Below are 43354 nucleotides of genomic sequence, written 5' to 3'. Positions count from 1 at the left end.
GCGCTTGCGCGCTTGTTCCAGGATCGGCAGCACGTGTGCGAACTGCTCCCGGCTCATGTCGCTCGGATAGGTCTTTTGGCGCATCCGCATAGTCTGCACTGATCAGCGAAGATCGTGAACAGGTTCTAAGGCGTGGCCGTGCGGGAGGTGAGCCACGTCCACGGGCGAAGCGCTCGCGTAGCGGGCCGGGTGCGGCTTTGTCAGGCGCTAGCCACTACACATGGGGTGCTTGCAGGTGCTGGCAGCTGCAGCACCGCACCGAAGAGACATCCTTCCCCCACGCCAATCGCAAGCCGGCTCGTCACCGTCGCCGCTGCAAGCATCAATGCCGTCCTCCGCGTCCTCCGCAGACGTCAGTGCGCGCCGTCCAGCGGCTCCAGGCGTGCGTGCACAACCGCTTCCAAGGCGGACCAGTCGATGCGCGACAGATCGCTGTGCCCGCGCGTGGCCTGCACCAGGATCTCGCGCTGGATCTCGCTGCGCGCCAGCGCAATCGAGTAGCGCGTGCGCAGGAACGTCACCATGGTGTAGTGCGGCACGAAGCGGGTGGGCCAGCGCGCCTGCAACTGCTGTTCGAGCTCGCGCTGCAGCAGGAAGTCGGGGTCGTCGACGCGGTCGCGCATTTCCAGGTAGTTCTCCAGCGCCATCTGTTGGATGGCGGCCGCATCGTCGCGACGCGCAGCCTCGAAGGCCGCGAACGCGCTGGCGAGGTCGTCGTGCGCGTCCAGCTGATCTGCCAACGCCACGCAATCTTCGAATGCGCAATTCATGCCCTGCCCGTGGAATGGCACCATCGCATGGGCGGCGTCGCCGATCAGCAATGCGCGGCCATCCAGATGCCAGCGATCCAGGGTCAGCGTGCCGAGCAGTCCGGGCGGATGCTCTTCCCAATGCTCCCTGAGCTGCGGAATCAGCGGCAATGCGTCCGGGAAATCGCGTGCGAACAAGGCCAATGCTTCATCGCCGGTGCGCGTGGTGGCAAAGCTCGGCTCGCCGGCGTTGGGCAAGAACAGGGTGACGGTGAACGTACCGCCATCGTTTGGCAGCGCAATGCACATGTAGCGCCCGCGCGGCCAGAGATGCAGCGCGTTGCCTTCGATCCGGAATCCGCCGCCCGGCTGCGGCGGAATTTCCAGCTCCTTGTACGAGTGATCGAGGAATTCGGTGCGTTCGCCCAGTGGCGATTTGCGCTGCATCGCCGCGCGCAAGGCCGAGCCGGCGCCATCGCTGCCGATCAAGCTCTGAAAGTGGATCTCGTGCGGCTGGTCGTCGCGGTCGTCGATGAAGCGCGCATAGCCGGCGTCGAAGTCCACGGTATGCAGGCGGCGGTAGAAATGCACGCGCGCGCCGGCCTGTTCGGCCAGGTCGAGCAGGGCGACATTCAGCGCGGCGCGGTGGATCGACCAGATCACCTCGCTGTCGTCGCGCCCGTAGCGTTGCAGCTGCGGTTGCCCGACCAAGGGGTGCACCATGCGCCCACGCATCATCACCGCCTTGGCCATCACCGCATCTTCGGCGCCGGCCTGGCGCAGCGCATGCCGGCCGCGTTCGGCCAGCGCCAGATTGATCGAGCGGCCGGACTCGTAGCCCTTGATGCGCGGGTCGCCACGCCGTTCGTACACGGTGACCTGCCAGCCGCGACGCGACAGCAGGATGGCCAGCAGGCAACCGGCCAGACCGGCGCCGATCAGGGTCAGGGAACGCGGAGAAACTGGGCTCAATGCAATGTCCGGCAGCAGCCGGACGCAGCGCCGGCGAAAAGGGGAAGACAGCGACTGGCAACGACGGTGGCCCCGGCAGCAACGCCGGGCGGGCTGGGAGTGTACGTGGGCGCGCGGCGATTCCGCGTGCCGTACAAGTGCTTTGGTGGCACTGCAGTCAGACTGCCGCGCTCAAGCAGCCGCCCAGGCTTCCACCTGCTCGACGAAGGTATGCAGATCGCTGAAGCGGTTGTACAGCGGCACCGGCGCAATACGGATCACGTCCGGTTCGCGCCAGTCGCCGAGCACGCCGGCCGCGTGCAGATGCTCGAACAGCGCGCGGCCCCGTGCGCGTCCGCCGGCCACCCGCAGCGACAGCTGGCAGCCGCGTCGTGCAGGTTCGGCCGGGGTGACGATCTGTAGTGCCTGCGGCACCCGCGCGTGGATCAATTGCTCCAGATGCCCGGTGAGCTGTTCGGATTTGGCGCGCAACGCAGCCATGCCGGCCTGGTCGAACAACGCCAGCGACGCGCGCAGCGGTGCCAGCGCCAGCACCGGCGGATTGCTCAGCTGCCAGCCTTCGGCGCCGGGCGAGGGCACGAACTGCGGGTCCATGCGGAAGCGGGTCTGCTGCTCATGTCCCCACCAGCCGGCCATGCGCGGCAGGTCGCTATTTGCATGCCGCGCGTGCACGAAGCAACCGCCCACCGCGCCGGGGCCGGCGTTGAGATATTTGTAGTGGCACCACACCGCGAAATCCACGCCGTCGTCGTGCAGGGTCAGCGGGAGATTGCCCACCGCGTGCGCCAGATCGAAACCCACCGCCGCGCCCTGCGCGCGCGCCAGCCGCACGATCTCGGCCAGGTCGAAGGCCTGCCCGGTGCGGTACTGGATGCCCGGCCACAGCACCAAGGCCAGGCGCGGGCCATGCTGCGCGATGGCTTCGGCAATGGCCGTCATCGAGACGGTGCCGTTGGGTTCGTCGGCGTCCACTTCGATCAGATGCGTGGCCGGGTCCAACCCGTGCAGGCGCAGCTGCGATTCCACCGCGTGGCGGTCGGATGGAAATGCGCCTGCCTCGATCAGGATCGCGCCGCGCTCGGCAGTGGGGCGGTAGAAGCTGGCCATCATCAGATGCAGATTGACGCTGAGGGTGTTCATCGCCACCACTTCGCCGGGTTGCGCGCCGACCACGCGCGCCAGCCCGTCGCGCACGAGTTGGTGGTAGGTCAGCCATTGGGTCGGGCCGGTGAAGTGACCTTCCACCGCCAGCGCGCCCCACCGGTCGAGCACCTCGTCCACCATCGCACGTGCCGCACGCGGCTGCAGGCCGAGCGAATTGCCGACGAAATAGGTCTGATCGTCATCGCCGTGCTGCGGGAACACGAAGGCATCGCGCAGGCCGCGCAGCGGGTCGGCGGCATCCAGGGCGACAGCATGGGCGCGGGACAGCAGGTCGGTCATCGTCGGGCTCGCAACACGGATCAGGGCGGCAGTTTACCTGCCCGCATCGTGCACGCCGTCATGCACGGCCGGCGCATCGGCCGAGGCCGGTCGGGCAGGGCGCAGCAGGTGGGTGAGCGTGCCGATGCTGTCGGTGACGCGGTCGATGGTGTCGGCCAGCGCGGCGGTGGTTGGGGAACTGTCGGGCAATGCGGCCAGCGCATCGGAAAGCTGGCGCTCGGCGTTGCGCAAGGTGGTCGCGGCAGGAATACCGCCAGTGCGCAGGCAGTCGATCACCGCGGACAGCGCCTCATCGGCCTGCCGCGCGAAGATGGGCAGCGCGTCCAGCGTGGGCAACGGATGGCCATCGCGCAGCGCCGCTTCCAGCAACAAGCTGGCGCGGATCAGCCGGTTGCCATTGGCCAGCAGCGATTCGGCCAGCTTGAGCTCCTGCAGGTTGCGGCGGCTGCGCGGTTCGCCGCGAAGACGCTCGATCGAGGCCTGCGCATTGGTGCGGGCAACACGCGCGGCGGCACGCGTATCGCTCAGACCCTCCATCTGGCCGAGCAGCACATGGCGGAGATGGTCGCGATATGCGCTGAGCAAGTGCGCCAGCGAGGCGCGAATCTGCCGGCGTTCGCGCGTGGGCCACAACGCATAGGCGACCAGCGCCAGCGCGCTGCCGGCCACTGTCGCCTGCAGGCGCGCGCCGACCGCTTCGCCCGGTGCAACGCCTTCGAAGGACAGCAGCAGCACCAGCATGCCGGTCAAAAACGCCACGCCGATGCCGTAGTTCACCTGTGTCAGCAAGCGAAACCCGAGGCAAAACAGCGCCAGCAGGGCCATGCGGACGCTGGCGCCGTCCATGGCCAGGTGCGCGAGCAAGGTGGCAAGCAATAGTCCGACGAAGGTGCCGGCCACGCGCAACGCGCCAAAGCTGAAGGTGCCGCCGAAATCCGGTTTGAGCACGATGGCGGTGGTCATCGGAATCCAGAAGCCGTGCGGAATCTGCTGCCAGCGCTGGAAGGCGATGGCCAGCGCCAGGCACACGCCGCAACGCAACGCGTGCCGGAAGGCGACCGACGACAGGTCCAGATTCGCGCGCAACGTGGCCCAGGTCGCGGCCGGGCGCAACGCCGACGGCAGCCGCGCTTCGGCCAGTTGCGCCTGGATTTCGCCACGGCTGCTGGCCCAGTGCGCGTTGCGGATCAGCGCGCGCAGCTGGCCGCCCAGGCCTTGCGCGCGCGCGACGGCGACACGCACCAGGCGGCGTTCGCGCGTGTCGGCGTTGTCGTGCTGAAACTGTGCCAATGCACCGACCAGATCGTCGAACCCGGTCATCGAGGCATTGGCGGCCTGCGGGTCTTCACCCATGGTCATCGCGTGCGCGAGCTGTTCCAGCACGATGGCGCTGCGTTCGAGCACGCGTTCGATCGCCGGTCGCGCCTGCGAGTCGGTCAGGCGCGTCTCGGCATCGGCCAACGACAGCAGCTCCAGCCGCACCCGATCGCACAGCTCGGCGATGATGCGAAAGCTCTGCACCGCGATCGCGCGCGAGCGATGCTCGCCGTGCAGCATCACCATCGCGTCGAGTACTTCCTGCGTCGCCGGCGGCGCCGCACTGGCGTCCGGGCGCTGCCGCGCGATGCCGGCCAGCTGGCGCATCAGGTCTGCCAATGCAAAGCGTTCCGGGCGATAACGCTGCAGCGGCCACGCCGCCAACGCCAGCACCACCTGCAGCAGTCCGCCAGCGAAGATCAGCGCCGCCACACCGGGTGCCTGCTGCACCGGCAGCCGCATGTCTGCGCTGACCACCAGCAGGATCATGCTGGTCAGGCCCACCCGCGCGGCCACCGGTCCGAGCGCCACCAGCAAGCCGCCGCCCAGGCCGAGCAACAGGCCGGCCAGCACCAGCGCCGGCGTATTGTGGCCGACCCAGATGCCGAGCAAGGCAGCCAAGCCGGCCGCCAGGGCTGCCATCAACATGCGTTGCAGACGCGCGCGATACGGCCCGGGCTGGTCGGAAAACATGGTATTGAGCGCGCCGCTGCACACCGCCAGGCCGGCGGCAACCTGCCCGGTCGCCACGCCGATCGCCAGCGGCAGGACGACTGCAACGGTGTTGCGCAGCGCGACGCGCAGGGGCACGTCGCGCGGTTTGAGGTCGATCAGTGCGCGCAGCATGGTGCCGGTTTCAGAGCATGCGAGCGGCAAACCTGCTGCGCGCAGCCGCATGCCATCGCGCTGTCAGTCCTCGACCGTGGCATAGCGCTCGGGCGCAGGATGCAGATGCCCGCACTGCGAACAGGTGCGCAGCGCCAGCGAACGGTAGAAGCGATCGAACACCGGCGGGAAGTCGGTTTCGATGTTCTTCAGCGGAAACATCGCTTCATACAACTTGTGATTGCACTGCGGGCAATACCATTGCAGGCCGTCCTGCTCGGTGGGCAGGCGCTCGCGTTCGATCACCAGGCCGATCGAGCCGTCCGCGCGTTGCGGCGAATGCGGTACCTTGGGTGGCAGCAGAAAGACTTCGCCGGCACGGATCGGGATGTCGCGCGCCACGCCCTCGTCCTGCACCTTCAACACCATTTCGCCCTCGAGCTGGAAGAACCACTCCGGGCCTTCGTCGTAGTGATAGTCGGTGCGCGCGTTCGGTCCCCCGACAACCATGATGATGAAGCCATCCTGCTGGATGCACTTGTTGCCCACCGGCGGTTTGAGCAGGTGGCGGTGTTCCTCGATCCAGGCGTGCAGGTTGATTGGCGGGGTCAGCATCGACGTTTCTCGGCAAAGAAGATATCCGGCTCAGTCGGCCGCCGATGTGCGATGGACGCTGCGGCCGGCCACGTGTGCGTACGGCTCAGCGCTCGGTGTGATCGGCCTGGATCTGCGCCAGCGCTGCGTCATAGCGTTCCTGCAGCAGCTCGGGGCGGTCGATCGACATGCCCAGGTCGTGCGCGCGGCCATCGCGCAGGCTGTATACCCAGCCATGCACGCTCAATTGCTGGCCACGCTCCCAGGCGTCATGCACGATGGTGGTGCGGCACACGTTGACCACTTGTTCGAGCACGTTGAGCTCGCACAGGCGCGCGTGCTGCACCGACAGTTCGCCCGCGTTGTGCAGGCAGGCTTCGTGCTTGTCGGCCACGTCGGTGACATGGCGGATCCAGTTGTCGACCAGCCCCATGCGCTTCTGGGTCAGGCTGGCGAACACGCCGCCGCAGCCGTAATGGCCGACCACCAGCACATGCTTGACCTTGAGCACATCCACCGCGAACTGGATCACCGACAGGCAATTCAGGTCGGTATGCACCACCACGTTGGCGATATTCCGGTGCACGAACACTTCGCCCGGCGCCATGTCGATGATCTGGTTGGCCGGCACGCGCGAATCGGAGCAGCCGATCCACAGATATTCCGGCGTCTGTTGAGTCGAGAGTTTGGAAAAGAATTCCGGATCCTCGCGGCGGATACGCTCGGACCAGGCGCGGTTGTTTTCAAGCAAGTGGTTAAGCTCGTTCATGCGCGCAGTATTCCAGAAAGTGTGGTCGTGGCGGCTTCGATGAGCGCCCAGGATGAATCAGCTTTCAGGCTTCCCAGTCTCGGCGAACGACCGATGTCCGGCCAGCGCACCCCTGGGGAAACTGGCGCCACCGATCAACTCAACAGGTGGCGCCGATGGCCGACTTCAACGCGTTCTTTCCGACCTTGCTCAAACACGAAGGCGGTTTCGTCAACGATCCCGTCGATCCGGGCGGAGCCACCAACAAGGGCATCACCCTGCTGACCTTCAAGGCCTGCGCGCAGGACCTGCTGGGCATCGAGCCAAGTCTGGCGAACCTGCGTGCGTTGACCGACGCCCAGGCTGGGGTCATCTACAAGGCGCAGTACTGGGACCGGCTGCGCGCCGATCAGATCGCGCTGCAGCCGTTAGCCAACATCGTGTTCGACTTCTACGTCAACGCCGGCAACAACGCCATCAAACTGCTGCAGACCGTGCTCAACAGCCAGACCGGCGGCAAGTTGGTCGCGGACGGCCGCATGGGGCCGGCCACCTTCGCGGCGCTTGCATCCAGCAACCAGCAGGACCTGTATGCACGCTACAAGGCAGGCCGCAAGGACTATTACCACAGGCTCGTCGCCGCGCGACCGCCGCTTGGCAAGTTCCTGAAGGGCTGGCTGGCGCGCGTGGATTCCTTTCCCGACTCGGTCTGAGCCGATAACGGCCCAGCGACACTTCCGACTGACGAGCCCGACATGGCGCAGATATCCCTCAATGATCTGATCGAAGCACTGGCCGGCGCGGTCATCGACGCCCAGGACCGGATCGAGCAACACCAGATGGCCAACCTGGGTGCGTTCTTCGACGAAGACAACCGTCCCAGAAGCGTCCTGATCCGCTTGCCGTCGCAGCACCCGGAGGCGGGTGAGAACGACGAAGACCTGTATCGGGCACCGCTGTTGCCGCTGGTGTCGTCCAACGTCCTGCGGATCAAGGATGTAGAGATCAGTTTCGATGCACAACTGGGTGAACTCAGCGAGCTGGACGAGGCAGTCGTGCCGGACGCGTTGGCGGTTCCGGCGGTCGTCGAAGACTGGCATCCCAAGCCGCCGGCGCTGCCGGGCCAGATCGGCATCGACCTCGGCTCCAATGCAAAAAATGCGCGAAACAGTGCAGTGCACGTCGTGTTGCGGGTGGAAGGCAGCGAGCCGACCGAGGGCGTGGCACGTCTCATCAATCGCCTTGCGCAGTCGCAAGGTGTGTTCAAAACGGTCAAGGGAGAGTAGCTCCCGCCGTCATCGTTTTCTTCATAAACAACCACTCTTCAGGAGAACACCATGAGCGATATCGTCAACATGTCCGACCAATTCAAGGGCCTGCCGATGGCAGACCTGATCGGCGCCCCGTTGCGTGCAGCCTGCGATGCGCAGGTCATGCTGGCACGGGCCACCGCCGACTTCATCAAGGTCATCGGCTTTCTGCCGCCGACCGACCCTGCCGACCCCAGCGGGAACGGCGGCACGCGCACCGCGCAGTTCAAATTCAAGCGCCCGGTCGAAGACCCTAGCGGTACCGGGATGGCTGAGGAGGAAGTCGAGATCGTTGTACCGTTGTTGACCCTTGTCAACGTGCCCAACCTGAGCATTCAGACCGTGGACGTGACCTTCGATATGGAAGTCAAATCCTCGTTCTCGGAAAAGGAAGCCGAAGACAAGAGCCTCAAGGTGGATCTGGAGGCCAGCGTCGGCTGGGGCGTCTTCAAGGCCAAGGTCAACGTGCAGGGCTCTGTGTCAAGTCATAAGGAAAATACCCGCTCTTCGGATAACTCGGCCAAGTATCACGTCGCGCTGCACGCCGAAGATCGCGGCACGCCCGAAGGCCTGTCGCGTGTGCTCGACATCTTGCAGACCGCTGCGGCCCCACGCAAAGTCACCGCGCCTGTGCCGGTGCCGTAAGCGTCGCTGTTGCGTCCCGTACTTTTCCCTCACCCGAGTCGTTGCCGATGATTGATTTGTCAGAAGTCAGTTACATCAAGCGCATCGTCGTCGGCAGCGACAACCCGGCGAAAATGCAGACTGCCGAGCAGGTCGAAGCTGCGCAGCAGTTGCTCAATCGCTGCCTCGGCGAAGCGCCCAAGGGGGCGATTCTCGGGATCGAGAAGAGCTTCAATATCCTGCAGTTGGGCGAGCACCAGGTCGTGCTGCAATGGTTGTGCTACCACGTCGGGTTCAAGCGCAAGCCGGTCTGGCTGACGGAGGCATAGATGGCACGTGCAAGCTATTGCCTCGACGCCTTCGTGGAGCTGCTCGACCAGGCCGTCCGACGCGCGCAACAGCGGTGCCGCCAGCGGCACGCTGCAGTTGTAAATGCCGCGGCGGCCGCATGCGACATGTGGGTGCATTGCGTGGATGGTGAGCAAACGGCGCAGGCCGAAACGGCACCCCTGTTTTCCATTCCTGTCTGCCAATTGCGTGCGCTGCGGCTGCAGCAAATCAGCGAGTTTTCGTTGACGCTGCAAGTGCAGATTGATCCGGTCACGCGGACCGATGGTGCTCCCGGGTTGGCATTGCGTCTTGCGCCGCCAGATGGCCGTACGCCTGGGCATACGCTGAAGATCAGCTATCAAGGAACCGAGCGTCCGCGTGGCGTGCTTTGGTTCGATGGTGTCGCGTTGAAGGAGTGGATACTGCATCCGTTCATGGACGTGCCACTATCCGATCCAGGAGAACTGCGATGAGGCTGCTGCTGTCGGACGCCGATGCCCGTGCGGTCGCCGAGCGGCTGGGAACCGATGTGGCCACCTTGCATGCAGATCTCTGTCGGCAGTCCCGGCGCAAGCTGCGATCCATCTCCATCATCTGCTTGGTTGTTGTTCTGGTGATCGCTGCGTTCGCTGTGCTGAGCGGCAGCGGGATCGATCTTTCCACTATTTCCAATTTCTTATCGGAGCGTTTTCATGGCTGGTCAACATCGCTATCGTCATCGCATTTTGCGCATCACCTCCGCACTTGCCTTGTGTTTATCGCTGACTGCAGCGCAGGCGGCTCCCGCTGGCGGGATTCCGGCTGGTGACTGGCGCGGCATCCTGTCCGCCAGCGGCAGTACCGGCCCGGTCTACGTCCGTCTGAGCGCGCGTGCGGCTGGAGTCGAGGGCACCCAGGTGGCCGATCTGCGATTCGGGCCTCCCTACAATTGCGCGCTCGAGTTACGCGCGCAGCCGGATGGGTACGCGTTGCTGTCGCGCAATGGCGGCAAGTTCTGCGAGGCGCTGACCGGTGGGGTTGCCCAACTCCAGATGGCGGATAGTGGGGCGCCTGGGATGCAGCTCACCTTGCCTGGCGGCGCCTCGCCGTTGGTCGTTGCCCTGAATCAGAGCAGTGCTGGATTGGCCGAAGCCGGGCGCTGGCGCGCGGCGGGCCTGATGTCCGCGCAGCTGGAGATCGTGGCGACCACCGTCCGTCCGGGAGACGTGCTCGGTCGCCTGCGTTACGGTGCCCCACGGGACTGCCAAGTGGAATTGCGCTATGCCGGGCGTGCAGCAGGTGCGTTGAATGCCTGGGTCGTGGCCAACGATAGAGGCTATTGCCGTCAGCTCAGCGATGCCCAGGCCAGTCTGCAGGTTCGTGCAGATGGCAGTGCCGAGCTTGCACTGCTGTTGAAAGGTCAGCGAGAGACCGCACTGTTCGAGCGGATGCCGTGAGGTGTCGTCGCTGCGTGTCTGCCAGTCAGGACGTCATCTATGTGGAAGCGAGCCAGTAGGCGCGCCGGCCTACGGCGACGCGCAGTGGCCCAGCCCGTCCCGCCGGCGGAATTGGGCGGGCCGGCATTTTCCAGCGTGCTCGAACAACTGGAGCTCGAATGCCGGGCGATGGTCTCCTACGCACTGAAGCAAGGGCTGGCAATGTCTCCCGATCTGCCTGGCCGGCTGGCAGAGCTGCGCGTGATGCCTGGCGCCTCCTTGCACGGCGAATCCGGTGCGCGCGAATTGGCCGGTCTGCACCGGCAGCTGGTACGTGCGATCCAGCCGGCAACGCCGCAGGCGGTGGTGCTGATCGAGCGCGAGCGCCTGCGCGGTGGTTGGTTGCGCTGGCTCGGGCCGATTCCGTTGATCCGCACCTTGACCTTGACCTCGGTCGGTTGCCTGGCCTCAGTGGTCGGGCTGGCGATGTCCAGCCTGGTGAACGAGCGCAACATCACGCTGGGCTTCCTGGATTCCTCAGGAAGCACGCTGGGCTGGAATGTGATGTTCATCCTGGCCTGCGCCGGACTCGGTGCAGCGTTTTCCGCGTTGTTCCAAGCCCATCGTTACGTTGCCGACGCAACATACGATCCGCGCTTCGATTCCTCCTATGCCGCGCGTATGATCCTCGGTCTCATCGCTGGCCTGATCCTGGTGGAGTTGCTGCCGGAGAATCTCTTCGCTGAAAGCAGTCTGGGTGCATTCGGAAAGCCCGCATTGGCGATGATGGGCGGATTCTCGGTAAGCGCGGTGTATCGCCTGCTGCAACGCATGGTCGAGGTCATGGAAACGGTCGTGCGCGGCGATTCCGGCCAACAGGCCGCTGCCGCGATCCAGTCGCAGCGTGCGTCGGCCGAATCCGAAAGCATCCGCGCGCGTGGCGAACTTGCCGCAGGTCTGCTGGACCTGCAGCGCGAGATGCAAGCGGACCCGCGTCTGGATCAGGTGCGCCAGCAACTGACCGGCCTTGCCAGGCAGATGATGTCAGACGATTCCTGATCTTTCGCGCATGAGCTGCGCTCAGACGCGCGCGCCTTTTTTTTCTGCCCGTCCGTAGGGTGCGGTTTGGCACAGCCTGCGGGCATCAGGTGGCAGCGCGCTTCGCGTCGTGCGGCATAGCTCGCTTCGGCATCGGCGTAAATTGCCTAACACGCTTCAGGCAGGCGCACCCGTCACGGTGCCTCAGCGACATCGGCAGCGTTGTCGATACCAGCATCTGATGCTCGCCAAATCAGTTCAAGACCGATGGCCCGGAGGTGAGCGTGTGACAAGCTCGCTCAAGTGCTCCTGCCGAGCATCTGCCGATTCGCTGCCGCGCGCCGCGTGCAAGCCGCTGCGCACTCGCGGCCCCCATTCGTGCACCAGAGGGTATGATGAAGACACGTATCGTCGTCGCTGCCGATCGCACCATCCTCGTGGAAGGGATGGTCGCTTTGCTACAAAAGGTTCCGGGTATCGAAGTGGTAGGGCATGCGGAAGACGGGCTGGCATGTCTTCAGATCGCCGCCAGAGAACGGCCCGATATCGTCCTGGTGGATGTTCTGCTGCCCGGCCTCAATGGTATCGATCTGACGCGGCGCTTGATGCAGCGCAGCCCCAACAGCCGGGCAATCTGTATCGCTCCGTCCGATGCCTGTACGCAGGCCAGCGCAGTCTTCGAAGCCGGCGCCAAAGCATATCTGGCGCGAACCAGCCGCTTCGCCGAATTGCTGCGGGCAATTCAATGCGTCATCCAGGATCAGACCTACATCAGTCCGCAGATGTCGCGTTCGCTGATCGCCGGGCTGCGTCGTGCTGCCAAGGCCGATTCTGCGTACACCCGACTCACCTCACGCGAGCGCGAAATCGTGCAGCTCTATTCGGAGGGCCTGTCCACCAGGCAGATCGCCAACCGCTTGCACCTGAGCGTGAAAACGGTGGGGACGCATCGCGAAAACTGCATGTTGAAGCTCAATATCCAAAGCATCGCTCAGCTGACCCGTTATGCGATCGCGCAGGGCCTTTCTCCGCTTGAAGCAGCAATCGGCGGTAGCGGTGAGCCATCCGATGGATGCGTAGCGCAGCACATGCGCCGTGCCGGCTGAGGCGTCCTGGCTACGCGCAGCGGCACACCGGCCGCATGGACGCTGGTGCATGTACGCAGGTGCGAGGCGATGGCTTGCGCATATCAGCATCGCCGGTGGCCGGTACACCGCCGCCACAGCGTGTACAACGCTAGCGCATGCAGAGCCTGCTCCGTTTCTAACCGGTCCCGATCTGCGGTCTTGACCGATACCCGGTGATGGGTGCGATTCGCACACTGGTGTTGCGTCCATTGGCGCAGGCGGCGCAACCAGCGACGCACCATCATTGACAGGAGATTTTCATGAGAACCACGTTGAAACTTGAAGCGGAGAGCTATGCCAAGGCGCTGAAAGATATACGGGACGCCAATGCGAATGCGCAGTCTATCGAGGTGTCCTACGTGCCTGGCGAAGCACACGAAGAAGTCTCACGCTACTTTCTCAAATATCCCAACTTCGAGTTGAACGCCTATGCTCTCAAAGATCGGAAGTACGATCTGAGCAAGTATCAACACACGGGTAAATTTCCGAGTGTCACAAGCGTCGACTTGGCTGCCGCGTTGTCCAAAGGCGGCGAAGGCAAGACCGCCATGAACGAACGGTTGAGCGTCGTGGTGTGTCTGATCTGCGAGGCCGCGCGTTCCGAGCCGATCGAACAGGCGATGCAGGCAGCCATCGCGCACGAATACGTCGACTTGGAGCGCTATCGTGTGTTGATGAACATGTACGACCACACGCTCACGTTCAAACGCGAAAAGCGCACTGCAGACGCGTTGCTGCCGCTGCAGTTGCAGGACTACATCGACTTCGTCAAATCCACGAAGTACACCGGCGATAAAGGCATCGAAAAGACCATTATCGACCTGGGGTAGTGCGTTATCACGTCCATCAAACCGCAACGGCGGCAGACGCCGTTGCGCATCAAGAGCCGCTAACAAAACGTCGCGAGCAGCCGCTAGGCGGGCGTGGATGGCGCTCAGAGCCGGAGTACACGGGGTACATGCCGATTCCGAGTGCCGATCGCGCCCGCATGGCGGTGCGCAGTCGCTCTGTTGGCTGCTCCAAGGAGAAAGCTATGGGTATGTCCGAAGATGCCGCTACCGGCGGGCAAGGCGGCAATCTGGAGTTGATTCAATCGCTGGAGCAAATGCTCGAACGTGACCAGACCGGCAAGCTACTGCAGCCACTTTCCGGCATGGCGGTCGCGCGGCCGATCTATCAGGTGCCGGCCATTGCGCTGGCGGAACCGCTGAAAATGCTGGTCGCCACCATCTTCCGCTCAGCGGGTGTCTACGATGCCGTGCCTGAATCCAGGCACGGCGAAAATGTGCACGGTTCCATGCGCGATGTGCACCAAAATAACGACAATGGCAGCCGCTATCTTCCGGTGCTCGATTATCCCGTCGCACCGACAGGCCGTGCCGGGCGTTATCACGACTATATCGTGCAGCGGAGCAAGGCAGATGTGCAAAACCGGCAACGCCAACGCTCGGGCATCAGCGGCGTGCTGACTGGTTATGTGGAATACACCGTGGTACTGGAGGGATGTAGCAACATACGATTGATCTTCGACTATCTCAACACGCGTTTCTTTATCTCTCCCAATCACTACAAGCCCTGGGCCAGGCCAGAGGCATTGGTTGCACGCCGCAATTTGGGCGCCGACCCGGCGCGCTATCGGCTTGCACCGCACGAAGCAGGCATGGACGAGCAGAGCTGGCGCGACGACGAGTTATACGGCCCCCATCTGCTGATCATGCTCTGAGCACGGCGAAGGGCGATCCCTGGTGAAGTCGAAGTCCTGCAATGACCTGTGCGCAGGTCGTTGCAGGTGTCGGCCGTCGGCCTGGCCGACGTGTCCGGCCATCTGGTGAGCAGCCGTCCGACAATGCGCCTACGGCTTCTCAGCGCCTGGTTTCGGCATTCAGCGCCGCCTGCATCAATGCTGCGATCGCGTGCGCGTCTTGGTCGGCTTGCTGCGTCAGGAACTGGGCGACACTGCGTTGATTGCCCGCCGGGTGGTTCTGGCTCAGTTTGAAGGTGAGCTCGATGCGGCTTGGAACGAAGCGGAAGCCGACCAGGCCGCGCAATTGTCGGCGATGACTGTCGCGCTCCATTTCGAACTGCCAATCGCTGCCCACGCGCTGCTCGAAGTGCGCGCTCATGCGCGCGATCAAGCTGCCCAGCGCCTCTTCATCGCTCACCTGGCTGCAGCGTCCATGCAGGTGCGCGACAGCGTAGTTCCAGGTGGGCACGCGCGCAGCCGCGTCCTTGTCCAGGTACCAGGTGGGCGAGACATAGGCATGCGGGCCCTGCAACACCATTACCGCATCGCCAGGAGTTCGCGCCTGCGGATTGGGGCGTGCCCAATGGCCCTCGATCACGACATCCTGGCCATCGCGCTGATACTGCACCGGCAGGTGCGAGATCGCCAACTGCCCGTCCTCGCGCTGGCTGATCAGGGTGACGAACGCATCGCGCGCGAACAGCCAGTCCAGCAAGGCTAGATCGGTCTGCGCAAATGCGCGTGGGGCGTACATGTCAGGCGCGGCCACCCATGTTCACGACCATGCGCGCGCGCAGCTCGGCATCGTCGTTACCTTGGGGTGGCGAGACTTCATGCAGCGAAAAGCCGCGGATGAGCGCGTCTTCTTCGTCCAGCCCGTCCAGCGCCACGAATTCGGCATCGAACAAGGCCGCGCGTGCGCTGTCTTCGCTGTCGTAGGGCAGCGTCTTGCCGTCGCTGTCCAGCACCTCGGCGGTGCCGGCTTCATTGATGCGCAAGCGCGCCCAGATCAGCGTGCGGCCGATCGTGGCCAGCCACCAGGAGTCGTGGGTGCCCTGCAGTGTGTCTTCGTAACTGGTCATTGCATTACCTTGGAAAGCAGGCCGAGCAGGGCCGCCATGCCCAGGCCGAAAAAGATGGTGAGCAGCGAAAGCCAGGCGGGTGTGGCCAGACCGGACAGCGCGCTGTCGCGGTAGCTTCGGTAACCCCGCGCCAGAAGCCAGCGCAACGCCACGGGACTGATGAAGGCCGGGTCGCCGAAGCTGGCCAACGCATCCGGATGGCGGTCGCGCATGTGCACCAGGGTCAGCGGCCAGAAGATCAGCAGTGCGGTCAACCCGGCGACGGCGACACCGACAAAACACAGTGCGAAGAACAGCGTCATGTGGCCGCCAGCAGTAGTGCGAGTTTGGGGAGTGCCGCGCCGATGACCAACGCTGCGAAGGACCAATGCATTGGAACCGTGGCATGCCGGGTTGCGGCACGCGCGGTGTCGGTCTGCCACCGGCGTTGCGGCTCTAGTTGGCGCGATGCCAGCCGCGTCAGCAACACGCTACGTACCGCCGTCAGCCCGGTCATGATCGCCGCTAGCCAGAAGGCCAGCGATTGCAGCAGGGGGGCGGCGGCCGGCAAGCTCACCTCAGAACTCCGCGCTGCCAGGCGCACGCGGGTAGGGGATCGCGTCGCGGATGTTGCTCAGCCCGCACACGTACACCACCAGCCGCTCGAAGCCCAGGCCGAAGCCGGCATGCGGCACCGAACCGTAGCGACGGAAATCGCGGTACCAGCTGTAGTGCTCCTTATCCAGGCCGAACTGCGCCATGCGCGCGTCGAGCACATCCAGGCGCTCTTCGCGCTGGCTGCCGCCGATGATTTCGCCAATGCCCGGCGCCAGCACGTCCATCGCCGCGACGGTCTTGCCGTCATCGTTCAAGCGCATGTAGAACGCCTTGATGTGCTCGGGATAGTTGGTCACCACCACCGGGCGGCCGATGTGTTCTTCGGTCAACCAGCGTTCGTGCTCGGTCTGCAGGTCCAGGCCCCATTCCACCGGGAAATCGAATTTCTTGCTGGAGTTCTGCAGCAGCTTCACTGCGTCGGTGTAGTCGATCTGCTCGAACGGTGCATTGATGAACGCTTCGAGCTTGGCGATCGCGTTCTTGTCCACGCGCTTGGCCAGGAACGCCAGGTCGTCGCCACGCTCATCGAGCACCGCGCGGAACAGGTATTTGAGGAACTGCTCGGCCAGGCGTGCGTCTTCGGCCAGATCGGCGAAGGCGATTTCCGGCTCGATCATCCAGAACTCGGCCAGATGACGCGTGGTATGGCTGTTTTCAGCGCGGAAGGTCGGGCCGAAGGTGTAGACCTTGCTCAGCGCCAGGCAATACGCCTCCACATTGAGCTGGCCGGACACGGTCAGAAAGGTTTCCTTGCCGAAGAAATCGCGGCTGAAATCCACTGCGCCGCTGGCATCGCGTGGAAGGTTGACCATGTCCAGCGTGGAGACGCGAAACATCTGCCCGGCGCCTTCGGCATCGGAGGTGGTGATGATCGGTGTGCTGATCCAGTTGAAGCCGTTCTGGTGGAAGAAGCGGTGCACGGCCTGCGCCAGGCAGTTGCGGATGCGGGTCACCGCACCGAACAGGTTGGTGCGCGGACGCAGGTGCGCCACTTCGCGCAGGAATTCCGGCGTCATCGGCTTGGGCTGGATCGGGTAGGTCAGCGGGTCTTCGACCCAGCCGACGACGTCCACGCCACTGGCCTGGATCTCGAACGATTGACCCTTGCCCTGCGATTTCACCAGCACGCCCTTGGCGATCAGCGAGCAGCCGCTGGTCAGGCGCTTGATCTCGTCGAAATTGGGCAGCGTGTCGTTGGCCACCACCTGGATCGGAGCAAAGCACGAGCCGTCGGTCACGTTGATGAAGGCCAGTCCGGCAGATCCGCGCAAGGTGCGCACCCACCCCCGTACCGTGACTTCGCCGCCTTCCGGGAGCTTTCCCGCAAGCGCATGTTCAACGCTGACCACCGTCATGACTGTTCCTCGCCGTAGCGACCTTGAATGGCCTGCGAGTTTACTGGCTGCGGCCGCGCCGGCGCGAGCATCTGAACAGCTTGCCGAGCGCTGTGCTTGTCGCAGGCGCGTACTGCCCCCATCTATCGCAGACGCCACAGCTCCGCGTTCTGCCGGGTTGTTGCGGCCTCGCTATACTTGCCACCACTGTTTCGGAGTGCCTCCATGGCCGTCAGCCTCACCCCCGCCGCGCTGGAGCGCGTGCAGCGTTTCGTGCAGCAGACCCCGGGTGCGTTGGGTCTGCGCTTTGGCGTCACCAAGACCGGTTGTTCCGGCTGGGGCCATGTCACCGACCTGGCACGCGAGGCGCGTGACGACGACGCGGTCTTCGAGCAAGACGGGGTGCGCATCTTTGTCGACCTCGCCAGCCTGCCGCTGGTGGATGGCACCTGCATCGACTTCGGCAAGCACGGCCTGAGCGAGACCTTCACCTTCAGCAATCCCAACGCGACCGCCGAATGCGGCTGCGGTGAGAGCTTTACCACCGCGGACGAGCACCGGTGATTCCTTCGCGGACGAGCACCGGTGATTCCTTCTCCCCTCGGGAGAAGGTGCCCGAAGGGCGGATGAGGGTACGGGGCGAAGCCTCGCGCGGTTGAACGACACGATAGTTGGAATGACACGAGTGGCTTTGCCCCGTACCCTCACCCCAACCCCTCTCCCGGCGGGAGAGGGGCTTAAGCAGTCGCCGCGCAGATATCACGCTCGTAGACTTTGCTGCTGGCATGGTCCGGTTGCGGCTGAACGCATGAACTGCCATACTTTCCTGCTTCCTGCCCGATTCCGGGTGGGGAACCCTTGCTCCACCGGCCGCTTGCGCGGACCACCGGGGAGCTGTCCGGCCCACGTGGCCACATCCGAAAGGTAAAACAACATGAGTCGTCATTACGAAGTCGTGTTCCTGGTCCATCCGGACCAGAGCGAGCAGGTCCCGGCCATGATCGAGCGCTACAAGTCGCTGATCGAGGGCGGTAACGGCACCATCCACCGTCTGGAAGACTGGGGCCGTCGTCAGTTGGCCTACCCGATCCAGAACCTGGTGAAGGCGCACTACGTGTTGCTCAATATCGAAGTCGACCAGGCCGTGCTGAGCGAGCTGGTGGAAAGCTTCCGCTTCAACGATGCGGTGCTGCGTCACCTGGTCGTCAAGCGCGATGGCGCCGACACCGAGCAGTCGCTGATCATGAAGAGCAAGGACGAGAAGGGCGACAAGCCCGAGCGTAGCGAGCGTCGTCGTCGTGACGACGAAGAGGGCGAAGCGCCCGCCGCCAACGATAACGACGGCGACAACGCCGAAGCCGCTTAAGGAGCGCTGACATGTCCAAGTTCTTCCGTCGCCGCAAGTTCTGTAAGTTCACCGCCGAGGGCGTCAAAGAGATCGACTACAAGGATCTCAACACCCTGCGTCAGTACCTCACCGAGAACGGCAAGATCGTGCCGAGCCGCGTGACCGGTACCAAGTCCAAGTACCAGCGCCAGCTGGCCACGGCCGTCAAGCGCGCTCGTTTCCTGGCGCTGATCCCGTACACGGACAACCACGACGTTTAATCCGAGTCCCTCGGAAGAGCCCGCACATCCATGTGCGGGTAATTAAAAATATAAAGGCCGGTCATTCGAGATGCGGTGTTAATCGTGCTTTTACGATTCCCGAATCCCGTCTTTTCGGACAGCACCCGTTGCGCCCGCTACATGCTGGCGCTAACGAATAACGGAGTACCACCATGGATCTGATTCTTCTGCAGAAAGTGACCAACCTGGGCAACCTGGGCGACAAGGTCAGCGTCAAGCCGGGTTACGGCCGCAACTTCCTCGTGCCGCAGGGCAAGGCCGTGCCGGCCACCGCTGCCAACGTTGAAGCGTTCGAAACCAAGCGCGCCGAGTACGAAGCCAAGGCCAACAGCATCCTGGCCGAGGCACAGAGCCGCGCCACCAAGTTCGAAGGCGCCAGCGTCACCATCGGCGCGCATGCGTCGACCGAAGGCAAGCTGTACGGCTCGGTTGGCCCGCGCGATATCGCCGAGGCGTTCACCGCCGCCGGCCTGCCGCTGGAAAAGAGCGAAGTAATCCTGGGCGAAGGCGCATTCCGCAATGTCGGCGAATACGACGTTGTGCTGCACCTGCACGCGGATGTGGAAACCACGGTCAAGGTCATCGTCGAATCCGACGCCTGATCCAGGCCATATGTGTCACCGAAGGGCGCCTTGTTAGGCGCCCTTCGTTTTTTGGGGCGCCGCCGCCAGCGCTGGCATGCCCGTTATACTCATGCCCCATTGCCGGTTCCACGGCCCGCGGATCTTATGGATCAAGGGCTTGGGCGCTGGCTTCACAGGAAAAGCGCCTGCCGGCCTCGTCCGTGCGGTGCCCGGAATCTCCAGCCCCATGCGCCTGTCCACGATCAAACTGTCCGGTTTCAAGTCGTTCGTCGACCCGACCACGTTGCACCTGCCCACCAACATGACCGGCATCGTCGGCCCCAATGGCTGCGGCAAGTCCAACATCATCGATGCGGTGCGCTGGGTGATGGGCGAGAGCTCGGCCAGCCGCCTACGTGGCGATTCGTTGACCGACGTGATCTTTTCCGGCTCTTCGGCACGCAAGCCGGTGTCGCAGGCGACGGTGGAGCTGATCTTCGACAACTCCGACCACACCATCAGTGGCGAGTTCGCCTCGTTCAACGAGATTTCGGTCAAGCGCCTGGTCAGTCGCGACGGCAATAGCGCCTACTACCTCAATGGCACCAAGTGCCGGCGCCGCGACATCACCGATCTGTTCCTGGGCACCGGCCTTGGGCCGCGCAGCTACTCGATCATCGAGCAGGGCATGATCAGCCAAATCATCGAAGCACGCCCGGAAGACCTGCGCGTATATCTGGAAGAAGCCGCCGGCATTTCCAAGTACAAGGAACGCCGCAAGGAAACCGAAACGCGGATTCGGCATACGCGCGAAAACCTCGACCGTCTGAGCGACCTGCGCGAAGAAATCACCAAGCAATTGGCGCATCTGCAGCGCCAGGCGCGGCAGGCCGAGCAATACCAGGCGTTGCAGGAAGAGCGCCGGATCAAGGATGCCGAGTGGAAGGCGCTGGAATACCGCGGCCTGGATGGTCGGTTGCAGGGCCTGCGCGAGAAGTTGAATCAGGAAGAGACACGCCTGCAGCAATTGATTGCCGAGCAGCGCGATGCCGAAGCACGCATCGAAACCGGCCGCGTGCGCCGCGAAGAAGCCGCCGAAGCGGTGGCCAAGGCACAGGCCGATGTCTACCAGGTCGGTGGCGCCTTGGCGCGTATCGAGCAGCAGATCCAGCATCAGCGCGAACTCTCGCATCGCCTGCACAAGGCGCGCGATGAGGCGCAGAGCCAGCTGCAGGAATTGACCCAGCACATCAGCGGCGACTCGGCCAAATTGAGCGTGCTGCGCGAAGCGGTGGCCACTGCCGAACCGCAACTGGAGCAGCTGCGCGAAGACCACGAATTCCGCCAGGAGTCGCTACGCGAAGCCGAAGCGCGGCTGGCCGATTGGCAGCAGCGCTGGGAAACGCATAACCGCGACACCGGCGAGGCCTCGCGTGCCGGTGAAGTGGAACGCACGCGCGTCGATTATCTGGACCGCCAGGCGCTGGAAGCCGACCGCCGCCGCGAAGCGTTGGTCAATGAGCGCGCTGGGCTCGACCTCGAGGCATTGGCCGAGGCGTTCGAGCAGATCGAACTGCGCCATGAAACCCAGAAAACCTCGCTGGACGGGCTGACCGAGCAGGTCGAGGCGCGCAAGCACGCGCTCGCTGGGCTGCAGGAACAGCAACGCGCCAGCCAGGGCGAGCTGGCCGAAGTGCGCAAGCAGGCGCAGGCCGCGCGCGGTCGGTTGTCGTCGCTGGAAACCTTGCAACAGGCCGCGCTTGGCCAGGAGCAGGGCGCCGCAGTGGCGTGGCTGAAGTCGCGCGGACTGGATTCGTCCGCGCGCGTGGGCGAGCGCATCAGCGTCGAGAGCGGCTGGGAAAATGCAGTCGAAGGCGCCCTGGGGCAGTTGATCGAAGGCGTGCTGGTGGAGGCGCCGGAACAATTGGTCGATGCGCTGGGCGAGTTGGGCGATGGCCGCATCGCGTTGGTGTCCAGTGCGACTGACAATGCGAGCTTCGCGCCGACCTCGCTGGCCGCCAAGGTGCAGGGGCCGATCGCGATCCGTCGGCTGCTTGCGCGTCTGCACACCGCCGAGGACCTGGACGCTGCGCGCACGCTGCAACGCAGCCTGCCCGAAGGCGATTCGGTGATCACCCGCAATGGCGAGCGGCTAGGCGAGGGTTGGGTGCGGGTCTCGCGCTCGGGCGCGGCCAAGCAGGGCGCGCTGCTGCGTGAGCGCGAGATCCAGGAGCTGCGCACCCAGATCGAAACCCTGCAAGAGCGCGAAGCCGAGCTTGAGCACCAGCTGTCCAGCTTCCGCGAACAACTGCTGGCGGCAGAGCAGCAGCGCGAAGACGCGCAGCGCCAGCTGTATATGGCGCACCGCAGCGTCTCCGAACTGGCTGGGCAATTGCAGAGTCAGCAAGGCAAGGTGGACGCGGCGCGCACGCGCATCGAGCGCATCGAAACCGAATTGGCGCAACTGCTGGAAACGCTCGATACCAGCCGCGAGCAGGCACGCGAAGCGCGCGCCAAACTCGAAGACGCGGTCACCTTGATGGGCGATCTGCAGGGCACGCGCGAAGCGCTGGAAAGCGAGCGCCGTCAACTCACCGATGCACGCGATCAGGCGCGAGATGCCGCGCGCGGCGTGCGCGATGCAATGCACGCATTGGCGCTGACGCTGGAGTCGCAACGCACCCAGATCGCATCGCTGAGCCAGACCCTGGAACGCATGGACAGCCAGCGCGGGCAGCTCGATACGCGCCTGGAAGATCTGGTCGCCCAGCTGAGCGAAGGCGATTCGCCGGTGGAAACACTGGAACACGAACACCAGGCCGCGTTGAGCGAGCGCGTACGCACCGAGCGCGCGCTGGGCGAAGCGCGCACCCTGCTCGACAGCATCGACAGCGAGCTGCGCAGCTTCGAACAGACCCGCCAGCAACGCGACGAACAAGCGTTGGCGCAGCGCGAACGCATTTCGCAACGCAAGCTCGATCAACAGGCGCTGGTGCTCAATGCCGAGCAACTGGAAGCGGCGGTGGTCAAGGCAGGCTTCGTGCTGGAAGAGGTGGTCAACGGGTTGCCCGAGTCGGCCAACGTGGCCGAATGGGAAGCGGCCGTTGGCCAGATCGACGGGCGCATGCGTCGCCTGGAGCCGGTGAACCTGGCCGCCATCCAGGAATACGGCGAAGCCGCGCAACGCTCCGAGTATCTGGACGCGCAAAACCTGGACCTCAATACCGCGCTGGAAACGTTGGAAGAGGCCATTCGCAAGATCGATCGCGAGACCCGTGGCCGCTTCAAGGACACCTTCGACCGGGTCAATTCCGGCGTGCAGGCGCTGTACCCGCGCTTGTTCGGCGGCGGCCATGCGTATCTGGAACTCACCGGCGAAGACCTGCTCGACACCGGCGTCACCATCATGGCGCGCCCTCCGGGCAAGCGCGTGTCGAGCATTTCGCTGCTGTCCGGCGGCGAGAAGGCGATGACCGCGGTGGCGCTGGTGTTTGCGATTTTCCAGCTCAACCCGGCGCCGTTCTGCCTGCTCGACGAAGTGGACGCGCCGCTTGACGAAGCCAACGTCGGCCGCCTTGCCAACATGGTGCGCGAGATGAGCGAGAAGGTGCAGTTCCTGTTCGTCAGCCATAACAAGGCCACGATGGAGGCCGCGCGCCAGCTCTCCGGCGTGACCATGCGCGAGCCCGGCGTCAGCCGCCTGGTCAGCGTGGACCTGGAAGAGGCCGCACGTTTGGCGGGTGCGGCATGACGTGCCATGCTTGCTGGAATATCGACACCTGTCACTCTTATGCGGAGGCACGCTGAATGTCCGACATGGCCATGATCCGGATCGGGATCCTGATCGCTGGACTGCTGCTGGTCGCGTCCATCTTCCTGTTTGGTCGCCCGAAGAAATCGCCGCAAGGGCGCCGGGTCGACAAGGACGAGGGCCAGCCGCGTGAACGGCGCGAACCGGTGATTTCCAGCGAGTTCGGTGCGGAGGGCGACGCTGCAGAACGCACAGAAGGCGTCGAGCAGAGCGAGCTCAATCTGGAAGGGCAGGATGCTTCCGGCGGCAACGAGGTCGGCAAGCGCCCGAACCAGGATTTCGACAAGATCGTGTCGTTGTTCGTGGCCGCCAAGGCGGGCCAGGTGCTGCGCGGCGAAGATGTGGTGGTGGCAGCCGAGAAGACCGGGCTGGTGTTCGGCCACATGAACGTGTTCCACCGCCTGGTGGAAGGCCATCCGGAACGCGGGCCGATCTTCAGCATGGCCAGCATCCTCAAGCCCGGCAGTTTCGACATGGCCAACATCCGCGAGATGCAGACACCGGCGATTGCGTTTTTCCTCACCTTGCCGGCGCCGATGACGGCGCTGGACGCCTGGGAAAAAATGCTGCCCACCGTGCAGCGCATGGCCGAACTGCTGGATGGCGTTGTATTGGACGACAGCCGCAATGCGTTGGGCCGCCAGCGTGTTGCGCACATCCGCGACGAACTACGCGCCTACGATCGCCAGCACCAGGCACCGCCGCTGACCAAGTCGCCGCGCTGGTGAGTTGACATGTTGAGCCTGCAGGGCGTGTTGGCGGTGGTGTTGCTGCTGGTGCTGTGGGCGATCTTGGCGATGCCGTTGTTGTGGATCTTTACCAGGATCGCCGCACGTCTGCGCAAAAGGCCGCGACATTCGCCCTGGGTGATCGTGGGCTTTGCTGCCGCGATCACGTTGCTGGTCGCGACTGTGCCAACGCCTTTCGTCAGCGTGTTCGTGCCGCACGCCATCGCGCTGCTAGACCGCCGTTATTACCTGCATATCCTGCAAGGGCCGCCGATGCTGCACGAGCTGCTACTGTGGAACGCCGGCTCGATGGCGCTGACCTTCGCCATCAGCTATTTCTGGATCCGGCGCACGCTGCGCGCTCCGGAGCCTGAGGCGTTCGATCAGTAGACGTCCAGAGCCCCTATCCCCACGGGAGAGGGGTTGGGGTGAGGGTACGGGCGAAGCACTCGTGCAGTTGAACAACCTCAGGCTTCGCCCGCACCCTCATCCGCCCCTACGGGGCACTTTCTCCCCCCATAAAGGAGGCAACGTCCCAAGGGGAAAAGGGTTAGCGCTTGGCCTTCCCGAACGCCTCACGGAACCGCAGCATTTCCGCCTCGGTCCCCACGCTGACGCGCACCCGCTTGGGCCAGATCGGCCAGCTGCGGCCGACGATGACGCCCTGCTTCTGCATCGAATCAGCGAACACGCTCGCATCGCGTTTGACGTCCAGCAGGAAGCAGTTGGCCTGCGAGGGCAGGCAGGTGTAGCCCTTGCCCTTGAGCCAGGCAATAGTTTCGTCGCGCACGCGGGCGTTGTCGGCGCGGCGGGTCTGCACCAGCAGCGGGTCGCGCAGGCTGGCGATGCCGGCGGCCATTGCCGGAACCGACAACGAGTTGCTGCCGAAGGCGGCAAGCTTGGTCTGCAGGCCGGGCGGGGCCAGGGCGGCACCCAGGCGCAGGCCGGCCATGCCGTAGAGCTTGGAGAAGCTACGCAGCACGATCAGATCCTGGCGCTGACGCACCAGATCGGCCACCGAGGGCTCGTTGCTGTAGTGGATGTACGCCTCGTCGACCACCAGCACGGCGCTGGCCGGCTTATTGGCCAGCAACCATTCGATGTCGGCGCGTGGGGTGATGGCGCCAGTGGCGTTGCCGGGGTTGCACAGATACAGCATGCCGGCAGTCGGGTCGGCCTTGGCCATCGCCTTGACGTCGTGCGCGCCATCGGCACGCAGCGGCACCTTGCGTACGGCCACGCCGCGGGCGGTGGCGCTTTCGATCAGCGGGTCGAAGCTCGGGTCGGCGACCACCAGCCCCGCGCGCGCGGACGTCAACAAGCTGCCGGCCCGGTTCAGCGCGTCACGCGAGCCGGGGAACAGCGATAGATGATCGTTGGGCAACTGCAGCTCGCCGGTCATCAGGTTGCGCAGATCCTGCTCCATCTCGAGCAGGTAGCGGCCCGAGCGTGCCAGCGAACGTGTGGCAGCTTCAATCGCTGCCGGGGCGGGCCCGAGCGGATGCTCGTTGAGGTTGAGGTAGACCGTGCCGGCCGCCGCGGCCACGCCCGGCGTTGCCGGGGCCGCGGCGCGCTTGCGGGCCGCCTGGGCTGCGGGTGCCAGCCCCAGTGCGGAAACCGCCACGCCGGTGGTAGCGAGGCTGAGAAACGAACGGCGCGAGACGGGCAACGACACGGGCGAACTCCATAGGCGGCGGGCAAAGAGGGCGCCACGCTAGCCGGTTTGTGTCTGTCTGCCTATCGGGGAATTGCCATAAAACTGGTTGGACGCGTGCGTGCAGGCGTTGGACGGCAAAGACAGGTGGCTGGGTGCGATGGCCGGCTCCTGCCGGGCTCGCTGTCGGCCCGAATGCCGATGGGCGCTGACGCACCTGTTGCGCATCGACGCAAACGACTTCATCCATCGCTCAGTCATCGCGAACGGCGCCCGCGCCGCTGACCTTGGCATCGGTATGGCCCGTTAGAATGGGCGGCCCAGAGCCAGCCCTGCGATCGTATGACTGCCAGCCCGGATCCCGCTCAGCGCATCGATGCCCTGCGCCGTCGAATCGAAGACGCCAACTACCGGTATCACGTACTCGACGAGCCGCAGATGGCCGATGCCGATTACGACAAGCTGATGCGCGAGCTTGAGGCCTTGGAGCGCGCGCACCCGGAATTGGCCAGCGCCGATTCGCCAACCCAGCGCGTCGGCCATCTGGCCGCCTCGCGGTTTGCCGAAGTGCGGCATGCCATGCCGATGCTGTCGTTGGGCAATGCCTTCAGCGATGAGGAAGTGACCGAGTTCGTGCGGCGCATCAGCGAGCGGCTGGAGGTCAGACAACCGCTGTTTTCGGCCGAACCCAAACTCGATGGCCTGGCGATCAGCCTGCGCTACGAAAATGGCGAGTTCGTGCAGGGCGCCACGCGCGGCGATGGCGCCACCGGCGAGGATGTCAGCGCCAACCTGCGCACCGTCAAAGCGATTCCGTTGCGTCTGCGCGGCGAGGGTTGGCCGCGGGTGCTGGAAGTGCGCGGCGAGGTCTACATGCCGCGCGCCGCGTTCGAAGCCTACAACGCGCAGATGCGTGCACAGGGCGGCAAGGTACTGGCCAACCCGCGCAATGGCGCGGCCGGCTCGCTGCGGCAGCTGGATGCGCGCATTACCGCGCAGCGCCCGCTGAGTTTCTTTGCCTACGGTGTTGGCGAAGTGAGCGAAGGCGCATTGCCGCAGACCCATTCGGCGATCCTGGCGCAGTTGCGTGCGTGGGGCTTTCCGGTCAGTGCGCTGGTCGAGGTGGTGCAGGGCAGCGATGGTCTGCTGGCGTATTACCAGCGCATCGGTGAGGCGCGCGATGGCCTGGCCTTCGATATCGATGGCGTGGTGTACAAGCTCGACGATCTGGCCGGGCAACGCGAAATGGGCTTCGTCTCGCGCGCGCCGCGTTGGGCGATCGCGCACAAGTTCCCCGCACAGGAGCAGTCCACCACGGTGGAGGCGATCGAGATCCAGATCGGCCGCACCGGTGCGGCCACGCCGGTGGCGCGCCTGAAGCCGGTGCATGTGGCCGGGGTGATCGTCACCAATGCCACGCTGCACAACGCCGACCAGATCGCGCGGCTGGATGTGCGCGTGGGCGACACGGTGATCGTGCGCCGCGCCGGTGATGTCATCCCTGAAGTGGCCGCGGTGGTGGCCGACCAGCGCCCGCCCGGCACCCAGGCCTGGCAGATGCCTACGCAGTGCCCGGTGTGCGGTTCGGAGATCGTGCGCGAAGAAGGCCAGGCGGTCTGGCGCTGTTCCGGCGAGTTGACCTGCCCGGCGCAGCGCAAGGAGGCGTTTCGGCATTTCGTCTCGCGGCGCGCGATGGATGTGGACGGCCTGGGCGAAAAATTCATCGAAGTGCTGGTCGACAGTGGCCTGGTGAAAGGCGTGGCCGACCTGTATCTGCTGAACGTGGACCAGCTGCTGCAATTGCGCCTGATCAGCACGGCCGACAGCCCGCACGCGTTCTTGCGCGAGGCGCGCGAGCATCTTGCCAGCGGTGCATATGCGCAGCTGGAAGCCAGTGTGGTCGGGATCGGCGTGGACCTGGCCGGGGAGCGCGACGTGCCGCAGACCTGGCAGGCCGATCTGCTCCGCGCAGGCTTACCGAGCTTCGACTGGAACCGCAAGAAGATCGCCACCAAGTGGGCGGAGAATCTGATCGAGGCGATCGAAACATCGCGCAACACCACGCTGGAGCGTTTCCTGTTTGCGCTGGGTATCGAGCATGTGGGCGAAAGCACGGCCAAGGCGTTGTCGGCCTGGTTCGGCGATCTGGAATTGCTCCGGCATCTGCCGTGGCCGCTGTTCAAGCGCGTGCCGGATATCGGCGGCGAAGTGGCGCGCTCGCTGGGGCACTTCTTCGACCAAGCCGGGAATCAGCAGGCCATCGATGACCTGCTGCAGCGTGGCGTGCGCATTGGCGACACGCATCCGCCTTCGCCCAAGCTGCGCGAGGCGCTGAGCTTTGCCGCCGTGCTGGAAGACATGGACATTCCCAAGGTGACGCCGGTGCGCGCGCAGCAGCTTGCCGCTGCGGTGGAGTCGTTCGCTGCGTTGCGCACGGCAGGTGCCGATGCCTTGCAACAGGCCGGCGTTCCGGCGCCCGTGGTGGCCGCGTTGCTGCAATGGCTGGATCGCCCCGAAAACGCCGCGCTCGCGAATGCGGCGCAGCAGTCGATGGAAACCGTGCTGGCGCGTCTGCCGGAAGCCGATGCACTGCAGACCGGCCCGCTCGATGGCCAGACCGTGGTCATCACCGGGACGCTGGCTGCGCTGACGCGCGATGCGGCCAAGCAGCGGCTGGAAGCGCTGGGCGCCAAGGTCGCCGGTAGCGTCTCCAAGAAGACCGCGTTTCTGGTGGCCGGCGAAGAAGCCGGTTCCAAGCTCGACAAGGCGCAATCGCTGGGCGTGGAGATCTGGGACGAAGCGCGTTTGCTGGCCTTCCTGGGCGACCACGGCCAACAGCCATGAACACGGCGCAGGTCGATCTGGCCGCGCTGCAGTTGCGGGCGCGGCTCAACGCCGCGATCCGCGACTTTTTCGCCGAACGCGGCGTGCTAGAGGTGGAAACGCCGGTGCTTTCGGAGGCCGGCAATACAGAACCGAATATCGAAAGTTTCAGTACCCGCTTCACCGGCCATGTCGATGCCGGCGCGCCGCTGCGCTGGTTGCGCACCTCGCCGGAATATCCGCTCAAACGCCTGCTTGCCGCCGGCGTGGGCGATTGCTACGAACTGGGGCGGGTGTTTCGCAATGGCGAAGCCGGTGGCCGTCACAACCCCGAGTTCAGCATGCTCGAATGGTATCGGGTGGGTTGGAACGATCGCAGTCTGGCGCAGGAGACCATCGAACTGGTGCGTCGCGCGCTAGTGCTGGTCGGGCGCCAGGCGAGGGTGCAGGTGCTGACGTATCGCGCGCTCTTCGTGCAGACGTTGGGCATCGACCCATTGTGCGATCCGATCGAAACGCTACACGCCGCCTTGCATGACGTGGCGATCGATCCTGTGGGTCTGACCCGCGACGATTGGCTGGACCTGCTGATGACCCATCGCATCCAGCCGGGCTTTGCCAGCGATACCCTGACGGTGGTGCACGATTGGCCGGCCAGTCAATGTGCGTTGGCGCGGATCCGCCACGACGACCCGCCGGTGGCCGAGCGCTTCGAGCTGTATCTGGGCAGTTTCGAGGTGGCCAATGGCTATCACGAATTGAACGATGCGCAGGAGCAGCGTGCGCGCTTCGTGCGCGACAATGCCGTGCGTGCAGCACGTGGATTGCCGCAACTGCCACTGGACGAACGCCTGCTGGCGGTGTTGTCGCAGTTGCCCGACTGCGCCGGTGTGGCGGTGGGCGTGGATCGCCTGTTGATGGCCTTGCGCGGCACTACGCAGATTGCCGACGTGCTGGCGTTCGACTTCGCCCGCGCCTGAGTCATCTGGCTGTCATCGGCGCCGTATTGCTATCTTCACATCGATGATGCTCTCATCTTCGCGTCCACGGGGGCGCGACGAAGATCGTTCGGGGTGAGGATTATCGGCATGAAGTGGCTGGTCAGCTTATGCGGTTTGTGGTGCTTGCCGCTGCTGCTGCTCGCCGATGCGCGCGCGTCCGACCGCGCAGCCGGCGTGGTGCGCTGCGAGTCCAAGGACCTGGCGCGCGTGCATTGCGCGATGGAGACCGCCCAGGGCGTGCAACTGGTGCGCCAGCTCTCCGAAACCAGCTGCATCCGCGGTAGCGAATGGGATGTCGAACGCGATGGCGTGTGGGTCGAACAAGGCTGCCGCGCGGAATTCGCAGCGACCCGTGCGCAGACCGCAACCGTGATGCGCCGCGTGGTCCGCTGCGATTCCAATGGCGGCACGGTGGCGTGCCCGGTGGTGCTGCGTGGCGCGCCGGTGCGTCTGCTGCGGCAACGCTCGATGTGGCCGTGCAAGGAAGGGCGCACCTGGGGCGTTCGCCGCAACGAAATCTGGGTCTCGCGTGGATGCGATGGCGAATTCGAGGTGGGTGCAGAAGATGGCTCCGGCTTCGTCGCGGTGCCGCGCATGGTCACCTGCGAATCGAAGAAAAGTGCGCGGCGCACCTGTGGCGTGTCGGTGGAACGCGCGGTGCGCCTTGGCCGGCAGATGTCCAAAACGCCATGCGTGGAGGGCCAGACCTGGGGCTGGAGCCGCGACGGGGTGTGGGTGAACGACGGCTGCCGCGCCGAGTTCATCGTCGACTAAGAGCAGGTGACACTAGGTCGCGCGCAGTCGTCGGGTGGAAAGACGACGCGCAATAGCCGCAGTGTACGAGTGGTACCTGCCTTCCGAGCAGCGGCCGCGCCCGCCTTCCGGCTGCACAGTGGTTTGGTCGGCCGCGCGGTCGTGCAGCGGCGCAGGCGCTGCGTGCGCCTTACAATGGACGCATGAACGACAGCGCCCATATCGATTACGCCCGCTACGACCACATCCGGCCACTGCTGTGGACCGGCGATGCCCTTGAATTGCTCGACCAACGCAAACTGCCCTTCGAGGTGGCGCATGTGCGGTGCGACAGCAGCGACGCGGTGGCCGAGGCGATCCATTCGCTGGCCGTGCGCGGTGCGCCGGCGATCGGCATTGCGGCCGGGTGGGGCGTGGTACTGGCCGCGCGCGACATCGCTGCCGACGACGGCAGCGCTGCGCTGCAGAAGCTCGAGCCGGCGCTGCTGCGGCTCAACGCGGCGCGTCCGACCGCCGTCAACCTGGCCTGGGCGCTGATGCGCATGCGCCGGGTGCTGGGCGCGGCGGGCGCCGATTGGCGCGAGGTGATCGCGCGCGAGGCGCAGGCCATCGCCGATGAAGACCTGGCCGCCAACCGCCACATGGGCGCGCTTGGCGCCGCACTGATCGCACCGGGTAGCGGCGTGCTGACCCATTGCAACACCGGCTCGCTGGCCACCGCTGGCTTTGGCACCGCACTGGGCGTGATCCGCGCCGGCATGGCGCACCAGCGCATTGCCAAGGTGTTCGCCGGAGAAACCCGGCCGTGGCTGCAGGGCGCGCGCCTGACCGTGTGGGAGCTGCAGCAGGACGGTATCGACGCCACCCTGATCGCCGACTCGGCGGCCTCGCATCTGATGAAATCCGGGCTGGTGCAGTGGGTGATCGTCGGCGCCGATCGCATCTGCGCCAATGGCGATACCGCCAACAAGATCGGCACCTACCAGCTGGCCATCGCCGCCCGCCACCATGGCGTGAAGTTCATGGTGGTGGCGCCGTCGTCCACGGTGGATATGGCAACGGCCAGCGGGGACCAGATCGAGATCGAGCAACGCGATCCCGGCGAGTTGTTCGGCGTGGGCGGGGTCAGGACGGTGGCCGATGGCATCCATGCCTGGAACCCGGTCTTCGACGTCACTCCGGGCGATCTGATCGACGCGATCGTCACCGAACGCGGCGTGATCGCGCAGCCGGACCTGGCGCGGATGCAGGCCGCCTTCGGCAGCTGAGCCCGGGGCCGGCAGCCCGGCTTCCAACGCCGCCCAAACTCCCTGCAAGTGCTTGTTTCTGGCTGGTAAAGCGGAGGCGTCGGGATGCCCTGCCGTGGTACAATCCGGCGCTTGAATCGATCGGCGGGAGCGTGGGGTCGGCAGCCTGATGCAAGGGCGCTCCCGACGCGGCTTTCCGGCTCGCCCGCCACCTCACTTACGGAACCCGAATGGCAGAAACCGCCAAGGAAATCATCCAGGTCAACCTGGAAGACGAGATGCGCAAGAGCTATCTCGATTACGCCATGAGCGTGATCGTGGGCCGTGCACTCCCCGATGCCCGTGATGGCCTCAAGCCTGTGCACCGGCGCGTGCTGTACGCGATGCACGAGCTGGGCGCACACAGCAACAAGGCCTACTTCAAGTCGGCGCGTATCGTCGGCGACGTCATCGGTAAATACCATCCTCACGGCGACCAGTCGGTGTACGACACGCTGGTGCGCATGGCGCAGCCGTTCTCGCTGCGTTACATGATGGTCGACGGTCAGGGTAACTTCGGTTCGGTCGACGGCGACTCCGCCGCGGCGATGCGTTACACCGAGTCGCGCATGTCGCGGCTGGCGCATGAGTTGATGGCCGACATCGACAAGGAAACCGTCGACTTCCAGCCCAACTACGACGAGAAGGAACAGGAGCCGACGGTCATGCCGACCCGGTTCCCGAGCCTGCTGGTCAATGGCTCGGCCGGTATCGCGGTGGGCATGGCCACCAATATCCCGCCGCATAACCTGACCGAAGCGATCAATGCCTGCATCGCGCTGATCGACACGCCCGAGCTGGATGTCGAAGGCCTGATGGAATACATCCCCGGCCCGGATTTCCCCACCGCCGGCATCATCAACGGTACCGCCGGCATCGCGGCCGGCTACCGCACCGGCCGTGGCCGTGTGCGCATCCGCGCCAAGGCCGATGTGGAAGTGGCCGACAACGGTCGCGAGGCGATCGTCGTGACCGAGATCCCGTACCAGGTCAACAAGGCGCGGCTGATCGAGAAGATCGCCGAGCTGGTCAAGGAAAAGAAGCTCGAAGGCATCAGCGAGCTGCGCGATGAGTCCGACAAGGACGGCATGCGCATCTACATCGAAGTCAAGCGCGGCGAATCTGCCGAGGTTGTGCTCAACAACCTGTATCAGCAGACCCAGATGGAGGCGGTGTTCGGCATCAACATGGTGGCGCTGATCGATGGCCGCCCGCAGTTGATGAACCTCAAGCAGATGCTGGAGGCGTTCATCCGCCACCGCCGCGAGGTGGTCACCCGCCGCACCATTTTCGAACTGCGCAAGGCGCGTGCGCGTGCGCACGTGCTGGAAGGCCTGACCGTTGCGTTGGCCAACATCGATGAAATGATCGAGTTGATCAAGACCTCGGCCAACCCGCAGGAAGCGCGCGAGCGCATGCTGGCCAAGACCTGGCAACCGGGCCTGGTGGGTGCGCTGCTGGGCGCGGCCGGCGCAGAAGCCTCCAAGCCGGAAGATCTGCCGCCGGGCGTGGGCCTGATCCAGGGCTTCTACCAGCTCAGCGAAGTGCAGGCTTCGCAGATCCTGGAAATGCGTCTGCATCGTCTGACCGGCCTGGAACAGGAAAAGCTGACCGACGAGTACAAGCAATTGCTCGGCGTCATCGAAGGCCTGATCCGCATCCTGGAAAACCCGGATGTGCTGCTGCAGGTGATCCGCGACGAGTTGATCAATATCCGCGAAGAATACGGCGATGAACGCCGCACCGAGATCCGTCACAGCGAAGAAGATCTGGACATTCTGGATCTGATCGCGCCGGAAGACGTGGTGGTGACGCTGTCGCATGCCGGGTATGCCAAGCGCCAGCCGGTGAGCGCGTATCGCGCGCAGCGCCGTGGTGGCCGTGGCCGCTCTGCCGCAGCGACCAAGGAAGAAGATTTCATCGACCAGCTGTGGCTGGTCAACACGCACGATACGCTGCTGACCTTCACCAGCAGCGGCAAGGTGTTCTGGCTGCCGGTGCATCAGTTGCCGGAAGCCGGCTCCAATGCGCGTGGCAGGCCGATCATCAACTGGATTCCGCTGGAATCGGGCGAGCGCGTGCAGGCCGTGCTGCCGGTGCGCGAATACGCCGACAACCGCTACGTGTTCTTCGCCACGCGCAACGGCACGGTCAAGAAGACGCCGTTGAGCGAATTCGCCTTCCGATTGGCGCGCGGCAAGATCGCCATCAACCTGGACGAAGGCGATGCGCTGGTCGGTGTGGCCTTGACCGATGGCGACCGCGACGTGCTGCTGTTCGCTTCCAACGGCAAGACCGTGCGCTTTGGCGAATCCACCGTGCGTTCGATGGGCCGTACCGCCACCGGTGTGCGCGGTATCCGTCTGACCAAGGGCGAGGAAGTGGTCAGCCTGATCGTGGCCGAGCGTGCTGGCGGTGTCGAAGAAGAGATCGAAGGCGACGAGGTCGATGATGTGGTGGAAGCCACCGATGGCGGCGAGTCTGCCGTGATCGAGGTCGCCGACGACGGTAACGTGGCCTACATTTTGACGGCCACCGAGAACGGCTACGGCAAGCGCACCCCGCTGACCGAATACCCGCGCAAGGGGCGTGGCACCCAGGGCGTGATCGGGATCCAGACCACCGAGCGCAACGGCAAACTGGTGCGTGCGGTGCTGCTGGGCGCCACCGACGAAGTGCTGTTGATTTCCGATGGCGGCACGCTGGTGCGCACGCGTGGTTCGGAGATCTCGCGCGTCGGTCGTAACACGCAGGGCGTCACGTTGATCCGTTTGTCCAAGGGCGAAAAGTTGCAGGCGGTTGAACGCCTGGATGCATCGCTGGATGAAGTGGATGAGGGAGTGGACGAAGCAAGCGCAAGCGTGAGCGAAACGCCGCCGGCCGACGCGTGATTGCAGCGCTAACGCGACACAGTTGACCAACAACGCCGGTGAAAACCGGCGTTTTTTATTGCGCGAAGTTTTTTGGATCGCCACGCTTTATGGCGGGCGCTGACATCTGCAACGCAGTGTCTTCATGCGTTCGCCGCAAAGATCGCGACTCTTTCACTGACACGGGTCGAAGGTTGTTGGCGGTGCGGCGGCGTTGCGTCGCCGCCGAGTCGAAGAGGAACAACGGATGACGATTCTGGATCGTCCTTCCGGTCGCGGCCATTGGGCGCTGGCGACCTTGGGAGGCGTGATTGCACTACTGGGCGCGGTGCTGCTTGCCGGTGGCGTGTGGCTGGCTGCGTTGGGCGGCTCCTGGTATTACGCACCGGCCGGTGCGGCGATGCTCGTTGCCGGCGTGCTGCTGTTTCGTGGCCGCAATGCGGGCGCCTGGTGGTTTGCCGGCGTGGTGGCGGTTTCGTTGCTGTGGACGTGGTGGGAATCAGGCAGCGATTACTGGCGCTGGGTGCCGCGTCTGGGCCTGATTGTCGGCCTGGCATTGGTGCTCGCCTTGCTATTGCCGAAATTGCAGCGCCCCGTGTCGCGCACGGTATCGCGCAGCCTGGCCGGTGCGCTGGCGGTGGTATTTGTGGTGGCGTTCGCATTGGCGTTCATGCCGCATGGCGTGACTGAAGCCGATGGCGCGCTGGCGCATGCGGCAGGCGTGCTCGGTGGCCTGGTCACCCCCGACACATCCGCCCCGGTTGCGGCGTCCGGCGCGCAGCCAGCGAATGCACCTGCCGACGGCGATTGGGCCGCGTACGGACGCAGCCAGGCCGGCCAACGCTATTCGCCGCTGCAGCAGATCAATCGCGACAATGTGGCGCAGCTGCAGCAAGCCTGGCTTTTCCACACCGGCGATTTGCCGAACAAGCGCTGGGGTGCGGAAACCACGCCGCTGAAGGTGGGCGACAGCCTGTATCTGTGCACTGCGCGCAACCAGGTGATAGCGCTGGATGCCGCCAGCGGCAAGCAGCGCTGGCGCTACGATCCCAAGGTCAAGGACGAGGCGATCCCGTACACGGCGGCATGCCGTGGCGTCTCGTATTACGAAGTACCGGCGGCTGCCAACGTTGCGGATGCTGGAGCAACGGCAGCGCTATGCCGCACGCGCGTGATCGAAGGCACGCTCGACGGGCGCTTGATTGCGCTGGACGCACGCAGCGGCACGCCGTGCCCGGATTTCGGCAGCAACGGTCAGGTGGATATCACCGTCGGTATGGGCGAGACGCCGCCTGGCTATGTGTCGATCAATTCGCCGCCGGCCATCGTGCGCGGCGTGGTGGTCACCGGGCATCAGGTGCTCGACGGGCAGAAGCGTTACGAGCCCTCCGGTGTGATCGAAGGTTTCGATGCGGTGACCGGCAAGTTGCGCTGGGCCTGGGACATGACGCATCCGGAATGGAACGGCGCACCGCCGCCAGGCCAGAGCTGGACGCGCGGCACGCCCAATATGTGGACCACCGCCGCAGCCGATGAGCAGTTGGGCTACGTGTATCTGCTGATGGGCAATTCCACCGCCGATTACTGGAGCAGCTCGCGCACGCCGCAGGAGAACCGTTATGCGACCTCGCTGGTGGCGCTGGATGTCACCACCGGCAAGCCGGTGTGGAATTTCCAGACCACGCACATCGATGCCTGGGATTACGACCTGGCCTCGCAGCCGAGCCTGATCGACTTCCCCAAGGACGGCGTCAACGTGCCGGCGGTGCTGTTGCCGAGCAAGCAGGGCGAGCTGTACGTGCTGGATCGGCGTACCGGCAAGCCGCTGGTGGGCGTGGAAGAGCGTACGGTGCCAGGCGGTGGCGTGGAGCCGCAGGTGCGTGCCAAGACGCAGCCGTTCTCGCTGTATCACACGCTGCGCAAGCCGGACCTGAGCGAGCGCGACATGTGGGGCATGACTCCGATCGACCAGCTGGTTTGCCGGATCCAGTTTCGCAAGGCCAGTTACAAGGGCATTTACACGCCGCCGGAAGCGGACCGGCATTCGATCGAGTACCCCGGTTATAACGGCGGTTCGGATTGGGGCAGCGTGGCGGTGGATCCGCACCGCGGTGTGATCGTGGCCAACTACAACGACATGCCCAACTACAACCTGCTGGTGCCGCGCGCCAAGGCCGACAAGCTGGGCTGGGCACCGCGCGATGAAGTGCGTGGCGATGCCGGCGGCGCGGAAGGCGCAGGCGACCCGCAGACCGGCACGCCGTATGCAATCAACGTCAATGCCGGCTGGCGTCTGCCGTTCACCAAGTTGCTGTGCAAGGAACCGCCGTACGGCGGCATCCGCGCCATCGATCTGGCCAGTGGCAAGACCCTGTGGGACCGCCCCTTCGGCAGTGCGCGCGGCAATGGCCCGTTCGGCATCCGTTCCGGCCTCCCGATCGAAATCGGTATACCGAACAATGGTGGCGCGGTGGTGACGGCAAGCGGTTTGATCTTCATTGCCGCCGCCACCGACGACCTGATCCGCGCGATCGATCTGGCCACCGGCAAGGAGCTGTGGCATGCCAAGTTGCCGGCCGGCGGCCAGGCCAACCCGATGGTGTACGAATACGGTGGCCGCGAGTATCTGGTCATCATGGCCGGCGGGCACCACTTCATGGAGACACCGGCAGGCGATGCGTTGATCGCCTACGCGTTACCGCAGAAAGCGCAGTGATTTCGGAGACGAGCGAGATCGGCTGCTAAAGCGGGCACGCAAACGCCTGCGTAGGCGCCATGCCACGTGGCCCGTGTCTGGAATCGGAGTGTGCCAATGCAGACAGACATTTTGATTTTGGGCGCGAGTCCTCCGCCGACAGCTAACGATGGATCGCATCATTCGTCAGGGGCTCAGGAACGTTGAAGCATGAAAAAGCGCACCGCAAGCGGTGCGCTTTTTCGCTGAAGAAAATCGCGGGGTAAGCGCTCGGCTACCTCGGCAAGACAACGCTGATGCGCCCAGCGCTGGCCCACATGACGCATCGGGCCGCACGCTTTCCCGATTCCCGATTCCCGATTCCCGATTCCCGATTCCCGATTCCCGATTCCCGATTCCCGATTCCCGAATCCCGAATCCCGAATCCCGAATCCCGAATCCCGAATCATCCGACGTTCGCCGCCACCTCATCGTCCTGCACCGCATCGCGCACATCCTGTGCCAGCGTCGCCTTGACGATGATCGAGCGGATCGCATCGGTGGCCTCGGACAGCGGCACATCGTTGCTCAGGCGCTGGAAGGTGTCGCGGCTGTTGTAGCCGGAGCCATCCTTCAGGTAATGCTCGTACATCGACAACAGATCCTGGCAGGCCGTGATCAGTGCAGCGACATTGCCACGCACCAGTGCGTGACCGATCTGATCGAAACTGTGCAGGCAATCGGCAAGCCAGTGCAGGTCGTAGCGCGCGGTGGTCGGCTCGGGGGCGTTGTGGCCGCGGCTGTAGGCGCTGTAGCGACGCAGGCTACGTGCCACGCGCGCCACATGCGCGAACAGCGTGCCGATCTCGCTGGCGATATCCAGCCGCTGCACCAACACCATGGGAATCACCTGGCCGGCAGCGGCCGCCTGCTGCTCGGAGGCGTTCTGCTCATGCTGTTCCAGCGATTGCTTGAGCACGGCATAGCTACGCTGCAGCGATTCCAGTTCCAGCGTGGTGGCCGCCGCACGCGCCTTCAGTTGCGACAGCGCCGCCTGATAGCGGCCAAGGCTGTCCTGCGTGCTGGCAAGCTCGCCGGATTCGGCACGCAGCTGGCGGCCACGTACGAACGCCAGCCCGGTAGCGATCAGCGCCCAGAGTGCGAATGCAGGCACCAGGTAGATCAGGATGCCCATGGGGATTCCTCGAAACGTTGCATATCTTGTCGGCCTGCAACGCGCAGACTTGAGGCTGATCCTTGGCGCATGCCCTGATTCGGGACGTCGTGCTCAGGCACGGCAACGACATGTTGCCGGCGCACAGGATTCGAGGTGGCGAATGGCACCCCGAAGAGGCCCGACAGCACGCCACTGCGGGGTAAGGGAATGCACGAAGAGGGGGCTGCGCGCGGGAGCGGCCCGGACGCTGCAGCGGTGCCCCCAAGCGCGCTGTTCGGCTGGGTCAGCGCAGAATGCCCGGCAAATCCAGCCCTTTTGCCTTCGCGCAATCGGTTGCAATGGTGTAACCGGCATCGGCGTGGCGCATCACGCCGGTGGCCGGGTCGTTCCAGAGCACGCGTTCCAGGCGCTTGTCGGCGGCCTCGCTGCCGTCGCAGACGATCACCATGCCGGCATGTTGCGAGAAGCCCATGCCGACGCCGCCGCCGTGGTGCAGCGATACCCAGGTGGCGCCGCTGGCGGTGTTGAGCAGGGCGTTGAGCAGCGGCCAGTCGGAGACCGCGTCCGAGCCGTCGGCCATCGCTTCGGTTTCGCGATTGGGCGAGGCCACGCTGCCCGAATCCAGATGGTCGCGGCCGATCACCACCGGTGCCTTCAGCTCGCCGCTGCGCACCATTGCGTTGAAGGCCAGGCCCAGCCGGTGGCGGTCGCCCAGGCCGACCCAGCAAATGCGCGCGGGCAGGCCCTGGAAGGCGATCTTTTCGGCCGCCATGTCGAGCCAGCGATGCAGATGCGCATCGTCGGGAATGAGTTCCTTGACCTTGGCGTCGGTCTTGGCGATGTCGTCCGGGTCGCCGCTGAGCGCGACCCAGCGGAACGGGCCAATACCGCGACAAAACAGCGGGCGGATGTAGGCAGGCACGAAGCCGGGGAAATCGAACGCGTTGTCGACGCCGGCCTCCAGCGCCATCTGGCGCAGGTTGTTGCCGTAATCCACGGTAGGCACGCCCAGTGCGTGGAAGGTGAGCATGGCGCGGATGTGGTTGGCCATCGAATCGCGCGCCGCCGCTTCCACTTCTTTGGGCGCGCTCACGCGCTTTGCGTCCCACTCTTCCACGCTCCAGCCCTGCGGCAGGTAGCCGTTGACCGGGTCGTGTGCAGAGGTCTGGTCGGTCAACAGATCCGGCTTGATCCCGCGCAGCAGCAGTTCGTCCAGCACGTCAGCGACATTGCCGAGCAGGCCGACCGACAGTGGCTTCCTCCCGGTGCACGACTCTTCGATCAGGCGCAGCGCTTCATCCAGCGAATCGGTCCAGGTATCGAGATACCCGGTGCGCAGGCGCATGTCGATGCTGGAGCGGCGGCACTCCACCGCCAGGCACGAGGCGCCAGCCATCACCGCCGCAAGCGGTTGCGCGCCGCCCATGCCGCCGAGACCGCCGGTGAACAGCCACTTGCCGGCCAGGTTGCCGTCATAGTGCTGGCGGCCCATTTCCACGAAGGTTTCGTAGGTGCCCTGCACGATGCCTTGCGCGCCGATGTAGATCCAGCTGCCGGCGGTCATCTGGCCGTACATGGCCAGGCCCTTTTGATCGAGTTCGTTGAAGTGGTCCCAGTTGGCCCAGCGCGGCACCAGGTTGGAATTGGCGATCAGCACGCGCGGCGCATCGGCATGGGTGCGGAACACGCCCACCGGTTTGCCGGACTGCACCAGCAAGGTGTGGTCCTCGTCCAGACGCGTGAGCGCAGCAACGATCGCGTCGAAGGATTCCCAGTCGCGCGCGGCGCGGCCGATACCGCCGTAGACCACTAGTTCCTGCGGTCGCTCGGCCACGTCCGGGTCCAGGTTGTTCATCAACATGCGCAGCGGCGCTTCGGTGAGCCAGCTCTTGGCGGTGAGCGTGGTGCCGGTGGCGGCGCGGATGACGCGGGTTGCATCGTGACGGGTCATGCCGGGTTCCTTGCAATCAGCGGTTGGCCGCAGGCGGCGCGGTGTCGGAAGAGGGCGCGTTGGCGAAGTGCAGGCAGGCCTGCAGCACGTGGCGCAGTACCGCGCGCAGCGCGACGGCGTGTACCGGCTGCCACGGCGTTGGCCAGTTGTCGGGAGTGAGGCTGTCGGGTTCGCGCATGTAGCCGCGGCAGGCCAGTTCCATCTGCAAGGTGTGCACGCCGTGCTCGGGCTGCGCGTAGTGGCGGGTGATCCAGCCGCCCTTGAAACGGCCGTTGCGCACCGTGCTGGAGCCGCTGCTGCGGCACAGGCTCTCCACCGCATCGACCAGGCGTCGGTCGCAACTGCGGTCCTCGTTGCTGCCGATGTTGAATTGCGGCAATTCGCCATCGAACAGATGCGGGATGAACGAGCGGATCGAATGCGCGTCGTAGACCACGATCTTCGCGTGCCGCGCGCGCAGGCGCGCGATTTCTCCGGCAAGCGCGGCATGGTACGGGTCGAACCAGCGCGTGCGACGCAACGCGATCTGCGCCTGATCCGGTGCCGCACCATCTGCATACAGCGGCTGATTGTCGAAGGTGGTGAGCGGGCACAGACCGGTGGTGTTCTGGCCCGGATACAGCGAAGCCCCGCTCGGGTCGCGATTGACGTCGATGACCGAGCGCGAGATGGCAGTCCGCAGCGTGGTGGCGCCCAGCGACTGTGCGAAGTCGTAAAGCTGGTGTACCCACCAATCGGTATCGCGGCGCGCCAGCCACGGCGACACGAACTGGTCGGCCACGTCCTCCGGTAAATCGGTGCCGGTATGCGGAAAACTGATGATCAACGGCGCGTCGCCGCGGTGCAGTTCCAGCCAGTCGGGCAGGGCGTTCATCGCTGCGCTCCATGTACGCGTGCTGCGAGCGTGCGGCATACGTTGCGCAGCTGTGCGTTGCGGATGCGTCGCGTGCACGGCGCGGCGTCATCGCAAGTGCGTGTGCTTGGGGAGACAGCGAAAGACCGCAGTTGCGACCGCGACGATGCAGGTATCGATTCGCTGCATAAGCGCTGCCCACTCATACGTCCTGCTCCACACCCGGCAACGGGATCGCCACTGTCTGCGCCAGCGCGCCCGAGCGCACCAACGCCGTGGCAGCCAGCATATCCGGATGGAAATAGCGGTCGTCCTGCAACGTGGGCACCTGTGCGCGCAACAGGGCACGTGCTGCTTCCAGCGCAGTGCTGGAGCGCAGTGGCGCATGGAAGTCGCAGCCTTGCACGGCAGCCAGCAGCTCGATGCCGATCACGTGCGCGGCGTTCTCGGCCATCGCCAGCAACCGGCGCGCACCGTGCGCAGCCATCGAGACGTGATCTTCCTGATTGGCCGAGGTCGGGATCGAATCGACACTGGCCGGATACGCGCGCTGTTTGTTTTCCGACACCAGCGCGGCGGCCGTCACCTGCGGAATCATGAAGCCGGAGTTCAAGCCCGGGCGCGGTGTGAGAAAGGCGGGCAGGCCGGACAGCGCCGGGTCGACCAGCATCGCGGTGCGGCGTTCGCTGATCGAGCCGATTTCGCAGACCGCCATCGCCAGCATGTCCGCGGCAAAGGCGACCGGCTCGGCGTGGAAGTTGCCGCCAGACAGCGCTTCGCCGGTATCGCTGAAGACCAGCGGGTTATCGGACACGCCATTGGCTTCGATCTCCAGGGTGCGCGCGGCCTGACGCATCACATCCAGCGCCGCACCCATCACCTGCGGCTGGCAGCGCAGGCAGTACGGGTCCTGCACGCGCACATCGCCAAGCCGATGCGATTCGCGGATGGCCGAATCGGCCATCAGGGCGCGCAGCGCTGCGGCAGTGGCGATCTGTCCAGGCTGCCCGCGCAGCGCATGGATGCGCGCATCGAAGGGCGTATCCGAGCCCTTGGCCGCTTCCACCGACAACGCACCGGTGACCAGCGCGGCCTGCAGGACGGTTTCGATCTCGAACAGACCGGCCAGGGCGCAGGCGGTGGAAAACTGGGTGCCGTTGAGCAGGGCCAACCCTTCCTTTGCGCCCAGCACGCGCGGCTGCAGCTGCGCATGTGCAAGCGCGTCGGCAGCAGGCAGACGCTGCGCGCCGACGAAGGCCTCGCCAACGCCGATCATCGCCGCAGCCAGATGCGACAGCGGTGCCAGATCGCCGGAAGCGCCCACCGAGCCCTGGCACGGCACCACCGGCGTGATGCCGGCGCGCAGCATCGCGTCCAGCAGTGCCAGCGTGTCCGGCTGCATGCCGGACGCGCCCTGGGCCAGGCTGGTGAGCTTGAGTGCCATCATCAGCCGTACCACCGGCACCGGCGTGGGCTCGCCCACGCCTGCCGCATGCGAGAGCACGATATTGCGCTGCAGGGCCTGGAGATCCTCGCGCTCGATACGCACGCTGGCCAGCTTGCCGAAGCCGGTGTTGACGCCATACACCGGCTCGCCACGCGCCACGATGGCCTCCACCGTTTGCGCGCTGCGCAGCACCGCAGCAGCACATGCATCGTCCAACGCGACTTCGGCACCGCGATACAGCGCACGCCATTGCGCCAGCGTGACCTGGCCGGGTTGCAAGACAATAGAAACACTCATGACGACTCCGGATTCAGCACGGATGCCCGCGCCACACGCGGGCATGAAGAGGATTGAAGCCCATGCGATAGACCAGATCGGCCGGCGCATCGATGTTCCAGATCGCCAGGTCGCAGTCCATGCCGGCGCGCAGCTGGCCCAGGCGCTCGCTGCGCCCAAGCGCACGTGCAGCCTCGCGGGTGAACCCGGCGATGCATTCGTTCACGGTCATGCGGAACAACGTCGCCGCCATGTTCATCGCCAGCAGCGGGCTGGTCAGTGGCGAGGTGCCCGGGTTGCAGTCGGTGGCCAGCGCCAGCGGCACGCCGGCCGTGCGCAGCGCGGCGATCGGTGGCAGCTGGGTATCGCGGGTGAAGTAGGGCCTGTTAACACTAATGGCCCGAGCGATTAAACTATTGGGCATGGAGATCACGCCAGCACAATTTTCTCTGATCGAACACTGCCTGCCGGCGCAGCGCGGCAATGTCAGCATGACCAACCTGCAAGTGGTCAACGCCATCCTTTACGTTGCCGAGCATGGCTGCAAATGGCGCGGCCTACCCAAGCGCTTTGGCAACTGGCATACGGTCTACACACGCATGAACCGTT

At 65.0% G+C, this 43354-nt stretch carries 39 protein-coding genes, 1 other RNA gene and 3 pseudogenes; 24 read left to right on the top strand and 19 right to left on the bottom strand.

Annotated features, from left to right (window positions below; genetic code table 11):
• The 6 genes and pseudogenes from F7R02_RS15990 to can all read right to left on the bottom strand — a co-directional run.
• A pseudogene (locus tag F7R02_RS15990) lies at positions 1-90 on the bottom strand (IS5/IS1182 family transposase); the annotation flags it as partial.
• Positions 91-353: 263 nt separating this feature from the next.
• Positions 354-1721: an FAD-dependent oxidoreductase gene (locus tag F7R02_RS15985; RefSeq protein ID WP_078589785.1), complete on the bottom strand. Its 1368-nt coding sequence runs from the start codon at positions 1719-1721 to the stop codon at positions 354-356.
• 171 nt (positions 1722-1892) lie between these two features.
• Entirely contained in the window at positions 1893-3164 is a 1272-nt protein-coding gene (gene kynU / locus F7R02_RS15980; RefSeq protein WP_011347013.1) for a kynureninase, read from the bottom strand.
• Positions 3165-3197: 33 nt separating this feature from the next.
• Positions 3198-5378, bottom strand: a complete 2181-nt coding sequence (locus tag F7R02_RS15975) for an FUSC family protein (protein WP_039417635.1) — start codon at positions 5376-5378, stop codon at positions 3198-3200.
• 12 nt (positions 5379-5390) lie between these two features.
• Complete coding sequence (locus F7R02_RS15970; protein ID WP_078589786.1) at positions 5391-5921, bottom strand: 3-hydroxyanthranilate 3,4-dioxygenase; 531 nt, start codon at positions 5919-5921, stop codon at positions 5391-5393.
• Positions 5922-6006: 85 nt separating this feature from the next.
• Entirely contained in the window at positions 6007-6669 is a 663-nt protein-coding gene (gene can, locus F7R02_RS15965; protein WP_005913843.1) for a carbonate dehydratase, read from the bottom strand.
• A 155-nt stretch (positions 6670-6824) separates the two neighbouring features.
• On the opposite strand from can, the gene F7R02_RS15960 reads away from it, so the two are divergent.
• From F7R02_RS15960 to F7R02_RS15940, 5 genes are read left to right on the top strand one after another with little or no spacing between them, the layout of a single operon-like run.
• Entirely contained in the window at positions 6825-7361 is a 537-nt protein-coding gene (locus F7R02_RS15960) for a glycoside hydrolase family 108 protein (RefSeq protein WP_005926250.1), read from the top strand.
• Between the two features lie 42 nt (positions 7362-7403).
• Positions 7404-7934: a DUF2589 domain-containing protein gene (locus tag F7R02_RS15955; protein ID WP_007966280.1), complete on the top strand. Its 531-nt coding sequence runs from the start codon at positions 7404-7406 to the stop codon at positions 7932-7934.
• A gap of 51 nt (positions 7935-7985) precedes the next feature.
• The gene (locus F7R02_RS15950; protein ID WP_078518263.1) at positions 7986-8603 is read left to right on the top strand and encodes a DUF2589 domain-containing protein; all 618 of its coding nucleotides are present in this window, start codon (positions 7986-7988) and stop codon (positions 8601-8603) included.
• A gap of 47 nt (positions 8604-8650) precedes the next feature.
• Complete coding sequence (locus F7R02_RS15945) at positions 8651-8911, top strand: hypothetical protein (RefSeq protein ID WP_005913847.1); 261 nt, start codon at positions 8651-8653, stop codon at positions 8909-8911.
• Entirely contained in the window at positions 8912-9385 is a 474-nt protein-coding gene (locus F7R02_RS15940) for a hypothetical protein (RefSeq protein WP_033485700.1), read from the top strand.
• An 11-nt stretch (positions 9386-9396) separates the two neighbouring features.
• Here the strand turns inward: F7R02_RS15940 and F7R02_RS15935 are convergent.
• Positions 9397-9585 (bottom strand): annotated as a pseudogene (locus F7R02_RS15935) (hypothetical protein); the annotation flags it as partial.
• 52 nt (positions 9586-9637) lie between these two features.
• On the opposite strand from F7R02_RS15935, the gene F7R02_RS15930 reads away from it, so the two are divergent.
• The 4 genes from F7R02_RS15930 to F7R02_RS15915 all read left to right on the top strand — a co-directional run bounded on the left by F7R02_RS15930 (position 9638) and on the right by F7R02_RS15915 (position 13322).
• Positions 9638-10348: a hypothetical protein gene (locus tag F7R02_RS15930; protein WP_026007272.1), complete on the top strand. Its 711-nt coding sequence runs from the start codon at positions 9638-9640 to the stop codon at positions 10346-10348.
• Between the two features lie 168 nt (positions 10349-10516).
• Positions 10517-11386 (top strand): hypothetical protein, encoded by an 870-nt coding sequence (locus F7R02_RS15925; RefSeq protein ID WP_078589799.1) that lies wholly within the window; start codon positions 10517-10519, stop codon positions 11384-11386.
• Positions 11387-11757: 371 nt separating this feature from the next.
• Entirely contained in the window at positions 11758-12471 is a 714-nt protein-coding gene (locus F7R02_RS15920) for a response regulator (protein WP_050554797.1), read from the top strand.
• A gap of 281 nt (positions 12472-12752) precedes the next feature.
• Positions 12753-13322, top strand: a complete 570-nt coding sequence (locus F7R02_RS15915) for a ribosome-inactivating family protein (RefSeq protein ID WP_078518262.1) — start codon at positions 12753-12755, stop codon at positions 13320-13322.
• Between the two features lie 57 nt (positions 13323-13379).
• Here F7R02_RS15915 and F7R02_RS15910 read toward each other — a convergent pair.
• Positions 13380-13452: non-coding RNA, sX9 sRNA (locus F7R02_RS15910), on the bottom strand.
• A gap of 73 nt (positions 13453-13525) precedes the next feature.
• On the opposite strand from F7R02_RS15910, the gene F7R02_RS15905 reads away from it, so the two are divergent.
• Positions 13526-14215, top strand: a complete 690-nt coding sequence (locus F7R02_RS15905) for a hypothetical protein (RefSeq protein ID WP_078589787.1) — start codon at positions 13526-13528, stop codon at positions 14213-14215.
• Between the two features lie 139 nt (positions 14216-14354).
• Here F7R02_RS15905 and F7R02_RS15900 read toward each other — a convergent pair whose 3' ends face one another.
• Genes F7R02_RS15900 through asnS form a run of 5 tightly spaced genes read right to left on the bottom strand, consistent with a single transcriptional unit; the run spans position 14355 to position 17270 of the window.
• Complete coding sequence (locus F7R02_RS15900; protein WP_078589788.1) at positions 14355-14990, bottom strand: FMN-binding negative transcriptional regulator; 636 nt, start codon at positions 14988-14990, stop codon at positions 14355-14357.
• Position 14991: 1 nt separating this feature from the next.
• Positions 14992-15318, bottom strand: a complete 327-nt coding sequence (locus tag F7R02_RS15895; protein ID WP_003485881.1) for a hypothetical protein — start codon at positions 15316-15318, stop codon at positions 14992-14994.
• Positions 15315-15620 carry a hypothetical protein gene (locus tag F7R02_RS15890; protein WP_003485878.1) on the bottom strand — a complete coding sequence of 102 codons (306 nt, stop codon included), beginning with the start codon at positions 15618-15620 and terminating at the stop codon, positions 15315-15317. The genes F7R02_RS15895 and F7R02_RS15890 overlap by 4 nt, the downstream gene beginning before the upstream one ends.
• Positions 15617-15874 (bottom strand): hypothetical protein, encoded by a 258-nt coding sequence (locus F7R02_RS15885; protein WP_033482523.1) that lies wholly within the window; start codon positions 15872-15874, stop codon positions 15617-15619. The genes F7R02_RS15890 and F7R02_RS15885 overlap by 4 nt, the downstream gene beginning before the upstream one ends.
• A 1-nt stretch (position 15875) precedes the next feature.
• Positions 15876-17270 (bottom strand): asparagine--tRNA ligase, encoded by a 1395-nt coding sequence (gene asnS, locus F7R02_RS15880; protein ID WP_078589789.1) that lies wholly within the window; start codon positions 17268-17270, stop codon positions 15876-15878.
• A 204-nt stretch (positions 17271-17474) separates the two neighbouring features.
• Between asnS and F7R02_RS15870 the strand changes: the two genes are divergently transcribed.
• The 7 genes from F7R02_RS15870 (at position 17475) to F7R02_RS15840 (ending at position 24370) form a co-directional block, all read left to right on the top strand.
• Entirely contained in the window at positions 17475-17813 is a 339-nt protein-coding gene (locus F7R02_RS15870) for a HesB/IscA family protein (protein WP_059029823.1), read from the top strand.
• A gap of 370 nt (positions 17814-18183) precedes the next feature.
• Positions 18184-18615, top strand: coding sequence for a 30S ribosomal protein S6 (gene rpsF / locus F7R02_RS15865; protein ID WP_003485869.1), 432 nt, complete (start codon positions 18184-18186; stop codon positions 18613-18615).
• A gap of 11 nt (positions 18616-18626) precedes the next feature.
• Positions 18627-18857: a 30S ribosomal protein S18 gene (gene rpsR / locus F7R02_RS15860; RefSeq protein ID WP_002804494.1), complete on the top strand. Its 231-nt coding sequence runs from the start codon at positions 18627-18629 to the stop codon at positions 18855-18857.
• A 173-nt stretch (positions 18858-19030) separates the two neighbouring features.
• Positions 19031-19480 carry a 50S ribosomal protein L9 gene (gene rplI, locus F7R02_RS15855; RefSeq protein WP_003485864.1) on the top strand — a complete coding sequence of 150 codons (450 nt, stop codon included), beginning with the start codon at positions 19031-19033 and terminating at the stop codon, positions 19478-19480.
• A 208-nt stretch (positions 19481-19688) separates the two neighbouring features.
• Entirely contained in the window at positions 19689-23192 is a 3504-nt protein-coding gene (gene smc, locus F7R02_RS15850; protein WP_015463053.1) for a chromosome segregation protein SMC, read from the top strand.
• A gap of 56 nt (positions 23193-23248) precedes the next feature.
• Complete coding sequence (zipA, locus tag F7R02_RS15845; RefSeq protein ID WP_078585981.1) at positions 23249-23980, top strand: cell division protein ZipA; 732 nt, start codon at positions 23249-23251, stop codon at positions 23978-23980.
• 6 nt (positions 23981-23986) lie between these two features.
• Complete coding sequence (locus tag F7R02_RS15840) at positions 23987-24370, top strand: hypothetical protein (RefSeq protein ID WP_078589790.1); 384 nt, start codon at positions 23987-23989, stop codon at positions 24368-24370.
• Between the two features lie 160 nt (positions 24371-24530).
• On the opposite strand, the gene F7R02_RS15835 is transcribed toward F7R02_RS15840, so the two are convergent.
• Positions 24531-25655 (bottom strand): pyridoxal phosphate-dependent aminotransferase, encoded by a 1125-nt coding sequence (locus tag F7R02_RS15835; protein WP_078589791.1) that lies wholly within the window; start codon positions 25653-25655, stop codon positions 24531-24533.
• 321 nt (positions 25656-25976) lie between these two features.
• On the opposite strand from F7R02_RS15835, the gene ligA reads away from it, so the two are divergent.
• From ligA to F7R02_RS15800, 6 genes are all read left to right on the top strand, one after another.
• A complete protein-coding gene (gene ligA, locus F7R02_RS15830) occupies positions 25977-28478 on the top strand; it encodes an NAD-dependent DNA ligase LigA (RefSeq protein ID WP_078589792.1) in 2502 nt (833 codons plus the stop codon).
• A complete protein-coding gene (epmA, locus tag F7R02_RS15825) occupies positions 28475-29437 on the top strand; it encodes an EF-P lysine aminoacylase EpmA (RefSeq protein ID WP_078589793.1) in 963 nt (320 codons plus the stop codon). Before ligA ends, epmA begins: the two co-directional genes overlap by 4 nt.
• Before the next feature lie 108 nt (positions 29438-29545).
• Positions 29546-30232, top strand: coding sequence for a DUF3011 domain-containing protein (locus F7R02_RS15820; protein ID WP_005914882.1), 687 nt, complete (start codon positions 29546-29548; stop codon positions 30230-30232).
• Between the two features lie 182 nt (positions 30233-30414).
• Positions 30415-31479: an S-methyl-5-thioribose-1-phosphate isomerase gene (gene mtnA / locus F7R02_RS15810; protein ID WP_003485843.1), complete on the top strand. Its 1065-nt coding sequence runs from the start codon at positions 30415-30417 to the stop codon at positions 31477-31479.
• A gap of 209 nt (positions 31480-31688) precedes the next feature.
• Positions 31689-34388: a DNA gyrase subunit A gene (gene gyrA / locus F7R02_RS15805; protein ID WP_078589794.1), complete on the top strand. Its 2700-nt coding sequence runs from the start codon at positions 31689-31691 to the stop codon at positions 34386-34388.
• A gap of 226 nt (positions 34389-34614) precedes the next feature.
• The gene (locus tag F7R02_RS15800; RefSeq protein ID WP_078589795.1) at positions 34615-37083 is read left to right on the top strand and encodes a membrane-bound PQQ-dependent dehydrogenase, glucose/quinate/shikimate family; all 2469 of its coding nucleotides are present in this window, start codon (positions 34615-34617) and stop codon (positions 37081-37083) included.
• 424 nt (positions 37084-37507) lie between these two features.
• On the opposite strand, the gene F7R02_RS15790 is transcribed toward F7R02_RS15800, so the two are convergent.
• The 5 genes and pseudogenes from F7R02_RS15790 to F7R02_RS15770 all read right to left on the bottom strand — a co-directional run.
• Complete coding sequence (locus tag F7R02_RS15790; protein ID WP_005914878.1) at positions 37508-38236, bottom strand: hypothetical protein; 729 nt, start codon at positions 38234-38236, stop codon at positions 37508-37510.
• Between the two features lie 265 nt (positions 38237-38501).
• Complete coding sequence (gene hutU, locus F7R02_RS15785) at positions 38502-40169, bottom strand: urocanate hydratase (protein ID WP_078589797.1); 1668 nt, start codon at positions 40167-40169, stop codon at positions 38502-38504.
• 16 nt (positions 40170-40185) lie between these two features.
• Positions 40186-41043: an N-formylglutamate deformylase gene (gene hutG / locus F7R02_RS15780; RefSeq protein WP_005914875.1), complete on the bottom strand. Its 858-nt coding sequence runs from the start codon at positions 41041-41043 to the stop codon at positions 40186-40188.
• Between the two features lie 181 nt (positions 41044-41224).
• Positions 41225-42766, bottom strand: coding sequence for a histidine ammonia-lyase (hutH, locus tag F7R02_RS15775; protein WP_078589798.1), 1542 nt, complete (start codon positions 42764-42766; stop codon positions 41225-41227).
• A 13-nt stretch (positions 42767-42779) separates the two neighbouring features.
• Positions 42780-43127: pseudogene (locus tag F7R02_RS15770) on the bottom strand (amidohydrolase family protein); the annotation flags it as partial.
• 40 nt (positions 43128-43167) lie between these two features.
• Here F7R02_RS15770 and F7R02_RS15765 point away from each other — a divergent pair.
• On the top strand, positions 43168-43354 hold a 187-nt coding region (locus tag F7R02_RS15765), incomplete at its 3' end, for a transposase (RefSeq protein ID WP_151210039.1).

Origin of the sequence: Xanthomonas cissicola (assembly GCF_008801575.1) — a bacterium.
GTDB classification, from domain to species: Bacteria; Pseudomonadota; Gammaproteobacteria; order Xanthomonadales; family Xanthomonadaceae; genus Xanthomonas; species Xanthomonas cissicola.
This window is presented reverse-complemented; position numbering and strand designations above follow the sequence as displayed.

Excerpts from the sequence above, each read along its gene's own strand:
- kynU (WP_011347013.1), bottom strand. The coding sequence starts at position 3,164 with ATGACCGACCTGCTGTCCCGCGCCCATGCTGTCGCCCTGGATGCCGCC.
- F7R02_RS15975 (WP_039417635.1), bottom strand. The coding sequence starts at position 5,378 with ATGCGGCTGCGCGCAGCAGGTTTGCCGCTCGCATGCTCTGAAACCGGC.
- F7R02_RS15970 (WP_078589786.1), bottom strand. The coding sequence starts at position 5,921 with ATGCTGACCCCGCCAATCAACCTGCACGCCTGGATCGAGGAACACCGC.
- can (WP_005913843.1), bottom strand. The coding sequence starts at position 6,669 with ATGAACGAGCTTAACCACTTGCTTGAAAACAACCGCGCCTGGTCCGAG.
- F7R02_RS15960 (WP_005926250.1), top strand. The coding sequence starts at position 6,825 with ATGGCCGACTTCAACGCGTTCTTTCCGACCTTGCTCAAACACGAAGGC.
- F7R02_RS15955 (WP_007966280.1), top strand. The coding sequence starts at position 7,404 with ATGGCGCAGATATCCCTCAATGATCTGATCGAAGCACTGGCCGGCGCG.
- F7R02_RS15950 (WP_078518263.1), top strand. The coding sequence starts at position 7,986 with ATGAGCGATATCGTCAACATGTCCGACCAATTCAAGGGCCTGCCGATG.
- F7R02_RS15945 (WP_005913847.1), top strand. The coding sequence starts at position 8,651 with ATGATTGATTTGTCAGAAGTCAGTTACATCAAGCGCATCGTCGTCGGC.
- F7R02_RS15940 (WP_033485700.1), top strand. The coding sequence starts at position 8,912 with ATGGCACGTGCAAGCTATTGCCTCGACGCCTTCGTGGAGCTGCTCGAC.
- F7R02_RS15925 (WP_078589799.1), top strand. The coding sequence starts at position 10,517 with ATGGTCTCCTACGCACTGAAGCAAGGGCTGGCAATGTCTCCCGATCTG.
- F7R02_RS15920 (WP_050554797.1), top strand. The coding sequence starts at position 11,758 with ATGATGAAGACACGTATCGTCGTCGCTGCCGATCGCACCATCCTCGTG.
- F7R02_RS15915 (WP_078518262.1), top strand. The coding sequence starts at position 12,753 with ATGAGAACCACGTTGAAACTTGAAGCGGAGAGCTATGCCAAGGCGCTG.
- F7R02_RS15905 (WP_078589787.1), top strand. The coding sequence starts at position 13,526 with ATGGGTATGTCCGAAGATGCCGCTACCGGCGGGCAAGGCGGCAATCTG.
- F7R02_RS15900 (WP_078589788.1), bottom strand. The coding sequence starts at position 14,990 with ATGTACGCCCCACGCGCATTTGCGCAGACCGATCTAGCCTTGCTGGAC.
- F7R02_RS15895 (WP_003485881.1), bottom strand. The coding sequence starts at position 15,318 with ATGACCAGTTACGAAGACACACTGCAGGGCACCCACGACTCCTGGTGG.
- F7R02_RS15890 (WP_003485878.1), bottom strand. The coding sequence starts at position 15,620 with ATGACGCTGTTCTTCGCACTGTGTTTTGTCGGTGTCGCCGTCGCCGGG.
- asnS (WP_078589789.1), bottom strand. The coding sequence starts at position 17,270 with ATGACGGTGGTCAGCGTTGAACATGCGCTTGCGGGAAAGCTCCCGGAA.
- F7R02_RS15870 (WP_059029823.1), top strand. The coding sequence starts at position 17,475 with ATGGCCGTCAGCCTCACCCCCGCCGCGCTGGAGCGCGTGCAGCGTTTC.
- rpsF (WP_003485869.1), top strand. The coding sequence starts at position 18,184 with ATGAGTCGTCATTACGAAGTCGTGTTCCTGGTCCATCCGGACCAGAGC.
- rpsR (WP_002804494.1), top strand. The coding sequence starts at position 18,627 with ATGTCCAAGTTCTTCCGTCGCCGCAAGTTCTGTAAGTTCACCGCCGAG.
- rplI (WP_003485864.1), top strand. The coding sequence starts at position 19,031 with ATGGATCTGATTCTTCTGCAGAAAGTGACCAACCTGGGCAACCTGGGC.
- smc (WP_015463053.1), top strand. The coding sequence starts at position 19,689 with ATGCGCCTGTCCACGATCAAACTGTCCGGTTTCAAGTCGTTCGTCGAC.
- zipA (WP_078585981.1), top strand. The coding sequence starts at position 23,249 with ATGTCCGACATGGCCATGATCCGGATCGGGATCCTGATCGCTGGACTG.
- F7R02_RS15840 (WP_078589790.1), top strand. The coding sequence starts at position 23,987 with ATGTTGAGCCTGCAGGGCGTGTTGGCGGTGGTGTTGCTGCTGGTGCTG.
- ligA (WP_078589792.1), top strand. The coding sequence starts at position 25,977 with ATGACTGCCAGCCCGGATCCCGCTCAGCGCATCGATGCCCTGCGCCGT.
- epmA (WP_078589793.1), top strand. The coding sequence starts at position 28,475 with ATGAACACGGCGCAGGTCGATCTGGCCGCGCTGCAGTTGCGGGCGCGG.
- F7R02_RS15820 (WP_005914882.1), top strand. The coding sequence starts at position 29,546 with ATGAAGTGGCTGGTCAGCTTATGCGGTTTGTGGTGCTTGCCGCTGCTG.
- mtnA (WP_003485843.1), top strand. The coding sequence starts at position 30,415 with ATGAACGACAGCGCCCATATCGATTACGCCCGCTACGACCACATCCGG.
- gyrA (WP_078589794.1), top strand. The coding sequence starts at position 31,689 with ATGGCAGAAACCGCCAAGGAAATCATCCAGGTCAACCTGGAAGACGAG.
- F7R02_RS15800 (WP_078589795.1), top strand. The coding sequence starts at position 34,615 with ATGACGATTCTGGATCGTCCTTCCGGTCGCGGCCATTGGGCGCTGGCG.
- F7R02_RS15790 (WP_005914878.1), bottom strand. The coding sequence starts at position 38,236 with ATGGGCATCCTGATCTACCTGGTGCCTGCATTCGCACTCTGGGCGCTG.
- hutU (WP_078589797.1), bottom strand. The coding sequence starts at position 40,169 with ATGACCCGTCACGATGCAACCCGCGTCATCCGCGCCGCCACCGGCACC.
- hutG (WP_005914875.1), bottom strand. The coding sequence starts at position 41,043 with ATGAACGCCCTGCCCGACTGGCTGGAACTGCACCGCGGCGACGCGCCG.
- hutH (WP_078589798.1), bottom strand. The coding sequence starts at position 42,766 with ATGAGTGTTTCTATTGTCTTGCAACCCGGCCAGGTCACGCTGGCGCAA.